General features: G+C 70.9%; 57 protein-coding genes. 49 read left to right on the top strand and 8 right to left on the bottom strand.

The window, feature by feature from the left end; translation table 11 throughout:
• Positions 1-517 (top strand): hypothetical protein (locus tag ACWEQL_RS18655; protein ID WP_452151341.1); only part of this gene is annotated, 517 nt, incomplete at its 5' end.
• A 15-nt stretch (positions 518-532) separates the two neighbouring features.
• A complete protein-coding gene (locus ACWEQL_RS18650) occupies positions 533-991 on the top strand; it encodes a GtrA family protein (protein WP_452151340.1) in 459 nt (152 codons plus the stop codon).
• Here ACWEQL_RS18650 and ACWEQL_RS18645 read toward each other — a convergent pair.
• The 5 genes from ACWEQL_RS18645 to rfbA form a co-directional block, all read right to left on the bottom strand.
• Positions 981-2,174: an acyltransferase family protein gene (locus ACWEQL_RS18645; protein ID WP_452151339.1), complete on the bottom strand. Its 1,194-nt coding sequence runs from the start codon at positions 2,172-2,174 to the stop codon at positions 981-983. The two genes, ACWEQL_RS18650 and ACWEQL_RS18645, sit on opposite strands and share 11 nt — an antisense overlap.
• A 79-nt stretch (positions 2,175-2,253) precedes the next feature.
• Positions 2,254-3,234, bottom strand: a complete 981-nt coding sequence (locus ACWEQL_RS18640) for an NAD-dependent epimerase/dehydratase family protein (protein WP_452151338.1) — start codon at positions 3,232-3,234, stop codon at positions 2,254-2,256.
• Between the two features lie 124 nt (positions 3,235-3,358).
• A complete protein-coding gene (locus ACWEQL_RS18635) occupies positions 3,359-4,261 on the bottom strand; it encodes a glycosyltransferase family 2 protein (protein ID WP_452151337.1) in 903 nt (300 codons plus the stop codon).
• Positions 4,262-4,427: 166 nt separating this feature from the next.
• Positions 4,428-5,030: a dTDP-4-dehydrorhamnose 3,5-epimerase gene (rfbC, locus tag ACWEQL_RS18630; RefSeq protein ID WP_452151336.1), complete on the bottom strand. Its 603-nt coding sequence runs from the start codon at positions 5,028-5,030 to the stop codon at positions 4,428-4,430.
• Positions 5,027-5,902: a glucose-1-phosphate thymidylyltransferase RfbA gene (gene rfbA / locus ACWEQL_RS18625; protein WP_452151335.1), complete on the bottom strand. Its 876-nt coding sequence runs from the start codon at positions 5,900-5,902 to the stop codon at positions 5,027-5,029. The genes rfbC and rfbA overlap by 4 nt, the downstream gene beginning before the upstream one ends.
• Positions 5,903-6,084: 182 nt before the next feature.
• On the opposite strand from rfbA, the gene rfbB reads away from it, so the two are divergent.
• The 41 genes from rfbB to glmM all read left to right on the top strand — a co-directional run bounded on the left by rfbB (position 6,085) and on the right by glmM (position 34,697).
• The gene (gene rfbB, locus ACWEQL_RS18620) at positions 6,085-7,059 is read left to right on the top strand and encodes a dTDP-glucose 4,6-dehydratase (protein WP_452151334.1); all 975 of its coding nucleotides are present in this window, start codon (positions 6,085-6,087) and stop codon (positions 7,057-7,059) included.
• Positions 7,056-8,372, top strand: a complete 1,317-nt coding sequence (locus ACWEQL_RS18615; RefSeq protein WP_452151333.1) for a hypothetical protein — start codon at positions 7,056-7,058, stop codon at positions 8,370-8,372. The genes rfbB and ACWEQL_RS18615 overlap by 4 nt, the downstream gene beginning before the upstream one ends.
• Positions 8,373-8,483: 111 nt before the next feature.
• Complete coding sequence (locus tag ACWEQL_RS18610) at positions 8,484-8,885, top strand: DUF2304 family protein (protein ID WP_452151332.1); 402 nt, start codon at positions 8,484-8,486, stop codon at positions 8,883-8,885.
• Positions 8,882-9,658: a glycosyltransferase family 2 protein gene (locus ACWEQL_RS18605; protein ID WP_452151331.1), complete on the top strand. Its 777-nt coding sequence runs from the start codon at positions 8,882-8,884 to the stop codon at positions 9,656-9,658. The genes ACWEQL_RS18610 and ACWEQL_RS18605 overlap by 4 nt, the downstream gene beginning before the upstream one ends.
• 223 nt (positions 9,659-9,881) lie before the next feature.
• Positions 9,882-11,693: a hypothetical protein gene (locus ACWEQL_RS18600; RefSeq protein WP_452151330.1), complete on the top strand. Its 1,812-nt coding sequence runs from the start codon at positions 9,882-9,884 to the stop codon at positions 11,691-11,693.
• Between the two features lie 500 nt (positions 11,694-12,193).
• Entirely contained in the window at positions 12,194-12,502 is a 309-nt protein-coding gene (rpsJ, locus tag ACWEQL_RS18595) for a 30S ribosomal protein S10 (RefSeq protein WP_012785157.1), read from the top strand.
• A 14-nt stretch (positions 12,503-12,516) separates the two neighbouring features.
• Positions 12,517-13,164, top strand: a complete 648-nt coding sequence (gene rplC, locus ACWEQL_RS18590) for a 50S ribosomal protein L3 (protein ID WP_329927665.1) — start codon at positions 12,517-12,519, stop codon at positions 13,162-13,164.
• Between the two features lie 4 nt (positions 13,165-13,168).
• Positions 13,169-13,846: a 50S ribosomal protein L4 gene (rplD, locus tag ACWEQL_RS18585; RefSeq protein WP_452151329.1), complete on the top strand. Its 678-nt coding sequence runs from the start codon at positions 13,169-13,171 to the stop codon at positions 13,844-13,846.
• The gene (rplW, locus tag ACWEQL_RS18580) at positions 13,846-14,163 is read left to right on the top strand and encodes a 50S ribosomal protein L23 (protein ID WP_030280768.1); all 318 of its coding nucleotides are present in this window, start codon (positions 13,846-13,848) and stop codon (positions 14,161-14,163) included. The genes rplD and rplW overlap by 1 nt, the downstream gene beginning before the upstream one ends.
• Before the next feature lie 45 nt (positions 14,164-14,208).
• Complete coding sequence (rplB, locus tag ACWEQL_RS18575) at positions 14,209-15,045, top strand: 50S ribosomal protein L2 (protein WP_207810337.1); 837 nt, start codon at positions 14,209-14,211, stop codon at positions 15,043-15,045.
• An 11-nt stretch (positions 15,046-15,056) separates the two neighbouring features.
• Positions 15,057-15,338 (top strand): 30S ribosomal protein S19, encoded by a 282-nt coding sequence (gene rpsS, locus ACWEQL_RS18570; RefSeq protein ID WP_035848164.1) that lies wholly within the window; start codon positions 15,057-15,059, stop codon positions 15,336-15,338.
• Between the two features lie 57 nt (positions 15,339-15,395).
• A complete protein-coding gene (gene rplV / locus ACWEQL_RS18565; RefSeq protein ID WP_030232471.1) occupies positions 15,396-15,743 on the top strand; it encodes a 50S ribosomal protein L22 in 348 nt (115 codons plus the stop codon).
• Complete coding sequence (gene rpsC, locus ACWEQL_RS18560; RefSeq protein WP_452151328.1) at positions 15,743-16,564, top strand: 30S ribosomal protein S3; 822 nt, start codon at positions 15,743-15,745, stop codon at positions 16,562-16,564. Before rplV ends, rpsC begins: the two co-directional genes overlap by 1 nt.
• Before the next feature lie 5 nt (positions 16,565-16,569).
• The gene (rplP, locus tag ACWEQL_RS18555) at positions 16,570-16,989 is read left to right on the top strand and encodes a 50S ribosomal protein L16 (RefSeq protein WP_030300385.1); all 420 of its coding nucleotides are present in this window, start codon (positions 16,570-16,572) and stop codon (positions 16,987-16,989) included.
• A complete protein-coding gene (gene rpmC, locus ACWEQL_RS18550; RefSeq protein ID WP_030055825.1) occupies positions 16,989-17,213 on the top strand; it encodes a 50S ribosomal protein L29 in 225 nt (74 codons plus the stop codon). Before rplP ends, rpmC begins: the two co-directional genes overlap by 1 nt.
• Positions 17,213-17,485 (top strand): 30S ribosomal protein S17, encoded by a 273-nt coding sequence (gene rpsQ, locus ACWEQL_RS18545; RefSeq protein ID WP_452151327.1) that lies wholly within the window; start codon positions 17,213-17,215, stop codon positions 17,483-17,485. The genes rpmC and rpsQ overlap by 1 nt, the downstream gene beginning before the upstream one ends.
• Before the next feature lie 102 nt (positions 17,486-17,587).
• Complete coding sequence (gene rplN / locus ACWEQL_RS18540; protein WP_030232481.1) at positions 17,588-17,959, top strand: 50S ribosomal protein L14; 372 nt, start codon at positions 17,588-17,590, stop codon at positions 17,957-17,959.
• Positions 17,960-17,974: 15 nt separating this feature from the next.
• Complete coding sequence (rplX, locus tag ACWEQL_RS18535; RefSeq protein ID WP_345286354.1) at positions 17,975-18,286, top strand: 50S ribosomal protein L24; 312 nt, start codon at positions 17,975-17,977, stop codon at positions 18,284-18,286.
• Positions 18,286-18,855, top strand: a complete 570-nt coding sequence (gene rplE / locus ACWEQL_RS18530; protein WP_196949335.1) for a 50S ribosomal protein L5 — start codon at positions 18,286-18,288, stop codon at positions 18,853-18,855. Before rplX ends, rplE begins: the two co-directional genes overlap by 1 nt.
• A 4-nt stretch (positions 18,856-18,859) precedes the next feature.
• Positions 18,860-19,045, top strand: a complete 186-nt coding sequence (locus ACWEQL_RS18525; protein WP_030393303.1) for a type Z 30S ribosomal protein S14 — start codon at positions 18,860-18,862, stop codon at positions 19,043-19,045.
• A 284-nt stretch (positions 19,046-19,329) separates the two neighbouring features.
• The gene (gene rpsH, locus ACWEQL_RS18520) at positions 19,330-19,737 is read left to right on the top strand and encodes a 30S ribosomal protein S8 (RefSeq protein WP_033213994.1); all 408 of its coding nucleotides are present in this window, start codon (positions 19,330-19,332) and stop codon (positions 19,735-19,737) included.
• A gap of 22 nt (positions 19,738-19,759) precedes the next feature.
• Complete coding sequence (rplF, locus tag ACWEQL_RS18515; RefSeq protein ID WP_452151326.1) at positions 19,760-20,299, top strand: 50S ribosomal protein L6; 540 nt, start codon at positions 19,760-19,762, stop codon at positions 20,297-20,299.
• 3 nt (positions 20,300-20,302) lie between these two features.
• Positions 20,303-20,686, top strand: coding sequence for a 50S ribosomal protein L18 (gene rplR, locus ACWEQL_RS18510; RefSeq protein WP_030280785.1), 384 nt, complete (start codon positions 20,303-20,305; stop codon positions 20,684-20,686).
• Positions 20,687-20,734: 48 nt separating this feature from the next.
• Positions 20,735-21,358 carry a 30S ribosomal protein S5 gene (rpsE, locus tag ACWEQL_RS18505; protein ID WP_030055834.1) on the top strand — a complete coding sequence of 208 codons (624 nt, stop codon included), beginning with the start codon at positions 20,735-20,737 and terminating at the stop codon, positions 21,356-21,358.
• Complete coding sequence (gene rpmD, locus ACWEQL_RS18500; RefSeq protein WP_030055835.1) at positions 21,358-21,540, top strand: 50S ribosomal protein L30; 183 nt, start codon at positions 21,358-21,360, stop codon at positions 21,538-21,540. The genes rpsE and rpmD overlap by 1 nt, the downstream gene beginning before the upstream one ends.
• Before the next feature lie 2 nt (positions 21,541-21,542).
• Positions 21,543-21,995 carry a 50S ribosomal protein L15 gene (gene rplO, locus ACWEQL_RS18495; RefSeq protein ID WP_255752515.1) on the top strand — a complete coding sequence of 151 codons (453 nt, stop codon included), beginning with the start codon at positions 21,543-21,545 and terminating at the stop codon, positions 21,993-21,995.
• 302 nt (positions 21,996-22,297) lie between these two features.
• The gene (secY, locus tag ACWEQL_RS18490) at positions 22,298-23,608 is read left to right on the top strand and encodes a preprotein translocase subunit SecY (RefSeq protein ID WP_452151325.1); all 1,311 of its coding nucleotides are present in this window, start codon (positions 22,298-22,300) and stop codon (positions 23,606-23,608) included.
• Positions 23,608-24,261: an adenylate kinase gene (locus ACWEQL_RS18485; protein WP_452151324.1), complete on the top strand. Its 654-nt coding sequence runs from the start codon at positions 23,608-23,610 to the stop codon at positions 24,259-24,261. Before secY ends, ACWEQL_RS18485 begins: the two co-directional genes overlap by 1 nt.
• A 128-nt stretch (positions 24,262-24,389) precedes the next feature.
• Positions 24,390-25,229, top strand: coding sequence for a type I methionyl aminopeptidase (gene map, locus ACWEQL_RS18480; protein ID WP_452151342.1), 840 nt, complete (start codon positions 24,390-24,392; stop codon positions 25,227-25,229).
• Between the two features lie 141 nt (positions 25,230-25,370).
• On the top strand, positions 25,371-25,796 hold the full coding sequence (gene mscL, locus ACWEQL_RS18475; protein ID WP_452151323.1) for a large conductance mechanosensitive channel protein MscL: 426 nt from the start codon (positions 25,371-25,373) through the stop codon (positions 25,794-25,796).
• Positions 25,797-25,977: 181 nt separating this feature from the next.
• The gene (infA, locus tag ACWEQL_RS18470) at positions 25,978-26,199 is read left to right on the top strand and encodes a translation initiation factor IF-1 (protein WP_003956442.1); all 222 of its coding nucleotides are present in this window, start codon (positions 25,978-25,980) and stop codon (positions 26,197-26,199) included.
• 34 nt (positions 26,200-26,233) lie between these two features.
• The gene (rpmJ, locus tag ACWEQL_RS18465; RefSeq protein WP_003956441.1) at positions 26,234-26,347 is read left to right on the top strand and encodes a 50S ribosomal protein L36; all 114 of its coding nucleotides are present in this window, start codon (positions 26,234-26,236) and stop codon (positions 26,345-26,347) included.
• Between the two features lie 172 nt (positions 26,348-26,519).
• Positions 26,520-26,900 (top strand): 30S ribosomal protein S13, encoded by a 381-nt coding sequence (rpsM, locus tag ACWEQL_RS18460; protein WP_188306769.1) that lies wholly within the window; start codon positions 26,520-26,522, stop codon positions 26,898-26,900.
• A gap of 72 nt (positions 26,901-26,972) precedes the next feature.
• Positions 26,973-27,380 (top strand): 30S ribosomal protein S11, encoded by a 408-nt coding sequence (rpsK, locus tag ACWEQL_RS18455; RefSeq protein ID WP_014136257.1) that lies wholly within the window; start codon positions 26,973-26,975, stop codon positions 27,378-27,380.
• Positions 27,381-27,520: 140 nt separating this feature from the next.
• Positions 27,521-28,543 carry a DNA-directed RNA polymerase subunit alpha gene (locus ACWEQL_RS18450; protein WP_030232516.1) on the top strand — a complete coding sequence of 341 codons (1,023 nt, stop codon included), beginning with the start codon at positions 27,521-27,523 and terminating at the stop codon, positions 28,541-28,543.
• Positions 28,544-28,669: 126 nt separating this feature from the next.
• Entirely contained in the window at positions 28,670-29,146 is a 477-nt protein-coding gene (rplQ, locus tag ACWEQL_RS18445) for a 50S ribosomal protein L17 (RefSeq protein ID WP_452151322.1), read from the top strand.
• Between the two features lie 118 nt (positions 29,147-29,264).
• The gene (gene truA, locus ACWEQL_RS18440; protein WP_452151321.1) at positions 29,265-30,176 is read left to right on the top strand and encodes a tRNA pseudouridine(38-40) synthase TruA; all 912 of its coding nucleotides are present in this window, start codon (positions 29,265-29,267) and stop codon (positions 30,174-30,176) included.
• A gap of 102 nt (positions 30,177-30,278) precedes the next feature.
• A complete protein-coding gene (locus tag ACWEQL_RS18435) occupies positions 30,279-31,937 on the top strand; it encodes an ABC-F family ATP-binding cassette domain-containing protein (RefSeq protein WP_452151320.1) in 1,659 nt (552 codons plus the stop codon).
• A gap of 233 nt (positions 31,938-32,170) precedes the next feature.
• On the top strand, positions 32,171-32,614 hold the full coding sequence (gene rplM, locus ACWEQL_RS18430; RefSeq protein WP_030055846.1) for a 50S ribosomal protein L13: 444 nt from the start codon (positions 32,171-32,173) through the stop codon (positions 32,612-32,614).
• 46 nt (positions 32,615-32,660) lie between these two features.
• Complete coding sequence (gene rpsI / locus ACWEQL_RS18425) at positions 32,661-33,164, top strand: 30S ribosomal protein S9 (protein ID WP_452151319.1); 504 nt, start codon at positions 32,661-32,663, stop codon at positions 33,162-33,164.
• Positions 33,165-33,332: 168 nt separating this feature from the next.
• Positions 33,333-34,697, top strand: coding sequence for a phosphoglucosamine mutase (glmM, locus tag ACWEQL_RS18420; protein WP_452151318.1), 1,365 nt, complete (start codon positions 33,333-33,335; stop codon positions 34,695-34,697).
• An 83-nt stretch (positions 34,698-34,780) separates the two neighbouring features.
• On the opposite strand, the gene coaA is transcribed toward glmM, so the two are convergent.
• Entirely contained in the window at positions 34,781-35,776 is a 996-nt protein-coding gene (gene coaA / locus ACWEQL_RS18415) for a type I pantothenate kinase (protein WP_452151317.1), read from the bottom strand.
• Positions 35,777-35,875: 99 nt separating this feature from the next.
• On the opposite strand from coaA, the gene glmS reads away from it, so the two are divergent.
• On the top strand, positions 35,876-37,732 hold the full coding sequence (glmS, locus tag ACWEQL_RS18410) for a glutamine--fructose-6-phosphate transaminase (isomerizing) (protein WP_452151316.1): 1,857 nt from the start codon (positions 35,876-35,878) through the stop codon (positions 37,730-37,732).
• A gap of 44 nt (positions 37,733-37,776) precedes the next feature.
• Here glmS and ACWEQL_RS18405 read toward each other — a convergent pair whose 3' ends face one another.
• Positions 37,777-38,280, bottom strand: coding sequence for a Uma2 family endonuclease (locus ACWEQL_RS18405; protein ID WP_452151315.1), 504 nt, complete (start codon positions 38,278-38,280; stop codon positions 37,777-37,779).
• A gap of 239 nt (positions 38,281-38,519) precedes the next feature.
• On the opposite strand from ACWEQL_RS18405, the gene ACWEQL_RS18400 reads away from it, so the two are divergent.
• From ACWEQL_RS18400 to ACWEQL_RS18380, 5 genes are all read left to right on the top strand, one after another.
• Positions 38,520-40,031 carry an NAD(P)H-hydrate dehydratase gene (locus tag ACWEQL_RS18400; protein ID WP_452151314.1) on the top strand — a complete coding sequence of 504 codons (1,512 nt, stop codon included), beginning with the start codon at positions 38,520-38,522 and terminating at the stop codon, positions 40,029-40,031.
• A 130-nt stretch (positions 40,032-40,161) separates the two neighbouring features.
• A complete protein-coding gene (gene alr / locus ACWEQL_RS18395; RefSeq protein ID WP_452151313.1) occupies positions 40,162-41,367 on the top strand; it encodes an alanine racemase in 1,206 nt (401 codons plus the stop codon).
• A complete protein-coding gene (locus ACWEQL_RS18390) occupies positions 41,364-42,521 on the top strand; it encodes an alpha/beta fold hydrolase (protein WP_452151312.1) in 1,158 nt (385 codons plus the stop codon). The genes alr and ACWEQL_RS18390 overlap by 4 nt, the downstream gene beginning before the upstream one ends.
• 205 nt (positions 42,522-42,726) lie before the next feature.
• Positions 42,727-43,227: a tRNA (adenosine(37)-N6)-threonylcarbamoyltransferase complex ATPase subunit type 1 TsaE gene (gene tsaE / locus ACWEQL_RS18385; RefSeq protein ID WP_452151311.1), complete on the top strand. Its 501-nt coding sequence runs from the start codon at positions 42,727-42,729 to the stop codon at positions 43,225-43,227.
• Between the two features lie 124 nt (positions 43,228-43,351).
• The gene (locus ACWEQL_RS18380) at positions 43,352-43,543 is read left to right on the top strand and encodes a hypothetical protein (RefSeq protein WP_452151310.1); all 192 of its coding nucleotides are present in this window, start codon (positions 43,352-43,354) and stop codon (positions 43,541-43,543) included.
• 56 nt (positions 43,544-43,599) lie between these two features.
• Here ACWEQL_RS18380 and ACWEQL_RS18375 read toward each other — a convergent pair.
• A partial coding sequence (locus ACWEQL_RS18375; protein ID WP_452151309.1) for a hypothetical protein occupies positions 43,600-44,179 on the bottom strand: 580 nt, incomplete at its 5' end.

Raw genomic sequence — 44,179 nt, 5'->3', positions numbered from 1 at the left:
AGCAGCACCACGCCGCCCCGCCGGCGCAGCGCCGGCCCTGCTGCTGGACGTCGAGCAGTCCCGGCAGACCCCCTGGGAGGGCGCCTGGCCGCTGCCGGCCAGTCAGGTGCAGGCCGCCCGCTGGGTGCGCGCCCACAGCGAGCCGGCCGACGTGCTGGCCACCAACGCGCACTGCCGCTCCGAGACGGACTTCGCCGATCCCAAGGCGGTCTGCTGGAACTCCCTCTCCTTCTACCTGAGCGCCTACTCCGAGCGTTCGGTGCTGGTGGAGGGCTGGGCGTACTCGCCGCGGCTGATGTCGGAGAAGTCCGGCACCTTCTGGGACCAGGAGCTGCTGAAGCTCAACGACGACGCGGTCTACCACCCGACGGCGCAGATCCTGGACCGGCTGCACGACCGGTACAAGGTGCGCTACGTGGTGGTCAACCGCAAGGTGGCGCCGGAGTCACCGCTGCTGGGCACGCTGGCCACCCCGGTCTACGACAACGGCCGGATGGCCGTGTACGAGCTCTCCTGACCCGACGACGGAAGCATGGACAATCAGATGGTCTCCACGGAGAAGCCGGCCGGGGCCGTACGCGAGGAGCCGGCCGCGCCGGCCGGCACGGTCAAGCGGCAGATCCCGTCGTTCCTGGTGATCGGCGTGCTGAGCACGCTGTTCTACCTCGGCCTGTACGTGGTCGCGCGGCTGTTCGTCGACGCGCAGGCGGCGAACCTGATCGCGCTGGCGGTCAGCGCGGTCGCCAACACCGCGGCCAACCGCCGGTTCACCTTCGGCATCACCGGCTCCCAGGGCGCGCTGCGTCACCAGCTCCAGGGCGCGGTGGCCTTCCTGATCGGACTGGGGCTCAGCGCCGGCGTGCTGGCGCTGCTGGACCTCGCCGCCCCCGACGCCTCCAAGGTCGTCGAGGTCGGCGGACTGATCGTGGCCAACGGCCTGGCCACGGTGGCGCGGTTCCTGCTGATGAAGGTCTGGGTGTTCAAGGACTGACCGTCCGGGCCCGCGGGCCCGGCAGGGAACGGTCGCGCAGCCGCAGGGCCGGCTCCTCGACGTAGTGCCACGAGAACGCGGCCAGCACCCCGGTCGCGGTCAGTGCGCACGCCAGGAAGCCCGCCGTGCCCAGCGAGGCGCCGCCGATCAGCGCGAGCGCCTGCTCGACGGGGAACCCGTACACGTACACCCCGTACGAGTAGTCGTGGCGCCGCCCGATCGCCTGGCACCAGGCCGGCAGCCGGGCCGCCGCCCACAGCAGCAGGTACACCAGGGCCGGGTGACCGAGCTCGGGGAAGGCGCCGAGGCGCAGGGTGACGACGAAGGCGAGCGCGGCGGCCAGCGCCAGCCCGTCGTGGACGGGCACCCGGTCGGCCCACAGCCGCAGGGCGGCGCCGAGCAGGAACACCAGGCCCAGGTGGACCAGCAGGTAACCGCTCAGCCGCCCCACGCCGGGCAGGTCGAGCGCGGGCCCGGCCAGCGGGCTGGCGGGCGAGGGCAGATCGGCCAGGCCGGAGACGGTGAGCAGCCACAGCGCCGCGGCGGCCGCGAGCACCACCCGTCGGCGCAGCAGCCCGAGCGCGGCGATCAGCCCGGCCAGCAGGTAGCAGAGCACCTCGTACTTGAGGGACCACAGCGCGCCGTTGAGGCTGCGGTCGAAGTTGGTGCCGGCCCGCACGCCCTCGGCTATCACCCCGGAGACGTCCCAGCCGGTGGTGGGGGAGGCGCTGCCGAGGCTGGTCAGGTACGCGGCCGGGCCGTCGGGTCGGCCCCAGAAGCCGTCGAGGGAGCCGTGCTGGTGGAGGTAGAGCGCCGGCATCAGGACGAGCGCGCAGATCGTCAGCGAGGCGGCCAGCCCGGGCAGCAGGCGCAGCGCGCGGTGCCAGAGGTAGCGGCCGGGGCCGAGCCGGGCCGCGCTGCCCGTGATCATGAAGCCGGAGAGCGCGAAGAAGCCCAGGACGGCGGTCTTGCCGAGGTCGGTGCGCTGACCGCTCCACTCCCACAGCGGGTCCAGCCGCCCCCAGCCGACCGGGTAGACGTGCGAGACCACGACGGCCACGGCGAGCAGCAGGCGCAGCGCGCCGAAGGAGTTGGCCCGGCCGCCGCACAGCCGCGCCAGCGTGCCGTGCGTACGGGCTCCGCGGGGGCGGGGGGTCGGCGGTGGGAGGCGGCGTCGGCTCATGACTCCCCGGGGGTGGCGGGCCGGTACGGCGGGCGGGGCCCGGCCGCCACCGGGGCGGGGCCGGGCCCGGAGGCACGTCTTAAGGCTTGTCGGACACGCCCTGGCGGGAGACCTGGGCCTGCCAGAGCGCGCGGACGGCCTCGCGCAGCGAGCGGCGGGGGGCCCAGCCGAGCGCCTCGCGGGCGAGGGTGACGTCCAGCTGCTGCCACTCGGTCTCCGGGCCGGCGCCGTCCGGCGCGGGGACCTCGGTGATCCCGGTCGGCACGCCGCTCTCCTCGATCAGCAGCTCGACCAGGTGGCGGGCGGAGGAGGCCGTGCCGGTGCCGACGTTGACCACCGGCGGGACGGCCCGGCCCGCGGCGAGCGCCTCGGCGGCCAGGACGATGGCGTCCAGGGTGTCGGTGAGGTCGACGAAGTCGCGCTGCGCGGTGAGCGGCTGCAGGGACAGCGCGGCCTTCTCGCCGGCGAGCCGGGCCTCGTCGAGCTTCGCGGCCATCACGCCGAGCAGGCTGTGGCCGGGCTGTCCGGCGCCGACCACGTTGCCCAGCCGCAGCGAGGTGCCGGTCAGCCGGCCGGCCTCCACGGCCCGCACCACGGTCTCGGTGGCGATCAGCTTGAGCCGGCCGTACTCCATCACCGGGGCGGCGGTGTCCGCCTCGTGCTGGCTGACGCCGACCGGCACCAGGCCGTACTCGTGGACGGTGCCGAGGTGGATCAGCCAGGCGGGGACGGCCATCGCGCCGATCGCCTCGACCAGCCGCTCGACCAGGACGACGTTGGCCTCGTGCATCTGCGCGTCGTTCAGGCCCCACATGCCGCCGGCGGCGTTGACCACGGTGTCGATCCGCTCGCGCTCCAGGAGCGCGGTGAGCTCGGCGGGCTCGGAGGCGCACAGGTCGAAGGCGGCGAAGCGGCCGGGGGCGGGGAGCTCGGGCGCCTTGCGGGCCAGGGACAGGACCTCGGCGCCCTGCTCCTGGAAGCGGGCGCCGAGCACCCGGCCGATGAAGCCGGTGCCGCCGAGGACGGCCACCCGGGCCGGGGCCGTGTGCGGAGCGGTCATGGTGCGGGACTCCTAGCGGGAGGGGCTCAGCGGGGGAGGGGCGTGGTCGGCGCGGCCCGGTGGGGGCGGGCGCCGACGGGAGGCGGGCCCGGCGGGGCCCGACGGATCGGCGGGGCCTACCGGCTCAGCGGGGCTTGCCCGCGGTGCTGGTGGCGTTGCGCAGCAGCGTCCGGGCGCCGTCCCACTGGCCGGCGCGCACGGCGCCGGGCACCAGGGTCAGCGCGTGGATGCGGGCGGAGAGGTGCAGCCGGGAGGCCTTGGCGGCGCGCGGCCAGCCGTGCTCGTCGAGGCGGTCGGCGGCGTCCAGGAAGTAGCGCCGGGCCTCGGTGAAGCGGGTGCCGCTGAAGGCGGACGAGGAGGAGATGCTGACCGCGTGGCGGCGGTACTGGAACGCCCGGACGTCGTCGACGACCATCTGCTCGCCGGCCTGGAGCAGGTCGATGACCAGTGCCAGGTCCTGGATGATCTCCAGGTTGTCGCGGAAGCCGGTGCTCCTGATGGCCTCGGTGCGCCAGCAGATCGAGGGGAAGTACAGCCAGTTGCCCTTGAGCAGGCTGACGGCCAGGTCCTCGCCGCCCATCAGCACGCGGCCCTGCTGCCTGGGCGCGTAGATCCGGCGCTTGGCCTCGTCGGCGAGCGAGCTGCTGGGCCTGCCGTCGCCGTCGATCACCTGGACGCCCGGCTGGATCATCGCGACACCGGGGTGCTGGGCCAGGATCGAGCGGATGGTGGCGACGTAGTTGGGCAGCATGATGTCGTCGGTGCCCATGAACATCATGTACTCGTGCTCGGCCATGCCCAGGCACTTGCGGTAGTTGCCGGTCACGCCGAGGTTCCGCTCGTTGCGGAAGTACCGCACCCGGTCGTCGCCGAGGGCGGCGAACCACTCCGGCACCCCGGGCTCGCGGCCGTCGTCGACGACGGTCAGCCGCCAGTCCCCGTCGGTCTGGGCCAGCACGCTGTGCACCGCGGCCTGCATCAGCGCGACGTCGCCGTAGTACGGAAGCAGGATTTCCAGTGTGGTCATGAGGGGGGCACATCCGCTGGTCTGGTCGGGGCCGGGAGCAGGGCAGAGACCCTGCGGCTGGCCCATCATACTGAGCCCCTCCCCGGCGCCCGCCGGGCCGCCGCCCGCCCGGTACGACGATGCCCGGGCCCCGCCGAGGGGCGGCGGGCCCGGGCATCGCGCGGGATCAGCGGGTGCGCAGGCCCTCGGTGAAGGCCAGGCACTTCTCGTAGTCCGGCAGCAGACCGGAGGCGATCGCGTCGGCCAGCGAGGGAGCGGCGTCGTCGCGGGCGGACAGCTGCGGGGCGTCGGTGGGCCACTCGATGCCGAGGTCCGGGTCGAGCGGGTGCACGGCGTGCTCACCGGTCGGGTTGTAGGTCTCGGAGCAGACGTACGACAGCGTGGCGTCGTCGGTGAGCGCGCAGAAGCCGTGGCCGAAGCCCTCGGGGATGTAGACGGACCTGCGCTCGACGTCGTCGAGCCGGACGAACTCCCAGCGGCCGAAGGCCGGGGAGCCGACCCGCAGGTCCACGATCACGTCGAGGACGGCGCCGCGCACGCAGCTGACGTACTTGGCCTGGCCGGGCGGGACGTCGGCGAAGTGGATGCCGCGGACGACGTCCTTGGCCGACACCGAGAGGTTGCCCTGGGCGAGCCGCAGGGGGTGGCCGACGACCTCCTCCAGCCGGTCGAAGCGGTACCACTCCATGAACAGGCCGCGCGGGTCGCCGTGCTGCTGCGGGGTGACCTCGAACACGCCGGGGAGGGTGGAGAGCTCACGGAACCTCATCGCGCGGCCTCCTCGTCGAGCAGGGCGATCAGGTAGTCGCCGTAGCCGCTCTTGCGCAGCGGCTCGGCGAGCTCGCGCAGCCGGGCGGCGTCGATCAGGCCGGCGCGCCAGGCGGCCTCCTCGATGCAGCCGATCTTGAAGCCCTGGCGCTCCTCGATGACCCGGACGAACTCGGACGCCTGCACCATCGAGACGAAGGTGCCGGTGTCCAGCCACGCGGTGCCGCGGTCGAGGGTGGTCACGTGGAGCTCGCCGGCCTTGAGGTACTCCTCGTTGACGGCGGTGATCTCCAGCTCGCCGCGGGCGCTCGGGGTCAGCCCGGCGGCGATCTCGACGACGCGGTTGTCGTAGAAGTACAGGCCGGGCACCGCGTAGCGGGACTTCGGCTGGACGGGCTTCTCCTCGATGGAGATGACCTGGCCGGCCTCGTCGAACTCGACGACGCCGTACGCGGTCGGGTCGGCCACCGGGTAGGCGAAGACGCGGCCGCCGACCGGCTCGGTGTGCTGCGCGAGGCGGGTGCCGAGGCCGCTGCCGTGGAAGATGTTGTCGCCGAGGATCAGCGCGACCGGCTCGTCGCCGATGAAGTCCGCGCCGAGCACGAACGCCTGCGCGATGCCCTCGGGCTTCTCCTGGACGGCGTACTCCAGCTTGAGGCCCAGCTGGGAGCCGTCGCCCAGCAGGCGCTGGAACTGCTCCTGGTCCTGCGGAGTGGTGATGATCAGGATCTCGCTGATGCCGGCCATGACCAGCGTCGACAGCGGGTAGTAGATCATCGGCTTGTCGAAGACCGGGAGGAGCTGCTTCGAGACTGCTCGGGTCAGCGGCCACAGTCGTGACCCGGTGCCGCCCGCCAAGAGGATTCCACGCATGCCCCGCAGCTTATGTGACCCGCGGACCGGCCGGTTCCGCGCGTCGCCCCCGCCGGCCGCCGGGGGGTGTCCGGCCGGTCCCGGCGCAGGCCGGGGCCGTCGCGGGGCCGCAGGCCGGGGCCGCGGGCGGCCGGTCGACCCAGGGCGGAGGGCCGGGAAGGCACCGGTAGACTGCCCGCACTATGCGCATCCTCGTCACCGGCGGCGCCGGCTTCATCGGTTCAGAGTTCGTCCGCCAGCTGCTCGGCGCCGACGCAACGGATCAGATCACCGTCTTCGACAAGCTCACCTACTCGGGCGTCGAGGCCAACCTGGCGTCGGTGGCGGGCCACAGCGGCTACTCCTTCGTCCGGGGTGACATCTGCGACGTCGACGCCGTCGACCAGGTCATGCCCGGCCACGACGTCGTCGTCCACTTCGCGGCCGAGTCCCACGTGGACCGCTCGATCGCGGGCGCCGGCCCGTTCGTGCTGACCAACGTGGTCGGCACCCAGGTCCTGCTGGACGCCGCCCGCAAGCACGGCGTCGGCCGCTTCGTGCACATCTCCACCGACGAGGTGTACGGCTCGATCAGCGAGGGCTCCTGGACCGAGACCTGGCCGCTGGCCCCGAACTCCCCGTACTCCGCCTCCAAGGCCTCCTCCGACCTGCTGGCGCTGGCCTACCACCGCACGCACGGCATGGACGTCGTGGTGACCCGCTGCTCCAACAACTACGGGCACTACCAGTTCCCCGAGAAGGTCATCCCGCTCTTCACCACCAACCTGATCGACGGCAAGAAGGTGCCGCTGTACGGCGACGGCGGCAACGTCCGCGACTGGCTGCACGTCTCGGACCACTGCCGGGCCATCGAGCTGGTGATGCGGGGCGGCCGCGCCGGCGAGGTCTACAACATCGGCGGCGGCACCGAGGCCACCAACAAGGAGCTCACCGGCCTGCTGCTGGAGGCCGCCGGGGCCGGCTGGGACATGGTCGACCACGTCGCCGACCGCAAGGGCCACGACCTGCGCTACTCGATCGACATCAGCAAGATCCGCGAGGAGCTCGGCTACGAGCCGCAGGTGCGCTTCGAGGACGGCCTCGCCGCCACCATCGCCTGGTACCGCGAGAACCGCGCCTGGTGGGAGCCGCTGAAGGCCAAGGCCGCGCTGCGATGACGAACCCGGTGGCCAAGCTGCTGGGGGCGCTGCCCCCGGGCGTGCGCCTCGTCGCCGGCGGCACCGTCGTCCTCGGCGTCTCCTCGTACATCTTCCTGGCCCTGGCCGGGCACAGCTTGGACACCACCCAGGTCGCGGGCGTCTCGATGCTCTGGACCGTGGTCATGTCCGTCGGGTACGGGCTGTTCTCGCCGGTGGAGCTGGAGCTGACCCGCCTGGTGGCGGCCCGGGACGTGGCCGGCCACGGCCCCGGGCCGGCCGTGCGCAGGATCCTGCTGGTCACGGCCGGGGTGCTGACCGCGGTCCTCGCGGTGATCGCCGCGGCGGCCCGTCCGATCGCCGACCGCCTCTTCTCCGGCGACCTCGGCCTGGTCGCCGCCCTCGGCGGGGCCCTGGTGGGCCTGGCCGTCAGCTCGGTGGCCCGCGGCGTGCTGGCCGGCCTCGGCCACTTCGGCGCGTACGGGACCCAGCTGGCCGTCGACGGCGGGCTGCGGATCGGCCTGGCCGCGCTGATCCCGCTGTTCGGCGCGCACTCCGCGGCCGCCTTCGGCCTGATCCTGGTGGCGGCGCCGCTGCTCGCCTCCGTGATCGGGATGCGCAAGGTGGCCGCCGACCGCCGCGGCGGCGCGGCGCCTGCCTGGCGGGAGGTCACCACCGGTCTCGGCCTGCTGACCGGCTCCACCCTGCTCGCCCAACTCATGGTCAACGCCGCGGTGGTGAGCGTCGGCGTGCTCTCGCCGTCCTCCAAGGCGCTGATCGCCGCGCTGCTCAACGCGGTGGTGCTGGCCCGGGTGCCGCTGTTCGCCTACGCGGCGATCCAGGCGTCGCTGGTCTCCTCGCTCTCCGGCGCCGCGGCGGCCGGCCACCACGCGGAGTTCCGCAAGGTCCTGCTGCGCACCGGCGGCATCGTCGTGCTGATGTGCGCCGCGGCCGGGCTGCCGACCGTGCTGCTCGGCCCGTGGGCGATCCGGCTGCTCTTCAAGGCGCAGGACGTCCTGGGGGCGAGCGACTTCCTCTGGCTGGTGCTGGGCACGCTCTGTTACATGCTCGCCACGGTGTTCGGGCAGGCGCTGCTGTCGCTCGGCCGTCACCAGCGGCAGCTGCTGGGCTGGCTGGCGGGCACCGTGGTGCTGGTCGCCGTCACCATGGCGCCCGGCGGGATCGCCTCGCGGGTCGAACTCGCCTACCTGGCTGGTGCCGGGGTGAGCGCGGCTGCCATGCTATGGGCGCTGGCCCGCTCGCTCGCCGCTCCGGCCACGGCCGTGGCGGAGCCGAGGGCTCCGCTGGCGGCACGTCACTCGTCAGAGGTCTGACCCCTCCTGACCGGGCCTAGCACACTGGGCGACTGCGATGGGCGAACGCCACGCCTCTAATATGTCCGTACCCTTTGGCCACGCCACTGCCGCTGAAAGGCGCCCCCAGTCGTGCAACTCTCCGTCATCACCTCGATCACCGGCGTGCTGGTGCTCGTCTACATCCTGGAGCTGCTGCGCCGACAGCAACTCCGGGAGAAGTACGCGGCGATCTGGCTCGCCATCGGTGTCGTCGTGGCGCCGCTCGGCTTCTTCCCCACGATCCTGGACTCGACCGCCCGCCGGCTCGGCATCGCCTCGGGCGTCAGCCTGGTGCTCTTCGCCGGCTTCGTGCTGGTCCTGCTGGTCTCGCTCCACCTGAGCTGGGAGGCGTCCCGCCTGGAGGCCGAGACCCGCACCCTGGCCGAGGACATCGCGATGATGCGCGCGCATCTGGCCGAGCACCACGGCTTCCCGGTGGCCGGGGCCGACAACCCGGCGAGCGGCACGAACGACCCCGAGGTGAGGGCATGATCGACGGCAAGCGGGTACTGATCATCCTGCCGGCCTGGAACGAGTCCGAGGGTCTGCCCAAGATCCTCCGCGAGATCCAGCAGAAGCTCCCCGGCGTGGACACCCTGGTGGTCGACGACGGCTCGGTGGACAACACCGCCGCGGTGGCCGCGGCCTGCGGCTCCCGGGTCGCCCAGCTGCCGTACAACCTCGGCGTCGGCGGCGCGATGCGCTTCGGCTACCGGTACGCCCACCTGCACGGCTACGACGTCGCGCTGCAGTGCGACGCGGACGGCCAGCACGACCCCGCGTACGTGCCCGCCCTGCTGGCCAAGCTGGAGGAGGCGGACCTCGTCATCGGCGCCCGCTTCGACGGCGAGGGCAGCTACAAGGTCCGCGGGCCCCGCAAGTGGGCCATGAAGCTGCTCTCCGTGGTGCTCTCCCAGATCACCCGCACCCGCCTGACGGACACCACGTCCGGGTTCAAGGCCTGCAACAAGACCATGATCGAGTTCTTCGCCCAGTGGTACCCGGTCGAGTACCTGGGCGACACCATCGAGAGCATGGTCGGCGCCGCCCGCTGCGGCTTCGTGATCCGCCAGGTGCCGGTCGCCATGCGCGAGCGCACCACCGGCACCCCCAGCGCCTCCCCGGTCAAGGCCATGATCTACCTGGCCCGCGCCGGCCTGGTGCTGCTGCTGGCGATGATCCGCCGGATGCCGCCGCACCTGAAGACCCTGCGCGGCAAGGCCCTCGCGGCCGCCCCGCAGGGACAGCTCGTCGGCCGCGGCTGACACCGGTTCCGGTGACGACGCCGGGCACGTGGCGCAAGGCGACCGGCGAGGGCCGGAGCCGCCTTGCTAGCGTGTCCGGCGACGGCCGCTCCGTTCGTACCCGACGGCCGACCTGAGACGACCGCGCACCCGGCGCCGCCCGGACCGCGCCAGCTGCTCTCGCCCGCCCCGGTGAGACGGCCCGACCTGCGGCAGTCTGCCGCTTCACGGAAGCGAACTTGACATGACGGATCTGGCCCCGGACGTCGTCGGCGGCCCCCCCGGCGCGGAACGCGACCCGGGGACACCCGCCGGCACCGGTAAGCCGATCGCCGCCGGGACGGGCTCCCGGTGGACGCGCTGGACCGAGAACCGCTGGCTGCTGCGGGCCGCGGAGGCCCTCGTCAGCGTCGTCGCGGCGCTCGGCTTCATGCTGCTGTGCACCCACATCAGCGTCAACCCCACCACCCGCGTCGGCCAGGTCAGCGGACTCGCCAAGATCCAGCAGTACGCGGCCGTCGTGGGCCTCCCGCTCCTCGCGGCCCTGCTCTTCCTCGCCTACCGCGGCACCCTGCGGTACTACCAGGTCGCCCAGCGCCTCGCCTGCGCCGCCCTGGCCGGCCTGAGCACCGGCGTGGTGGCCGGCGGCATCGTCGTCGCGCTGCACGGCACCCCCTGGGGCCTCGGCGGCCAGGAGGGCGACCCGGGCAACCTCATGGGCATGGCCAACGACATGATCCGGGGCAAGGGCCTGCCGGGCGTCTACCCGCCGCTGTTCCCGGCCCTGATGGCGCTCTGGGCCAAGGTCTTCCACAACGGCATCGCCGGCGTCGGCCACGCCCTCAAGGACCTCCAGCTGATCCTCAGCGCGCTGGTCGGCCCGATGGCGTACGTCGCCTGGCGGATGCTGCTGCGCCCGTTCTGGGCGATGGCGGTGGCCGTGCCGACCTCGATCGTCTTCCTCGACCCGATCCGCCCCTACAGCCACGGCTCGATGCTGGTGCTGCTGCCGCTGCTGGCCGCCTGCTTCCGCGAGATCCGCCGCGCCGACGAGCTGTCCGTCCGCTCGGCGCTGCTGCGGGGCCTCGGCTTCGGCGTGGCGTTCGGCGTGATGTTCCTCTGGTACTCCGGCTGGTACCTGTGGGCCGCGCCGGGCTCCTTCCTGCTCGTCCTGCTGATCTTCCCGTGGCGCCGCGGCCGCCGGGCCCTCCAGCGGGTGGCGCTCTTCCTCGGCGCGATGCTGGCCACCGCCGCGGTGATCGGCGCCCCGTTGCTCTACCAGCTGGTCCGGCTCGGCGCGTCCACCATGGACCGCTACGCCTACATCAACACCTACATCGACCCGGCCTACGTCCTGGGCTGGGCCTCGGACCGCGCCGGCGGGCAGAACTACCAGAACTTCCCGCAGGCCGGCGAGCTCGCCGGGCAGAGCGGCTTCGCCGTGGTGCTGCTGCTCGGCGTCGGCCTCGGCATCGGCCTGGGCCTGCGCAACATCGTGGTGCGCACCGCCGCGTTCGTCCTGATCGGCTCCTGGCTGCTGCGCTTCTGGTTCGCCTCGCACATGGAGCACAACCAGGCCGTCCAGCTCTACCCGCGCACCACCTGGATCATCTTCTACTGCCTGATCGTCCTCGCCGTGATGGGCGTCATGCTCACCTACGAGCGGGGCTTCGGCTGGGTGCGCGGCACCCTGGAGGAGGTGGCCCCGGCCAAGGCGGCCCGGATCTCCCCGCGGGCGCTGGCGCAGCTGTCCGCCGGCCTGGTCTGCGCGGTCGCGCTGTTCGCGACCATGGGCGCCTCCTGGTCGGCCAACCGCTACATGCCCTCCACCAACCCGGCCGTCGAGGACATGGGCCTGGACGCGCTCCGCGCCCACCTGCAGCAGCTGGACAACGGCAAGTGCCCGAAGTACTCGCCGTACAACGGCAAGCGGGACTGCAACCCGATCAACATGGAGCTCGCCGAGTACACCTTCGAGCCGGACAACGGCAAGCTGTGGTGCGCCAACACCATGAACAACTACGACCAGGTGTGCGGCCGCCCGCCGAAGAAGTAGCCGGTGGCGGGCGTTCCCCCGCGCGGTGACGATCGGGGCCGGTGAGGGAGACCTCACCGGCCCCGATTGGCATTCCGGCTGCTCCGTGTGGCAGTATGTCCAAGTTGCTCGGTTGAGTGCCGATGCTGCGCGCCTCCCGCCGGGAGGACCGGAAGCGAGTCCCATGTACTCGTCGTTCCCGTGATGGCCGTTCATGTGTTCACGTGAAGTGTGTGAATGCAGTGGTGTGTAGTCGACACCGCGGCAGCTGCGGGGCGGACGTACGGGAATCTTCCGGGAAGCGTGGGCGGGGCCTCGACCCGGTGCCTGGTGGGTGCAAGACCTGCCGAACCCGTGGGAAATCCGCGAGAGGGTGACCTCTTCCGGATTTTTTGCAAGCGAGAGGGCGACACGCCCGAGCGCGGGGGTCGGAGGTAACCACCCGGGGGCGCCACCGGAGGAGTCCACCCGGACGACTCCGGCCGTACGAGCAGCAGAAGACGAAGGACTACGAAGTAGCCATGGCGGGACAGAAGATCCGCATCCGGCTCAAGGCCTACGACCACGAGGTCATCGACTCCTCGGCGAAGAAGATCGTCGAGACGGTGATCCGCACTGGTGCGCAGGTCGCGGGCCCGGTGCCGCTGCCCACTGAGAAGAACGTGTACTGCGTCATCCGCTCGCCGCACAAGTACAAGGACTCGCGCGAGCACTTCGAGATGCGTACTCACAAGCGTCTGATCGACATCCTCGACCCCACGCCGAAGACGGTTGACTCGCTCATGCGTCTCGACCTGCCGGCTGGCGTCGACATCGAGATCAAGCTCTGAGAGGCGCACCGAAGATGGCTAAGCAGATTAAGGGCATCCTGGGCGAGAAGCTCGGCATGACCCAGGTCTGGGACGAGAACAACCGGATCGTTCCGGTGACCGTCGTCAAGGCTGGGCCCAATGTCGTGACCCAGGTCCACACCGCCGACAGCCCGGCCGGCTACGACGCCGTCCAGATCGGCTTCGGCGAGATCGACCCCCGCAAGGTGAACAAGCCCCTCGCGGGCCACTTCGCCAAGGCCGGTGTCACCCCGCGCCGCCACCTGGTCGAGCTGCGTACCTCGGACGCGTCCGAGTACACGCTGGGCCAGGAGATCACCGCCGAGCTGTTCGAGGCGGGTGTCAAGGTCGACGTGACCGGCACCTCCAAGGGCAAGGGCTTCGCCGGTGTCATGAAGCGCCACAACTTCCGTGGTCTCGGCGCCGGTCACGGCACCCAGCGCAAGCACCGTTCGCCCGGTTCCATCGGTGGCTGCGCCACCCCGGGCCGCGTGTTCAAGGGCCTGCGCATGGCCGGTCGGATGGGTCACGAGCGTGTGACCACCCAGAACCTGACCGTGCACGCGGTCGACGCGGAGAAGGGCCTGCTGCTCATCAAGGGCGCCGTCCCGGGCCCGAACGGCGGCCTCGTCCTCGTCCGCACCGCGGCGAAGGGGCTGTGAGGAAATGAGCACCATTGACATCCTGTCGCCGGCTGGCGACAAGACCGGCAGCCTCGAGCTGCCGGCCGAGATCTTCGACGCGAAGGTCAGCGTTCCGCTGATGCACCAGGTCGTCGTGGCGCAGCTCGCTGCGGCCCGTCAGGGCACCCACAAGACCAAGACTCGTGGCGAGGTCCGCGGCGGCGGCAAGAAGCCGTACCGCCAGAAGGGCACCGGCCGCGCCCGTCAGGGCTCGACCCGTGCGCCGCAGTTCGCCGGCGGTGGCGTCGTGCACGGTCCCGTGCCGCGCGACTACTCGCAGCGGACCCCGAAGAAGATGATCGCCGCCGCCCTGCGCGGTGCGCTCACCGACCGGGCCCGCCACAACCGCATCCACGTCGTCACCGGCGTGACCGCGACCGAGGCGCCGTCGACCAAGGCCGCCAAGAGCCTGTTCGGCAAGATCACCGAGCGCAAGAACGTCCTCCTGGTCGTCGAGCGCGCGGACGAGCTGGGCCTGAAGTCCGCTCGCAACCTGCCGAACGTGCACATCCTGGACGCCGGTCAGCTGAACACCTACGACGTGCTCGTCTCCGACGATGTGGTCTTCACCCAGGCCGCCTTCGAGCGTTTCGTGGCCGGTCCGGCCGCGTCCGCCAAGGCCGTTGCCGCTGAGGGCGAGCTCGAAGGGAGCGCCGCCTGATGAGCGACGTTACGAGCAAGACGTTCACGGACCCCCGTGACGTCCTGGTGAAGCCGGTCATCTCCGAGAAGAGCTACAGCCTTCTCGACGAGAACAAGTACACGTTCATCGTGTCGCCGGGCGCCAACAAGACCCAGATCAAGCAGGCCGTCGAGGCGGTCTTCTCGGTCAAGGTCGAGGCTGTCAACACGATCAACCGTCAGGGCAAGCGCAAGCGCTCCAAGACGGGCTTTGGCAAGCGCAAGGACACCAAGCGCGCCATCGTGACGCTGGCCGAGGGCAACCGCATCGACATCTTCGGTGGTCCGGTCTCCTGACAAGGGGATCGTGATCGTCGATAAGGACGAGGACGAGAGAGCCAAATGGGCATCCGCAAGTACAAGCCGACTACGCCGGGCCGTCGTGGCTCCAGCGTGGCCGACTTCGTAGAAATCACGCGGTCCACGCCGGAGAAGTCGCTGGTTCGCCCCCTGCACAGCAAGGGCGGCCGTAACAACGCCGGTCGTGTCACTGCTCGCCACCAGGGTGGCGGTCACAAGCGCGCCTACCGCGTGATCGACTTCCGTCGTCACGACAAGGACGGCGTGCCGGCCAAGGTCGCGCACATCGAGTACGACCCCAACCGCACCGCGCGCATCGCGCTCCTGCACTACGCGGACGGCGAGAAGCGCTACATCATCGCCCCCCGTGGCATCACGCAGGGTGACCGGATTGAGAACGGCGCCGGCGCCGACATCAAGCCCGGCAACAACCTGCCGCTGCGCAACATCCCGGTCGGTACCACCATCCACGCGGTGGAGCTGCGTCCCGGCGGCGGTGCCAAGCTGGCCCGCTCGGCCGGCTCCGGCATCCAGCTGCTGGCGCGTGAGGGCAAGATGGCGCACCTGCGCATGCCCTCCGGTGAGATCCGCCTGGTGGACGCGCGCTGCCGCGCGACCGTCGGCGAGGTCGGCAACGCCGAGCAGTCGAACATCAACTGGGGCAAGGCCGGCCGTATGCGCTGGAAGGGCGTCCGCCCGACCGTGCGTGGTGTCGCCATGAACCCGATCGACCACCCGCACGGTGGTGGTGAGGGTAAGACCTCCGGTGGTCGCCACCCGGTCTCGCCGTGGGGTAAGCCCGAGGGCCGTACCCGTCGCCCGAACAAGGCGTCGGACAAGCTCATCGTGCGCCGCCGCAAGACCAACAAGAAGCGCTAGGAGCAGGTCAGATGCCGCGCAGTCTTAAGAAGGGCCCCTTCATCGACGGCCACCTCATCAAGAAGGTGGACGCTCAGAACGAGGCGGGTACCCAGAACGTCATCAAGACCTGGTCCCGTCGCTCCGTGATCTCCCCGAGCATGCTCGGCCACACGATCGCGGTTCACGATGGTCGCAAGCACGTCCCGGTGTTCGTCACCGAGTCGATGGTCGGCCACAAGCTGGGCGAGTTCGCTCCGACCCGCACCTTCCGCGGCCACGTCAAGGACGACCGCAAGTCGAAGCGTCGCTAGTCGCCTGAGCTTCACCGCCAGAACGACTCAATGACTTACTCCATTAAGGGGACAACCATGGAAGCCAGGGCCCAGGCGCGGTACATCCGCGTCACGCCCATGAAGGCCCGCCGCGTGGTGGACCTCATCCGTGGCCTGAACGCCACGGAGGCCCAGGCCGTCCTGCGTTTCGCTCCGCAGGCCGCCACCGTGCCGGTCGGCAAGGTGCTCGACAGCGCCATTGCCAACGCCGCGCACAACTACAACCACTCCAACGTGGACGACCTCTACATCTCTGAGGCGTACGTTGACGAGGGCCCGACCCTGAAGCGGTTCCGTCCGCGCGCTCAGGGTCGTGCCTACCGGATCCGCAAGCGGACCAGCCACATCACCGTGGTCGTCAGCAGCAAGGAAGGGACCCGGTAATGGGCCAGAAGGTTAACCCGCACGGGTTCCGCCTCGGCATCAGCACGGACTTCAAGTCCCGCTGGTACGCCGACAAGCTGTACAAGGACTACGTCAAGGAAGACGTCGCCATTCGTCGCATGATGACGAAGGGCATGGAGCGCGCCGGCATCTCCAAGGTCGAGATCGAGCGCACCCGCGACCGCGTCCGCGTTGACATCCACACCGCTCGCCCCGGCATCGTCATCGGTCGCCGCGGCACCGAGGCCGACCGCATCCGCGGCGACCTCGAGAAGCTGACCGGCAAGCAGGTCCAGCTGAACATCCTCGAGGTCAAGAACCCCGAGCTGGACGCCCAGCTCGTGGCTCAGGGCGTCGCGGAGCAGCTGTCCTCCCGCGTCTCCTTCCGTCGTGCCATGCGCAAGTCGATGCAGGGCACCATGAAGTCCGGCGCCAAGGGCATCAAGGTCCAGTGCTCCGGTCGTCTCGGCGGCGCCGAGATGAGCCGTTCGGAGTTCTACCGCGAGGGTCGCGTGCCGCTGCACACCCTCCGTGCGAACGTCGACTACGGCTTCTTCGAGGCCAAGACCACCTTCGGCCGCATCGGCGTGAAGGTCTGGATCTACAAGGGCGACGTCAAGAACATCGCCGAGGTCCGCGCTGAGAACGCCGCTGCCCGCTCGGGCAACCGCCCGGCCCGTCCCGAGGGTGGTCGTCCCGCCCGCGGTGGCGAGCGCCGTGGTGGCGAGCGCGGTGGCCGCGGCCGTCGTCCCGCCGCTGCCGAGGCCCAGGCCCCGGCTGCCGAGGCTCCGGCTGCCGAGAACACCGGAACGGAGGCCTGACCGACATGCTGATCCCCCGTCGGGTCAAGCACCGCAAGCAGCACCACCCGAAGCGCCGTGGCGCTTCGAAGGGTGGCACCGAGCTGGCGTTCGGCCAGTTCGGCATCCAGGCCGTGACCCCGGCCTATGTGACGAACCGTCAGATCGAGTCCGCTCGTATCGCGATCACCCGTCACATCCGCCGTGGCGGCAAGGTCTGGATCAACATCTACCCGGACCGCCCGCTCACCAAGAAGCCGGCCGAGACCCGCATGGGTTCCGGTAAGGGTTCGCCGGAGTGGTGGATCGCGAACGTGCACCCGGGTCGGGTCATGTTCGAGCTGTCGTACCCGAACGAGAAGGTGGCTCGTGAGGCGCTCACCCGCGCTGCTCACAAGCTCCCGATGAAGTGCCGGATCGTCCGGCGCGAGGACGGTGAGAGCTGATGTCGGCCGGCACCAAGGCTGCTGAGCTTCGCGAGCTGGACAACGAGGGCCTCGTTGCCAAGCTCCGTGAGGCCAAGGAGGAGCTGTTCAACCTCCGCTTCCAGGCGGCGACCGGGCAGCTCGACAACCACGGACGGCTGAAGCTCGTCCGTAAGGACATCGCGCGGATCTACACCCTGATGCGCGAGCGCGAGCTGGGCATCGAGACGGTGGAGAACGCCTGATGACTGAGAACACCAACGAGACGCGCGGTTTCCGCAAGACCCGTGAGGGTCTCGTCGTCAGCGACAAGATGGACAAGACCGTCGTCGTCGCCGTCGAGGACCGCGTCAAGCACGCTCTGTACGGCAAGGTCATCCGCCGCACGAGCAAGCTGAAGGCGCACGACGAGCAGAACGCGTGCGGCATCGGCGACCGGGTCCTCCTCGCGGAGACCCGCCCGCTGTCCGCGACGAAGCGCTGGCGCGTCGTCGAGATCCTCGAGAAGGCCAAGTAACGAAGCCGATGAGGTACGGCCGTATGTGCACAGGGTCCCCCCGGGACGCCGGTGTGAGCAGCGGCCGGCCCGTCGACTCTCGTTGACGATCAGGAGAAAGCTGTGATCCAGCAGGAGTCGCGACTGCGTGTCGCCGACAACACTGGTGCCAAGGAGATCCTTTGCATCCGTGTTCTCGGTGGCTCCGGTCGCCGCTACGCCGGTATCGGGGACGTCATCGTCGCGACCGTCAAGGACGCGATCCCCGGTGGCTCGGTGAAGAAGGGTGACGTCGTCAAGTGCGTCGTCGTCCGCACCGTCAAGGAGCGTCGTCGTCCGGATGGCTCGTACATCCGCTTCGACGAGAACGCGGCGGTCGTTCTGAAGAACACCGAGGGTGACCCCCGTGGCACCCGCATCTTCGGCCCGGTGGGCCGCGAGCTGCGCGACAAGAAGTTCATGAAGATCATCTCGCTGGCCCCGGAGGTGCTCTAACCGATGGCGAACAGCATGAAGATCAAGAAGGGTGACCTGGTTCAGGTCATCACCGGCAAGGACAAGGGCAAGCAGGGCAAGGTCATCCAGGCCATCCCCGCTGAGAACAAGGTCCTGGTCGAGGGTGTGAACCGGGTCAAGAAGCACACCAAGCCGGGTCCGGGCACCCAGGGTGGCATCGTCACCGTCGAGGCCCCGGTTCACGTCTCCAACGTCCAGCTGGTCGTGGAGAAGGACGGCAAGAAGGTCGTCACCCGCGTTGGCTACCGCTTCGACGACGAGGGCAACAAGATCCGCGTTGCCAAGCGAACCGGTGAGGACATCTGATGTCTGAGACGACTGTTGAGAAGGTGACCCCCCGTCTCAAGGAGCGTTACAACTCCGAGATCAAGGGTCAGCTGCACGAGCAGTTCTCGTACGAGAACGTCATGCTGATCCCCGGCCTGGTCAAGGTCGTGGTCAACATGGGTGTCGGCGAGGCCGCCCGTGACAGCAAGCTGATCGAGGGCGCGATCCGCGACCTGACCGCGATCACCGGTCAGAAGCCGGCCGTGACCAAGGCCCGCAAGTCCATCGCGCAGTTCAAGCTGCGCGAGGGCCAGCCGATCGGCACCCACGTCACCCTCCGTGGTGACCGCATGTGGGAGTTCCTGGACCGTCTGGTGTCGCTGGCCCTGCCGCGTATCCGTGACTTCCGTGGCCTCTCCCCGAAGCAGTTCGACGGCCGTGGCAACTACACCTTCGGTCTGACCGAGCAGGTTATGTTCCACGAGATCGACCAGGACAAGGTCGACCGTCAGCGCGGTATGGACATCACCGTCGTGACCACCGCTCAGACCGACGACGAGGGCCGGGCGCTCCTGCGCGCTCTGGGCTTCCCGTTCAAGGAGGCGTGAGCCAATGGCGAAGAAGTCCCTCATCGCGAAGGCCGAGCGTAAGCCGAAGTTCGGCGTCCGGGCCTACACCCGGTGCCAGCGCTGCGGCCGTCCGCACTCGGTGTACCGCAAGTTCGGCCTGTGCCGTGTGTGCCTCCGTGAGATGGCGCACCGCGGCGAGCTGCCGGGCGTGACCAAGAGCTCCTGGTAGTCCTCCCCCGGGAGAGACCGGAGCCCTAGGCACCGTACGCGACGCAGAGGTGCCCGATCCCACACCGCCCGTTTTTGGGCTCTCCTACGGAATCCCGTAAGGTTGTGGGGTCGGGCCCCCTGCCACGGCTTCCCCATGGACGTCCGTGGCCCTCTCGAGGGAGGGCTCGCACCCAGTCTTACTACGTCGCAGGTCCCCTGCGCTTGTGCCCCTGCCGCACTCCCCGGAGTGCGGAAGGGGGACCTGGCGCGGAGAAACCACGGCGAGAGAGGCCTGAGGCCATCATGACCATGACCGACCCCATCGCAGACATGCTCACGCGTCTGCGTAACGCGAACTCGGCGTACCACGACTCCGTGGCGATGCCGGCCAGCAAGATCAAGGCGCACGTCGCCGAGATCCTGCAGCAGGAGGGGTACATCTCCTCCTACAAGGTTGAGGAGCCCACCGAGGGCGAGGTCGGCAAGAAGCTGACCATCGAGCTCAAGTTCGGCCCCAACCGTGAGCGCTCGATCGCTGGCATCAAGCGGATCAGCAAGCCGGGCCTGCGGGTCTACGCAAAGTCCACCAACCTGCCGAAGGTCCTCGGCGGCCTGGGCGTGGCGATCATCTCCACGTCCTCCGGTCTCCTCACGGACAAGCAGGCTGCCAAGAAGGGCGTAGGCGGAGAAGTTCTCGCCTACGTCTGGTAATTCGGGAAACGGAGGTACAGCAATGTCGCGCATTGGACGGCTGCCCATCCCGGTTCCCGCCGGCGTGGACGTCACCATCGATGGCCAGGCGGTCTCGGTGAAGGGCCCGAAGGGTTCCCTCACCCACCTCGTCGCCGCGCCGATCGAGATCGGCAAGGGCGAGGACGGCACTCTGGCCGTCACCCGCCCCAACGACGAGCGTCAGTCGAAGGCCCTGCACGGCCTGACCCGCACGCTGGTGGCGAACATGATCACCGGCGTGACCGCGGGCTACCGCAAGTCGCTGGAGATCAGCGGTGTTGGTTACCGAGTCGCTGCGAAGGGCTCCGACATGGAGTTCCAGCTCGGCTACAGCCACCCGATCCTGGTCGAGGCCCCGGAGGGCATCTCCTTCGTGGTCGAGTCGCCCACCAAGTTCCACGTGGACGGCATCGACAAGCAGAAGGTCGGCGAGGTCGCCGCGAAGATCCGCAAGCTGCGCAAGCCCGACCCGTACAAGGCCAAGGGTGTCAAGTACGCGGGCGAGGTCATCCGCCGCAAGGTCGGAAAGAGTGGTAAGTAAGCGATGAGTGTCTCTGTCAAGATCGGCAAGGGCAACGCCTACAAGAGCGCCGCTCGCAAGCGCCGCGCGATCCGCGTTCGCAAGCGCGTCGTCGGCACCGAGGTGCGTCCGCGCCTCGTCGTGACGCGCTCGAACCGTCACATGGTCGCCCAGGTCATCGACGACGCCAAGGGTCACACCCTGGCGTCGGCGTCCACCCTCGACGTGTCCATCAAGGGCGCCGAGGGCGACAAGACCGAGCTGGCCAAGAAGGTCGGGAGCCTGGTCGCCGAGCGCGCCAAGGCCGCCGGCATCGAGTCGGTCGTCTTCGACCGCGCGGGCAACCGGTACGCCGGCCGCATCGCCGCTCTGGCCGATGCTGCCCGTGAGGCCGGGCTCGACTTCTAAGCCGCTCGTCGGCTCAGTCGACGGACGTAATCGAGAGAGGTAATTCCAATGGCTGGACCCCAGCGCCGCGGTAGCGGCGCCGGCGGCGGCACCGGCGGTGGCGAGCGGCGCGACCGTAAGCGTGACGACCGGGGTAACGCCCCCGCCGTCGAGAAGACCGCTTACGTCGAGCGCGTCGTCGCGATCAACCGTGTCGCCAAGGTTGTCAAGGGTGGTCGTCGTTTCAGCTTCACCGCGCTGGTCGTGGTGGGCGACGGTGACGGCACCGTAGGTGTCGGCTACGGGAAGGCGAAGGAGGTTCCGGCCGCCATCGCCAAGGGTGTTGAGGAGGCCAAGAAGAACTTCTTCAAGGTCCCCCGTATCCAGGGCACCATCCCGCACCCGATCCAGGGCGAGAAGGCCGCCGGCGTCGTGCTCCTGAAGCCGGCTGCCCCCGGTACCGGTGTTATCGCCGGTGGCCCGGTGCGTGCCGTCCTGGAGTGCGCCGGCATCCACGACATCCTGTCGAAGTCGCTCGGCTCGGACAACGCGATCAACATCGTGCACGCCACCGTGGCCGCTCTGAAGGGCCTCGTGCGCCCCGAGGAGATCGCCGCCCGTCGTGGCCTGCCGCTGGAGGACGTGGCTCCCGCCGCCCTGCTGCGGGCTCGTGCTGCTGGGGTGAGCGCCTGATGGCTCGCCTCAAGATCACGCAGACCAAGTCGTACATCGGCAGCAAGCAGAACCACCGTGACACCCTGCGTTCGCTCGGCCTGAAGCGCATGCACGACGTCGTGGTGAAGGAGGACCGTCCCGAGATCCGCGGGATGGCCCACACGGTCCGTCACCTGGTGACGGTTGAGGAGGTGGACTGATCATGGGCGACAACCCGATCAAGATCCACAACCTGCGGCCCGCCCCGGGTGCCAAGACCGACAAGATCCGCGTGGGTCGTGGCGAGGGCTCCAAGGGTAAGACCGCCGGTCGTGGTACCAAGGGCACCAAGGCCCGCTACCAGGTTCCGCAGCGCTTCGAGGGTGGCCAGATGCCGCTCCACATGCGTCTGCCGAAGCTGAAGGGCTTCAAGAACCCGTTCAAGATCACGTTCCAGGTCGTCAACCTCGACAAGCTGGCCGAGCTCTACCCGCAGGGTGGCGAGGTCACGGTCGAGGACCTGGTCGCGAAGGGCGCGGTTCGCAAGAACTCCCTCGTCAAGGTGCTCGGCACCGGCGAGATCTCGGTCGCGCTGCAGGTGACGGTCGACGCCGTCTCCGGCTCCGCCGCCGAGAAGATCACCGCCGCCGGCGGCACCGTCACCGAGCTCGTCTGAGCCCGCTGACATTCACACGGGCCCCGCACCTCCTTTTCCGGAGGTGCGGGGCCCGTGCGTTTCCCGGGCCCTTCGGCCCTCGTTCTTTTGTGTGGCAAATCCGGGCATCCCGTACCCCTTGAGTGGGGGAGGGGCAGTGCGCGCTTCTTTCGAGTGGCTGCGCACTGTTAGAGTCCGTGGAGTTCCCTTGTAGGCTGCGCATAGGCTCGCCTGTGCCGTCCGTACGGGGGCCCGAAACCGCAAAACTCCCCATTCAGGACCGACCCTCCCGCCGACGACGCGCGGGAGGCGCAGGAGGCACCGTGCTCAGTGCGTTCGCGCGGGCGTTCCAGACGCCCGACCTGCGCAAGAAGCTGCTGTTCACGCTGGGCATCATGGTGCTGTTCCGGCTGGGCTCGCACGTCCCCGTACCCGGGGTGGACTTCAAGGCCGTCAACGAGTGCGTGAAAGTCAGCGAGACCGGCGGCCTGTTCGGGCTCGTCAACCTCTTCAGCGGTGGCGCACTCCTCCAGCTGACGATCTTCGCCCTCGGCATCATGCCGTACATCACGGCGAGCATCATCCTCCAGCTCCTCACCGTCGTGATCCCGCGGCTGGAGGCACTGAAGAAGGAGGGGCAGGCCGGTACGGCGAAGATCACGCAGTACACCCGCTACCTCACCATCGCGCTCGCCGTGCTCCAGGGCACCGGCATCATCGCGACGGCCTCCAGCGGCGCGCTGTTCTCGAACTGCATCTACGCCAACCAGATCGTCCCGAACCAGTCGATCTTCACGATCGCCGTCATGGTCATCACGATGACCGCGGGCACCACGTTCATCATGTGGCTGGGCGAGCTGATCACGGACCGCGGTATCGGCAACGGCATGTCCATCCTGATCTTCACCTCGATCGCCGCCGGCTTCCCGGGCTCGATGTGGGGCATCAAGGTCAACGGCACCATCGGTGGCGGCTGGGTCGAGTTCCTCTCCGTCGTCGCGGTCGGCATCATCGTTGTGATGCTGGTCATCTTCGTCGAGCAGGCGCAGCGCCGGATCCCGGTCCAGTACGCGAAGCGCATGATCGGTCGCCGGGCCTTCGGCGGTACCTCGACCTACATCCCGCTCAAGGTCAACCAGGCCGGTGTCATCCCGGTCATCTTCGCCTCGTCGCTGCTCTACATCCCGGCGCTGGTGGTACAGCTGACCAACAGCCAGGCCGGCTGGGCGAACTGGATCCGCACCAACTTCGTCCAGGGTGACCACCCGGTCTACATGGCGACCTACTTCCTGCTGATCGTCTTCTTCGCCTTCTTCTACGTGGCCATCTCCTTCAACCCCGAAGAAGTTGCCGACAATATGAAGAAGTATGGTGGGTTCATCCCGGGCATCCGGGCCGGCCGGCCGACGGCCGAGTACCTGAACTACGTGCTCACCCGCATCACGTGGCCGGGTTCGCTCTACCTGGGCCTGATCGCGTTGATCCCGATGATCGCCCTGGTCGCCTTCGGACAGCAGACCAACTTCCCGTTCGGCGGCACCAGCGTGCTCATCGTCGTCGGCGTCGGACTCGAAACTGTGAAGCAGATCGAGAGCCAGCTCCAGCAGCGCAATTACGAAGGGTTCCTCCGCTGATGCGTATCGTCCTCGTCGGGCCTCCCGGGGCCGGGAAGGGTACTCAGGCGCACCTGCTCGCCAAGACCCTGTCCATCCCCCACATCTCCACCGGCGACCTCTTCCGCGCCAACATCGGCCAGGGCACCCCGCTGGGGCTCGAAGCCAAGAGCTACATGGACGCGGGCCGGCTGGTGCCGGACGAGGTCACCATCGGGATGGCCAAGGACCGCATGCTCCAGGCCGACGCCGCCAACGGCTTCCTCCTGGACGGCTTCCCCCGCAACCTGGGCCAGGCCAAGGCGCTGGACGAGTTCCTCGCCGAGCAGGGCATCGCCCTGGACGGCGTGCTGGACCTGGAGGTCCCCGAGGAGGAGGTCGTCAAGCGCATCGCCGGACGCCGCCTCTGCCGCAAGGACGGCGGCCACGTGTTCCACGTGGACTACAACCCGCCGAAGGCCGAGGGCGTCTGCGACGAGTGCGGCGGCGAGCTGTACCAGCGCTCGGACGACACCGAGGAGGCGGTTCGCACCCGCCTGGAGGTCTACCACACGGAGACCGAGCCGATCATCGACTACTACCGCCAGCAGGGCCTCCTGGAGACCATCCCGGCCCTGGGCAAGGTGGACGAGGTCACCCGGCGCGCGATCACCGCGCTGAAGCAGGACAGCTGACCCACAGCGTCGCCGTACGGCCGCGCCGCCCCCGCCGGGGCGGCGCGGCCGTACGGCGTCGTACGGTGGAACGAGTGCACGGCCGCCCGGCAAGGACCGGGTGGAGGACCCAGGAAGGCGTGACCCAGATGGTGGAGATCAAGACCCCCGAGCAGATCGCGAAGATGCGAGCGGCCGGGCTGGTCGTCGCCGAGGCGCTCAAGGCGTGCCGCGCGGCGGTGGCCCCGGGGGTGACCACCCAGGAGATCAACGACGTCGCCGACAAGGTGATCACCGAGCACGGCGCCACCTCGAACTTCCGCGCCCACCACGGCGGCCTCTGGTTCCCGGGCGTGATCTGCGCCTCGGTGAACAACGAGGTCGTGCACGGCATCCCCGGCGAGCGGGTGCTCCAGGAGGGCGACCTGATCTCCATCGACTGCGGCGCGATCCTGGACGGCTGGCACGGCGACGCGGCCATCACGGTGGCGGTCGGCGAGGTGCGTCCCGAGGTCGAGATGCTGAGCCGGGTCACCGAGGGCTCGATGTGGGCCGGCATCGCCCAGATGAAGAAGGGCAACCGGCTGGTCGACGTCTCCAAGGCGATCGAGGGCTACATCCGGCGCCAGCCGCTGCCGCCCAAGGGCAAGTGGGGCATCACCGAGGGGTACGGCGGCCACGGCATCGGCACCGCGATGCACATGGAGCCGCACGTGCTGAACTACGTCGAGCGCGGCCGCGGCAAGGGCCCCAAGCTGATCCCGGGCACCGTCCTGGCGATCGAGCCGATGGTCTCGCTGGGCACCCCGCACACCAGCGTCCTGGAGGACGACTGGACCGTGGTGACCAACGACGGCACCTGGGCCTCGCACTGGGAGCACTCGGTGGCCGTCACCGAGCAGGGCCCGCTGGTGCTGACCGCCTTCGACGGCGGCAAGGAGGCCCTGGCGAAGCTCGGGATCACCGCCGCGCCGGACCCGCTCGGCTAATCGTTTCTTCGCCCGCGGTCCGGGACCACCCGTACGGCCGGCAGGGCGCCGAAGCCCTGGAGGTTTGGACCTCCAGGGCTTTTGTCCTATTTTTATCGGCTGGCAGTGGCTTCGAGTGACTTCGATGCGAGGGAGACAGCAGTGCTCAAGGGTTTCCGCGACTTCATGATGCGCGGCAACGTGATCGACATGGCCGTCGGTGTGGTCATCGGTGCGGCCTTCACCGGGGTGGTGACCGGCTTCGTGTCGGCGTTCCTCACCCCGCTGGTCGGCGTGGTGGTCGGCGCGGCCGGCGACTTCAGCAAGTACGCCTTCACGGTGGCGGGCGTCACCTTCCCGTACGGCCAGTTCCTGAACGTGCTGATCGCGTTCCTCATGACCGCCGCGGTGCTCTACTTCTGCATCGTCCTGCCGGTGACCAAGGCCACCGCGAAGTACCTGCCGAAGAAGCCGAAGACCCCCAAGCGCCCCTGCCCCGAGTGCCTGACCGAGATCCCCGAGGCGGCCCGCCGCTGCTCGGCCTGCACCGCCCAGGTCGAGCCGCTGGTCGTCACCGCGCGTCTCTGACCGCCCGCACCGCGCGACGGGGGCCTGATTTCGCTCCGGCGCGGTGCTTGGTTTACGATGGTGCGTCGGCTCACTCGTAGCGTGTTTCGGCACGCCCTCGACCGGCAGGTCGAGGTGAAGCCTGGTTCGCACGAGCGTTCCGCATACGGTAGCCGGACCCGAAGGGTGGATCTCGCAGTTCATGGCTAAGAAGCAAGGCGCCATTGAGATCGAGGGCACCGTGATCGAGTCTCTTCCGAACGCGATGTTCAAGGTCGAGCTGCAGAACGGTCACAAGGTCCTCGCGCACATCAGCGGCAAGATGCGCATGCACTACATCCGCATCCTCCCGGACGACCGGGTCGTGGTGGAGCTCAGCCCCTACGACCTGACCAGGGGCCGGATCGTCTACCGATACAAGTAATCCCGTCAGATCTAGACCCCGGAGAACCTGAGTCATGAAGGTCAAGCCGAGCGTCAAGAAGATCTGCGACAAGTGCAAGGTGATCCGCCGCCACGGCCGGGTCATGGTGATCTGCGACAACCTGCGCCACAAGCAGCGCCAGGGCTGATCTCTCCAGCATTTCTCGTAGTACCTTCGCGCGACGCGAAAACGTCATAAGCGGGTCGCCCGATCCTTCCACCGGAAGGACTGCCACCCCCGGTCAGAGGCCGGGGCTCCCTCACCGTGAGGTGTCGGAGTAGGCGGCACGCAAGACCTCTGAAGAAGCACAGGAGCCTTGAATGGCACGCCTCGCCGGCGTTGATCTCCCCCGTGAGAAGCGGATCGAGATCGCCCTCACCTACGTGTACGGCATCGGCCGTACCCGCGCCCAGCAGACCCTGGCCGAGACCGGCGTCAACCCGGATGTCCGCGTTCGCGACATCTCCGAGGACGACCTCGTCAAGCTGAGCCAGTACATCGACGCCAACTACACGGTCGAGGGTGACCTCCGCCGTGAGGTGGCCGCCGACATCCGCCGCAAGGTCGAGATCGGCTGCTACGAGGGTCTGCGTCACCGCCGTGGCCTGCCGGTCCGCGGCCAGCGCACCCACACCAACGCGCGTACCCGCAAGGGCCCGCGTCGCGCGATCGCCGGTAAGAAGAAGCCGGGCAAGAAGTAGTCCGTCCCGTAACCGGACATCCCTCCGGCCCGCGGGTCAGCGGACCGACCACCTCAGTAGGAGAACAGACTTATGCCCCCCAAGGGTCGTCAGGCTGCCGGCGCGAAGAAGATCCGCCGCAAGGAAAAGAAGAACGTCGCTCACGGCCACGCGCACATCAAGAGCACGTTCAACAACACGATCGTCTCGATCACCGACCCCTCGGGCAACGTGATCTCCTGGGCCTCCGCCGGCCACGTCGGCTTCAAGGGCTCGCGCAAGTCCACCCCGTTCGCCGCGCAGATGGCCGCCGAGGCCGCTGCCCGTCGCGCGCAGGAGCACGGCATGCGCAAGGTCGACGTCTTCGTGAAGGGTCCGGGCTCCGGCCGCGAGACCGCGATCCGTTCGCTCCAGGCCACCGGCCTGGAGGTCGGCTCGATCCAGGACGTCACCCCCACCCCGCACAACGGCTGCCGTCCGCCGAAGCGCCGCCGCGTCTGACCCGGTGCCCCTGAGGGGGCGTCCGGGCGCGCAGGTCGCTTGAAACCTGGTACGGGCTCCTGTTCTTCGCAGGAGCCCGTACGCTTGGTCCTGTCGGCATCAAATAGTGGGTGCCGAAGACAACTGGAGGAACACCTCTCATGCTGATCGCTCAGCGTCCCTCGCTGACCGAAGAGGTCGTCGACGAATTCCGCTCGCGGTTCGTGATCGAGCCGCTGGAGCCGGGCTTCGGCTACACCCTCGGCAACTCCCTTCGCCGTACGCTCCTGTCGTCGATCCCGGGTGCCGCTGTCACCAGCATCCGCGTCGACGGCGTCCTGCACGAGTTCACCACCGTGCCGGGCGTCAAGGAGGACGTCACCGACCTCATCCTCAACATCAAGCAGCTGGTCGTCTCCTCGGAGCACGACGAGCCGGTCGTGATGTACCTGCGCAAGCAGGGCCCGGGTGTGGTCACCGCCGCCGACATCGCGCCCCCGGCCGGTGTCGAGGTGCACAACCCCGAGCTGGTCCTCGCCACCCTGAACGGCAAGGGCAAGCTGGAGATGGAGCTGACCGTCGAGCGCGGTCGCGGCTACGTCTCCGCCGTGCAGAACAAGGCCTCCGGCCAGGAGATCGGCCGCATCCCGGTCGACTCGATCTACAGCCCCGTGCTGAAGGTCACCTACAAGGTCGAGGCCACCCGAGTCGAGCAGCGGACCGACTTCGACAAGCTGATCGTCGACGTCGAGACCAAGCCCGCCATGCGCCCGCGTGACGCCATGGCCTCGGCCGGCAAGACCCTGGTGGAGCTGTTCGGTCTCGCCCGCGAGCTGAACATCGACGCCGAGGGCATCGACATGGGCCCGTCCCCGACGGACGCCGCCCTGGCCGCCGACCTGGCGCTGCCGATCGAGGAGCTGGAGCTCACCGTTCGGTCGTACAACTGCCTCAAGCGCGAGGGCATCCACACCGTGGGTGAGCTCGTCGCCCGCTCCGAGGCCGACCTGCTCGACATCCGCAACTTCGGTGCGAAGTCGATCGACGAGGTCAAGGCGAAGCTGGCCGGCATGGGCCTGGCGCTCAAGGACAGCCCGCCCGGGTTCGACCCGACCGCCGCCGCCGACGCCTTCGGCGCCGACGACCTGGACGACGCGGGTTACGCGGAGACCGAGCAGTACTAGGAGTTTGACGGCGGGGGCGGCCCGCGAGGCCGCCCCCGCCCTCATGAGAAGCCGTACGGGCACAGTGCCCGTACGCCCGCTGCGGTACCTGATACGGCCGCAGTCGGAGATTCGAGGAGTAATCCCATGCCGCGTCCCACCAAGGGTGCCCGCCTCGGCGGCGGCCCGCACCACGAGCCGCTGCTGCTCGCCGGTCTGTGCCGGGAGCTGTTCCAGTACGGCCGCATCACCACGACCGAGGCCAAGGCCCGTCGGATGCGCCCGCTGGCGGAGAAGCTGATCACCAAGGCGAAGAAGGGCGACATCCACAACCGTCGCCTGGTGCGCAAGACCATCACCGACGTGTCGGTGCTGCACACCCTCTTCACCGAGATCGCCCCGCGCTACGAGAACCGCCCGGGTGGCTACACCCGTATCACCAAGATCGGTCCCCGTCGTGGCGACAACGCCCCGATGGCCGTGATCGAGCTGGTCGAGGCGCTGACCGTCGCGCAGACCGCCGTGGGTGAGGCCGAGGCCGCCACCAAGCGCGCGGTCAAGGAGGCCGAGGTCAAGGCCGAGGAGACCAAGGCCGACGAGGCCGAGGCCGCCGAGCAGGCCTGACACCCCTAGGTGTCCCGCGGGCCCGCTTCCCCACCCGTTGGGGGAGCGGGCCCGTTCCCGTACCCGAGCCCGGGGCCAGGTCCCGGTGACCCGCGGCCCGTTCCCCGAGGGAGTAGAAGTGGCAACCGACTGCGCCGAGCAGCCCCCCGTGAAGGACGGCCCGGCCGACGGGTACGTCCGGATCCGGCTGGACCTCGCCTACCAGGGCGCCGAGTTCTCCGGCTGGGCCCGTCAGCGCGGGCGCCGCACGGTGCAGGAGGAGATCGAGAGCGCGCTCCAGATCGTCACCCGCAGCTCCGAGCCCTACCCGCTGACCGTGGCCGGCCGCACCGACGCCGGGGTGCACGCGCGCGGCCAGGTCGCCCACGTGGACCTGCCGCGGGAGCTGTGGGCCGTCCACGGCGAGAAGCTGCTGCGCCGGCTGGCGGGCCGGCTGCCCGGCGACGTCCGGATCTACCGGGTGGGCGAGGCCCCCGCGGGCTTCGACGCGCGCTTCTCCGCGATCTGGCGCCGGTACGCCTACCGGGTGGCCGACCACCCCGGCGGGGTCGACCCGCTGCTGCGCGGGCACGTCCTGTGGCACGACCGGCCGCTGGACGTCGACCGGATGAACGAGGCCGCGAAGCTGCTGCTCGGCGAGCACGACTTCGCCGCGTACTGCAAGAAGCGCGAGGGCGCCACCACCATCCGCACCCTGCTGGAGCTGCACTGGGACCGCGTGCCGGTGGACGCCTACGCCGCCCAGGAGGGCTCGCTGGCGGTCGCCACCGTCCGGGCCGACGCCTTCTGCCACAACATGGTCCGGGCGCTGGTCGGCGCGATGCTGCTGGTCGGCGACGGGCACCGGCCGGTGGAGTTCCCCGGCGAGGTGCTGGCCGGCGGGGTGCGCAACTCCGCCGTCAACGTCATCCGGCCGTACGGGCTGACGCTGGAGGAGGTCGGCTACCCGGCCGACGACCAGCTCGCGGAACGCAACCGGCAGGCCCGCCGGATGCGCACGCTGCCCGGGCAGCCGCAGCCCCAGGGCTGAGGACCCGTCTTCAAATCCCCGCCGGCCGGGCGGACGACGGGGATTTGAAGACGGGCCCTAATCCGTTTGGGCCTGTGGGCGCGGCTTGGGACAATCGCACCCATGGGACACGTCGAGATTTCACACCTTGAGTACTACCTGCCGGACGGGCGGGTGTTGTTCGACGACGCGTCCTTCCGGGTGGGCGAGGGCGCCGCGGTCGCCCTGGTGGGCGCCAACGGCGCCGGCAAGACCACCCTGCTGCGCATGATCGCGGGCGACATCCAGCCGCACGGCGGCTCGGTGACCATCAGCGGCGGGCTCGGCGTGATGCGCCAGTTCGTGGGCACCACCGGCCGCGAGGACCAGAAGGAGACGCCGGGCGCGCTGCCCGCCGACGCCTCGGTCCGCGACCTGCTGGTCTCGGTCGCCCCCGAGCGGATCGCGGTCGCGGCCCGCGCGGTGGACGCGGCGGAGCTGGCGATGATCGCCCAGGACGACGAGAAGACCCAGATGGCGTACGCCCAGGCGCTCTCCGACTGGGCGGACGTCGGCGGCTACGACTACGAGACCGACTGGGACGTCTGCACCATGGCGGCCCTCGGCGTGCCCTTCGACAAGGCGCAGTGGCGCGGGCTGAACACCCTCTCCGGGGGCGAGCAGAAGCGGCTCGTCCTGGAGGCGCTGTTCCGCGGCCCGGAGGAGGTGCTGCTGCTGGACGAGCCGGACAACTACCTGGACGTCCCCGGCAAGCGCTGGCTGGAGGAGACCATCAAGGCCACCTCCAAGACCGTGCTGTACATCTCCCACGACCGCGAGCTGCTCTCCTGCACCGCGCAGAAGATCATCAGCGTCGAGTCGGGCGCGGCCGGCAGCAGCGTCTGGGTGCACGGCGGCGGCTTCGACTCCTTCCACGAGGCCCGCAAGGACCGCTTCGCGCGCTTCGAGGAGCTCGGCCGCCGCTGGGACGAGGAGCACGCCAAGCTGAAGAAGCTGGTGGTCACGCTGCGCCAGGCGGCCTCGGTCAGCCACGCGCTGGCCACCCGCTACGCGGCAGCCCAGACCCGGCTGAAGAAGTTCGAGGAGGCCGGCCGGCCGGAGGAGCCGCCGCGCGAGCAGAGCATCACCATGCGGCTCAAGGGCGGGCGCACCGGCGTCCGGGCCTTCACCATGGAGCGGCTGGAACTCACCGGCCTGATGCAGCCGTTCGACCTGGAGGTCTTCTACGGCGAGCGGATCGGCGTGCTCGGCTCCAACGGCTCCGGCAAGTCGCACTTCCTGCGGCTGCTCGCCGGGGACGACACCGTCGCGCACACCGGCGGCTGGAAGCTCGGCGCCCGGGTGGTGCCCGGCCACTTCCGCCAGACCCACGCCCATCCCGAGCTGTTCGGGCGCACCGTGCGCTCGATCATCGAGGAGGAGCACGCGCTCAGCCGCGGGGCGGCGATGGGCGTGCTGCGCCGGTACGAACTGGACCGCCAGGAGGAGCAGAAGTTCGAGTCGCTGTCCGGTGGACAGCAGGCCCGGCTGATGATCCTCAAGCTCGAACTCTCCGGCGTGACCGCCCTGTTGCTCGACGAGCCGACCGACAACCTGGACCTGGAGAGCGCCGAGGCGCTGCAGGCCGGTCTGGAGGCCTTCGAGGGCACGGTGCTCTGCGTGACCCACGACCGCTGGTTCGCCCGCACCTTCGACCGCTTCCTGGTGTTCGGCGCGGACGGCAGGGTCTACGAGTCGCCCGAGCCGGTCTGGGACGTGTCGCGCGTCGAGCGCGAGCGCTGACCGTCCGCCGGGCGGCTCCGGGCGGCGTTTTTGACCCGCCCGGAGCCGCCCGGTAGTCTGGGTGCTTGTTGTGCGTATTGGCTCGCTCTATCTCACGTGAGAGGTCGGTACGCCGGAGATACCAGGTCGACGACCGGCGGTCCCCCTTGAATTGCGTCCAAGGCGGTCCGGGCCGATCCCTCGTCCGGGTGCTCCTGTCAGGACTCACTCACTGAAAAGCGAAGGCTACGACCGTGCGTACGTACAGCCCCAAGCCCGGCGACGTCCAGCGTCAGTGGCACGTCATCGACGCGACCGACGTCGTGCTCGGCCGCCTGGCCTCCCAGGCCGCCAACCTCCTCCGGGGCAAGCACAAGGCGATCTACGCGCCGCACGTTGACACTGGTGACTTCGTCATCATCATCAACGCCGACAAGGTGCACCTCTCGGGCAACAAGAAGACCCAGAAGCTGGCGTACCGCCACAGCGGCTTCCCGGGCGGTCTCCGCTCGGTCCGCTACGACGACCTCCTGGCGAACAACCCGGAGAAGGCCGTCGAGAAGGCCATCAAGGGCATGATCCCCAAGAACAGCCTGGGCCGTCAGATGCTCTCGAAGCTGAAGGTCTACTCGGGCGACCAGCACCCCCACGCTGCCCAGCAGCCGGTGCCGTTCGAGATCACCCAGGTCGCGCAGTAATCCCGGCCACCAAGCCCCCCATCACTGAAAAGAGCTGAGGAACACCGTGGCCGAGACCACTGAAACCCTTGAGGTCGACTTCGACGAGACCGTCGTCGAGGGCGAGTACACCTCCGAGGAGAGCTACACCTCCGAGTCGCTGGCCGGCCGCTTCGGCGAGGCCGTCCCGGGCGCCGGCCTGGGCCGTCGCAAGGAGGCGATCGCCCGCGTGCGCATCGTCCCCGGCACCGGCCAGTGGAAGATCAACGGTCGCACCCTTGAGGACTACTTCCCCAACAAGGTGCACCAGCAGACCGTGAACGAGCCCTTCAAGCTGCTGGAGCTCGACGGCCGTTACGACATCGTCGCCCGCATCTCGGGTGGCGGCGTCTCCGGCCAGGCCTACGCGCTGCGCCTCGGCGTGGCCCGTGCCCTGAACGAGGCCGACGTGGACAACAACCGCGGCGCCCTCAAGAAGGCCGGCTTCCTGACCCGTGACGCCCGCGCCGTCGAGCGCAAGAAGGCCGGTCTGAAGAAGGCCCGCAAGGCGCCGCAGTACAGCAAGCGCTAATTGCGCCCCAGGGGTGCGTACCGCCCTGGTGGTGCACACCCCTGGATGCGCTCCCACGCCCCGGAGTACCTCGTGTACTCCGGGGCGTCGTGCTCCCCGGCCGTTGTGCGGTGGCCGGGGAATCGATCAGATTACTGCCAGCAGCAGCGGCGATGTGAGGACGGGACAGTGGGACGACTCTTCGGTACGGACGGCGTACGTGGTGTGGCCAACGAGGGGCTGACGGCGGAGCTGGCGCTCGGCCTGTCGGTGGCGGCGGCGCACGTGCTCGGTGAGGCGGGGGCGTTCGACGACCACCGCCCGGTCGCCGTGGTCGGACGCGACCCCCGGGCCTCCGGCGAGTTCCTGGAGGCCGCGGTCATCGCGGGCCTGGCGAGCGCCGGCGTCGACGTGCTGCGGGTCGGTGTGCTGCCCACCCCGGCGGTGGCGTACCTCACCGGTGCGCTCGGCGCCGACTTCGGTGTGATGCTCTCCGCGAGCCACAACGCCATGCCCGACAACGGCATCAAGTTCCTCGCCCGCGGCGGCCACAAGCTGGACGACCGGATCGAGGACGCCATCGAGGCGCACTACCGCACCTACTCGGTCGGCAGTGAGGACTGGAAGCGCCCCACCGGTGCCGCGGTCGGCCGCGTCCGCGAGTACACCGAGGGCTTCGACAAGTACGTCGCCCACCTGATCGGGGTGCTCCCCAACCGCCTGGACGGCATCCGGGTCGTCATCGACGGCGCGCACGGCGCGGCCGCCCGGGTCGCCCCCGAGGCCTTCGCCCGGGCCGGCGCCGAGGTCGTCCACACCCTGGGGACGGAGCCCACCGGCCTCAACATCAACGACGGCGTCGGCTCCACCCACCTGGACCGGCTGCGCGCCACGATGAAGGAGTTCCAGGCCGACCTGGGCATCGCCCTGGACGGCGACGCCGACCGCTGCCTGGCCGCCGACGCCGTCGGCGACGAGGTGGACGGCGACCAGATCATCGCGATCCTGGCCGTCGCCATGAAGGAGGCCGGCACCCTGCGCCGCAACACCGCGGTCGCCACCGTGATGTCCAACCTGGGCTTCAAGCTGGCGATGGAGCGCGAGGGCATCGACCTGGTGGAGACCGCCGTCGGCGACCGCTACGTGCTGGAGGCGATGAAGGAGCACGGCTTCGCGCTGGGCGGCGAGCAGTCCGGCCACGTGATCCTGCTGGACCACGCCACCACCGGCGACGGCACCCTCACCGGCCTGATGCTGGGCGCCCGGCTGGCCGCCACCAAGCAGCCGCTGGCCGACCTGGCCGCCGTGATGACCCGGCTGCCGCAGGTGCTGATCAACGTCAAGGGCGTGGACAAGAGCCGGGTGCGGACCAGCGAGGGCCTGGCCGGGGCGGTCGCCGCGGCCGAGGCCGAGCTCGGCTCCACCGGCCGGGTGCTGCTGCGCCCCTCCGGCACCGAGCCGCTGGTGCGGGTCATGGTCGAGGCCGCCGACGAGGCGCAGGCCGAGACGGTCGCGCAGCGGCTGGCCGAGGCGGTCCGCACCCACCTGGGCTGACGCCCGGGCCGTGGTGAACCCGCGGGCCCCCGTCGTACGGACGCGTACGGCGGGGGCCCGCGGGCTGTCCGGCGGACGATCCCTCAGAGCTTGCGCAGCAGTGCGCGGCGGACCTTGTGGTCCTGACCCTTCTGCAGGATCAGGGTGGCCCGGCCCCGGGTCGGCAGCACGTTCTCCAGCAGGTTGGGCTTGTTGATGGTGCGCCAGACCTGCCGGCCGTACTCCATCGCCTCCTCCTCCGGCACCTCGGTGAAGCGGCGGAAGTAGGAGTTCGGGTCCTGGAAGGCGGTCTGCCGCAGCTTGCGGAAGCGGTTCAGGTACCAGTTCTCGATGTCGTCGGTGCGGGCGTCGACGTAGATGGAGAAGTCGAAGTAGTCGGCCACCGCGAGCCGGGTGCGCCCGTCGGTGCCGGGCAGGGCCGGCTGGAGGACGTTCAGGCCCTCGACGATCAGGATGTCCGGGCGCTCCACGGTGAGCTTCTCGTCGGGCACGATGTCGTACACCAGGTGCGAGTAGACCGGCGCGGTCACCCGCTCCTTGCCGGCCTTCACGTCCGCGACGAAGCGCATCAGCGCGCGGCGGTCGTACGACTCGGGGAACCCCTTGCGGGCCATCAGGCCGCGGCGGCGCAACTCGGCGTTGGGCAGCAGGAAGCCGTCCGTGGTGACGAGTTCGACCCGGGGGTGCTCGGGCCAGCGGGCCAGCAGGGCCTGCAGCAGCCGGGCCGTGGTGGACTTGCCGACCGCCACCGAGCCGGCCACCCCGATGATGAACGGGGTCCGGGTGCGCTCGGTGTCGGGCGTGTCCAGGAAGGTGCCCAGCGCGCCGCGCAGGTCGTGCGTGGCGTGGATGTAGAGGTTCAGCAGCCGGGACAGCGGCAGGTAGACGTCCCGCACCTCGTCCAGGTCGAGGGCGGTGCCGAGGCCCCGCAGCCGCTCCACCTCGTCGGCGCTGAGCGGCAGCGGCGTTCGCTCGCGCAGCGCGCTCCACTCCGCCCGGCTGAGGTCCACGTAGGGGGACGGCGACGGGCCGGGCGTGGCGGCGCCCCGCGTACAGAGTTCGGTCAGCACATGCTCCATTGTGGGCCGTAGCGGCGTTCACGGTCCTTGTGGTTTCGGTCACGCACTGTGGACGAAGCGGGCGATTGGGGCCCCCGGAGCGGCCTTATGCTGGCACGCATGTGCGGAATCGTTGGATACGTGGGCTCGCAGCCCGCGCTCGATGTAGTAATCGCAGGTCTGCAGCGACTGGAGTACCGGGGCTACGACTCGGCCGGTGTCGCGGTGCAGACCCAGGACTCCGACGGGCAGTGGAGTCTGGTCACCGACAAGCGGGCGGGCAAGCTCGCCAACCTTGAGAAGTCGCTCGCCGAGGCCCCTCTCCCCGGCGGCACCACCGGCATCGGCCACACCCGCTGGGCCACCCACGGCGGCCCGACGGACGCCAACGCCCACCCGCACCTGGACGACGCCGTCCGGGTCGCGGTGGTCCACAACGGCATCATCGAGAACTTCGCCCAGCTGCGGGCGGAGATCGCCGAGCGCGGCCACACCCTGCGCTCCGAGACCGACACCGAGGTCGTCGCCCACCTGCTGGGCGAGGTGTACGAGGGCGACCTCGCCGAGGCCATGCGGATCGTCTGCCGCCGCCTCGACGGTGCCTTCACGCTGGTCGCCGTGCACGCCGACGCCCCCGACGTGGTGGTCGGCGCGCGCCGCAACTCGCCGCTGGTCGTCGGCCGCGGCGAGGGCGAGAACTTCCTCGCCTCGGACGTCGCCGCGTTCATCTCGCACACCCGCGAGGCCATCGAGCTGGGCCAGGACCAGGTCGTCGAGCTGCGCCGCGACGTCGTCACGGTGACCAACTTCGACGGCACCCCGGCGGACGTGCGCGAGTACCACGTCGACTGGGACGCCTCGGCCGCCGAGAAGGGCGGCTACGACTACTTCATGCTCAAGGAGATCGCCGAGCAGCCGAAGGCCGTCGCCGACACCCTGCTCGGCCGGATCGGCACCGACGGCCGGCTGACCCTGGACGAGCTGCGGATCTCGGACGCGGACCTGCGCTCGGTCGACAAGGTCGTCATCGTCGCCTGCGGCACCGCCTTCCACGCCGGCATGATCGCCAAGTACGCGATCGAGCACTGGACCCGCATCCCCTGCGAGGTCGAGGTCGCCTCGGAGTTCCGCTACCGCGACCCGATCCTGGACGAGCGCACCCTGGTCATCGCGATCTCGCAGTCCGGCGAGACCATGGACACCCTGATGGCCCTGCGCCACGCCCGCGAGCAGGGCGCCAAGGTGCTGGCGATCTGCAACACCAACGGCTCCACCATCCCGCGCGAGTCGGACGCGGTGCTGTACACCCACGCCGGCCCGGAGGTCGCGGTCGCCTCGACCAAGGCGTTCCTGACCCAGCTGGTGGCCTGCTACCTGGTGGCGCTGTACCTGGGCCAGGTCCGCGGCACCAAGTGGGGCGACGAGATCTTCGCCGTCATCAAGGAGCTCGGCGACGCGCCCAAGCACATCGAGCAGGTCCTGGAGACCATGGAGCCGGTGCGCGAGCTGGCCCGCTCCCTGGCGGACGCCCGTTCGGTGCTGTTCCTGGGCCGCCACGTGGGCTTCCCGGTCGCCCTGGAGGGCGCGCTGAAGCTCAAGGAGCTCGCGTACATGCACGCCGAGGGCTTCGCGGCCGGCGAGCTGAAGCACGGCCCGATCGCGCTGATCGAGGACGGCCTGCCGGTCGTCGTCGTGGTGCCCTCGCCGCGCGGCCGCTCGATCCTGCACGACAAGATCGTCTCCAACATCCAGGAGATCCGGGCCCGCGGCGCGCGCACCATCGTGATCGCCGAGGAGGGCGACGAGGCGGTCGTGCCGTACGCCGACCACCTGATCCGCATCCCGGCCACGCCGACGCTGCTCCAGCCGCTGGTCTCCACCGTGCCGCTGCAGGTCTTCGCCTGCGAGCTCGCCACGGCCAAGGGCCACGAGGTCGACCAGCCGCGCAACCTGGCCAAGTCGGTCACCGTCGAGTAGTCCTCGACCCCTCCCTCACTCCGGGCCCCCGCGGTGGCTGCGTCCTACCGCAGGGGCCCGGTGTCGAGTTTGAACGAGAACGGCGCCGGCAGGTCGAGCGGTTCGCCGAACGGCACCCGGGTGGCGTCGGTGTAGTCGCCCTCCACCAGCTGGGTGAAGAGCGTGACCAAGCCTTCTCCGCGGTCCACCAGCAGGTAGCACGGGATGCCCGCAGCGGCATAGCCGCGTCGCTTCTGTACCCGGTCCTTGTGCGGATTGGTGGAGGTGACCTCGAAAACCAGGAGCACCCCGGACGGGTCCGCCCACGGCTCGGCGTTCTTGAGCCAACCGACCGGGCACACCGTACCGTCCGGGACGAACCTCCCGCCGGGCGTGATCAGCCCCTTCGTCCCGGAGACGTGGACATCGATCTCCGCGTCACGGAGCAACTGTCGGTTGACGAACGCGAACGCGGACTCATGGTTTCCGTCCGGTGGCGGTGTCACGACGATCTCCCCCTCGATGAGCTCCGCCCTGTAACCCGGCGGGGTGTCCAGCGCCAGGAACATCTGGAGGAGGTCCTCGCCTCCGGGCGCGGGCGGTTCGACTGCCGGCATGGCGACCATGGCCCTTCTCCCTCCTGCTGGTCCGTGCCGGGCGCCAGGTTAGGCGTGCGGACCGGAGCCGGTGGGGGATCGACGTGGGTGTCACCCGAAAGTGTGCCGCAAGGCCACGGGCCCCGGGGGGAGGCCGGTCGCGTAGCGTCGGCGGTGGTCGTCGTCCACCGTCGTCAGGCAGGGGTCCCGTCATGCGCAACGCTCACCGTGTCGACCAGGTCCGGGCCGCCGAGGCCGCGCTGATGGCCCGGCTGCCCGAGGGCACCCTGATGCAACGGGCCGCCACCGGGCTGGCCGTCACCTGCGCCGGGCTGCTGAAGGGCCGTCGCGGCCGGGTGACCGGGAGCCGGGTGGTGGTGCTCGCGGGCAGCGGTGACAACGGGGGTGACGCCCTGTACGCCGGAGCGGCGCTGGCCCGGCGCGGGGCCCGGGTCACCGCGGTGCTGCTGGCGCCCGGGCGCGCCCACGCCGGAGGCCTCGCGGCCCTGCGGGCGGCGCACGGGCGGGTGGTGGACGGGGTCGCGGACCAGGAGGTCGGCCTGGCCGACTTCTCGCGCGCGGACCTGGTGCTGGACGGCATCGTCGGCATCGGCGGCCGCGGCGGGCTGCGGCCGGCGGCGCTGCCGTACGCCCGGGCCGCGCGGCGCGGGACGCTGGTGGCCGTGGACGTGCCGAGCGGGGTGGACGCCGACACCGGGGAGGTGGCCGGCGAGGCGCTGCGGGCGGACGTGACGGTCTGCTTCGGCACGTACAAGCCGGGGCTGCTGATCGACCCGGGGGCCTCCTACGCGGGGGTGGTCCGGCTGGTGGGGATCGGCCTGGAGCTGCCCGAGGCCGGGGTCTCGGCGCCGGGGCACGCGGACGTGGCGGCGCTGCTGCCGGTGCCGTCCGCCGAGAGCGACAAGTACCGGCGGGGCGTGGTCGGCGTCGCGGCGGGCTCGGCGCGCTACCCGGGGGCGGCGCTGCTGGCGGTGGCCGGGGCGCTGCGCGGCGGTGCGGGCGCGGTGCGGTACGTCGGCTCGGCGGCCGAGGAGGTGGTGCGGCGGTTCCCGGAGACGCTGGTCACCGAGGGCGGGCCGGCCGGGGCCGGGCGGGTGCAGGCCTGGGTGGTCGGACCGGGCGGCGGCGAGGGGGCGCGGCAGTCGCTGGCGGAGGCGCTGGCGGCCGACGTCCCGGTGCTGGTGGACGCCGACGGGCTCACCGAGCTGGCCCGGCTGGGGCCCCGGGCGCTGGCCGGGCGGACGGCGCCGACGCTGCTCACCCCGCACACCGGGGAGGCGGCCCGGCTGCTGGCGGGCGTGGACGGGTCGGCGCCGCCGTCCGCCGACGGGCCGGCCGCCGCCCGGCTGGCCACCGCGCGCCGGCTGGCCGCCGCGTACCGGGCGACCGTGCTGCTCAAGGGCTCGACCACGGTGATCGCCGACCCGGCGGGGACGGTCCGGGTGAACCCCACCGGCACCCCCTGGCTGGCCACCGCCGGCAGCGGCGACGTGCTGGCCGGCCTGGCCGGCTCGCTGCTCGCCGCGGGTCTGCCGCCGCTGGACGCGGCCTGCGCCGCCGCCTACCTGCACGGCCTGGCCGGCCGGCGGGCGGCCGGCGCCCGCGGCCCGGCGGGGGCCCCGGCGACCGCCATGGAGGTGGCCGGTGCACTGCCCGGGGTGTGGCGGGACGTACGCTCCGACGCGGGGGAGGACGAAGGCTGAGCCAGGCCCCTTCGCACCGGAAGTCGGCAGGTCCGACGCCCGGCGCGCGGGGCCGTCACCAAGGGCGCCGGGGCGCCGCGCCGACGGGGCGTACGGCGGGGACCTCGGGACGTCTGGGAGACTGACCCTGATGACAACTGCGAACACGACCGGCACGGCCACCCTCACCGACGGCGAACGGGCCGAGGCGACCATCGATCTGGCCGCCCTGCGCGGCAACCTGGACGCGCTGCGCGAGCGCGTCGGGCGCGCGGCGGTGATGGCCACGGTCAAGGCGGACGGCTACGGCCACGGCGCCCTCCGGTGTGCCCGTGAGGCGGTCGCCGCGGGCATCGGCTGGATCGGCACGGCCACGCCCGAGGAGGCGCTCGCCCTGCGCGCCGGCGGCATCCGGCCGGAGCAGGCCCGGGTGCTCTGCTGGCTGTGGACGCCGGGCGGCCCGTGGCGCGAGGCGCTGCTCGCGGACGTCGACATCTCCGTCAGCGCCCACTGGGCGCTGGACGAACTGCTGGCCGCCGTCCGGGAGACCGGGGTGCCGGCCCGGGTGCACCTGAAGGCCGACACCGGCCTCGGCCGCAACGGCTGCCAGCCGCACGACTGGCCCGCTCTGGTCGCCGCCGCCCGCCACGCCGAGGCCGAGGGCCTGCTGCGGGTGGTCGGCGTCTGGTCGCACTTCGCGGCCGCGGACGAGCCGGGCCACCCCTCCATCCGCGCCCAGCTGGACTCCTTCGCCGCCGCCCTGGCCCACGCCGAGGCCGCCGGGGTGCGCCCCGAGGTCCGGCACATGGCCAACTCCCCGGCGACCCTGCTGCTGCCCGAGTCCCACTTCGACCTGGTGCGCACCGGGCTGGCGATGTACGGGCTCTCGCCGGTGCCGGAGGTCGGCACGCCGGCCGACTTCGGGCTGCGCCCGGTGATGTCGCTGACCGCCCGGCTGGCGCTGGTCAAGCATGTCCCGGGCGGCCACGGGGTGAGCTACGGCCACCACTACGTCACCCCCGGCCCGACGACGCTCGGTCTGGTCCCGGTCGGCTACGCGGACGGCGTCCCCCGGCACGCCAGCGGGGTCGGCCCGGTGCAGATCGCGGGCAAGTGGCGCACGGTGGCCGGCCGGGTGGCGATGGACCAGTTCGTGGTCGACCTCGGCGGGGAGACGCCGCCGGTCGGCGAGGAGGTGCTGCTGTTCGGCAGCGGCGAGCACGGCGAGCCGACCGCCGAGGACTGGGGCCGCGCCTGCGGCACCATCTCGTACGAGATCGTGACCCGGATCGGCGCCCGGGTGCCGCGCCGGTACGTCGGCGGCCTCGCCCCGGCCGCCGGGGACCCCGGGGCATGAGCGGGGAGGCCGGGGGCTCGTCCGGGGTGAGCCGGGCGGGGCTGATCGGGATCTCGGTCGGCGTGGTCGCGGCCGGCGCCGCCGCCGGGGTGGCGATCGAACGCCTGACCGTCGGCCGGGCGATGCGCCGCCGGGCCCGCGCCGAGCTGGACGCCAACGCGCCGTACGGCTCGCTGCGCGGACGCCCGCGCACGGTGGCCGCCCCGGACGGCACCGAGCTGTACGTCGAGGTGGACGAGGCCCGGGAACCGGCCGGCCCCGGGGAACCGGAGCCGCTCACGGTGGTGTTCTGCCACGGCTACTGCCTCAACCAGGACAGCTGGCACTTCCAGCGGGCGGCGCTGCGCGGCGAGGTGCGGACGGTCTTCTGGGACCAGCGCAGCCACGGCCGCTCCGAGCGCTCCCGCTCCTACCTGGCCGGCGGCCCGGCCAGCATCGACGAGCTCGGCGGGGACCTGGAGGCGGTGCTCGACACGGTCGCGCCGAGCGGCCCGGTGGTCCTGGTCGGGCACTCGATGGGCGGCATGACGGTGATGGCGCTGGCCGACCGCCGCCCCGGGCTGTTCCACGACCGGGTGGCCGGGGTGGCGCTGATCGGGACCCTGGCGGGCGACTGGGACGCGGTGACCCTCGGCCTGCCGGCGGTGGGCGCCCGGCTGCTGCGCAAGGTCGCGCCGGGGATGGTCCGGCTGCTGGGGCGCCAGGTCGAGCTGGTCGAGGCGACCCGGCGGTTCGGCGCCGACCTGGCCGCGGTGCTGTACCGGCGGTTCTCCTTCGGCGGCAAGGACGTCGACCCGGGCGTGGCCCGCTTCGCCGAGCAGCTGCTGGACGCCACCCCGATCGACGTGGTCGCCGAGTTCTACCCGGTCTTCGCCGCGCACGACAAGCACGCCGCCCTGGGCGCCCTGCGCGGCATCCCGACCCTGGTGCTGGCGGGGACGAAGGACCTGCTCACCCCGCCCGGGCACAGCGAGGCGATCGCCGAACGGCTGCCCGGCGCCGAACTGGTGCTGGTCGAGGACGCCGGGCACCTGGTGATGCTGGAACGCCCGGATCTGGTCGACCGCTGCCTGGCCGACCTCCTGGAGCAGGCCGCCCGCCACCGCGACGCGGCCCCGCCGCCCCCGGCCCCGCGCGAACGCGCCGCCGACTGACGCCCGGTGGCTCCGGTGGCTCCGGCGAGGGGCCACCGCCCGTCCGGACGGGCCCGGCCCACCGGCGTGCGCCGTCCGCGGGCGGGCGGGCGGAGCGGAGGGCGGAGCGGTGCCCGGAGCACGGCCGGGCGCGGATGTGGCACCGTAGCGGGGGCGGTGCCGGCGGTCGGCACCCGCCGTACGGACCGAAGGGCATGACACGCGCATGGGCTCGCACGCCACTCTCACCGTCGCCACCCCCGAGCGGATGGGCCGGCTCGGCCGGGAGCTGGCCGCGCTGCTGCGGCCGGGGGACCTGGTGCTGCTCTCGGGCGAGCTGGGGGCCGGGAAGACCACGCTGACCCGCGGGCTGGGGGAGGGCCTGGAGGTCCGGGGCGCGGTCACCTCGCCGACCTTCGTGATCGCCCGGGTGCACCCCTCGTTGGTCGGCGGCCCGGCCCTGGTGCACGTGGACGCGTACCGGCTGGGCGGGGACCTCGACGAGATGGAGGACCTCGACCTGGACGTCTCGCTGCCGGAGTCGGTGGTGGTGGTCGAGTGGGGCGAGGGCAAGGTCGAGCGCCTCTCCGAGGACCGGCTGGAGGTGCGGATCGAGCGCGCCCTCGGCGAGGAGGCCGACGCCGACGCCGACCTGGACCCGCGCCGGGTCTCGCTCACCGGTCTCGGCCCGCGCTGGGACGGCGTGGACCTGGCGGTGCTGGCGTAGGGGCGTGCGGCCGGCCGGAGGTGCCGACGGTTTTGCCGACAGGCTGTCGGCAAGTGTTGCGGGCGGGGTGCCGGGCGTGGTGGGATGGGTGCTGCGGTTAGGTCTGCCTAACTAGGGAGGCGCCATGTCGAGCACCACCCCCGCCCCGGAGCGCGCGCCGCGCGACGCCCGGGCCGGAGAGCCCGTCCGTGCCGCGCAGGGCACGCAGATGCGGGCGCTGCTGGCCGCGTGCGCGGCCGCCGAGGCGGTGTCCACCCCGCCCGGGCCGGAGCGGTCCGACCCCGACCCGTCGCACGTCACCCCGCGGGCGGCCTGAGCCCGGCGGTCCTCGCTCCCCTTCGGGTCGTGCCCGCGGGCCGGGCCCGCGCGGGGTCAGGGGATCACGACCACCCGGGTGCCGTTGGGCGCGAAGTCCCAGAGCAGCTGGCCGTCCTGGCGGGTGCTGCGGATGCCCCCGGTCTTGCCCTTGGGGTCGGACTTGGGCGTGGCGCTCGCGGTGCCCTGGGCCGTGCCGCTCGGCGTGGGGGCCGGGGTGACCGGGTCGACGAGCGCGCTGAAGCCGAAGACCACGCCGTTCTGCTGGACGAACCGCACCACGTGCTCGATCCTGCGGCCGTCGGTGCCGGTGGTGGCGGGGGTGCGGCTGTACACCGGGTAGCTGCCCGGGTTGGGTTCCACGGTGCCGGGGGTGACCGCGAAGGCCGCGACCACCTGCGGGTTCTTCTTCGGGTCGACCAGCCAGACGTAGTGGCTGCCGGCCGAGTACACCACCCGCAGGCCGGTGCCGGAGTTGGCGGGCAGCGGCGGCACGGTCGGGGTGGCCGGGGCGGCCGGGGCCGTGGTGGTGGCCGGGCCCTCGGAGGCGGAGCCGGCGGCGGCGCTCGGCCGGGGGCCGCCCGCGCGCTCCTGCGCGCCGTTCGCCTGGAAGGCCAGCAGGCTGACCATCGCCAGG

Source organism: Kitasatospora sp. NPDC004240 (assembly GCF_053603215.1).
Note: the sequence above shows the minus strand (reverse complement) of the source record. Positions and strands in the feature narration are given on the sequence as shown.

Bases quoted from the DNA above. Each gene is read 5' to 3' on its own strand.
- rplP (WP_030300385.1), top strand. From the start codon at position 16,570: ATGCTGATCCCCCGTCGGGTCAAGCACCGCAAGCAGCACCACCCGAAG.
- map (WP_452151342.1), top strand. From the start codon at position 24,390: ATGGTGGAGATCAAGACCCCCGAGCAGATCGCGAAGATGCGAGCGGCC.
- rplW (WP_030280768.1), top strand. From the start codon at position 13,846: ATGAGCGACGTTACGAGCAAGACGTTCACGGACCCCCGTGACGTCCTG.
- rpsM (WP_188306769.1), top strand. From the start codon at position 26,520: ATGGCACGCCTCGCCGGCGTTGATCTCCCCCGTGAGAAGCGGATCGAG.
- rpmD (WP_030055835.1), top strand. From the start codon at position 21,358: ATGGCTCGCCTCAAGATCACGCAGACCAAGTCGTACATCGGCAGCAAG.
- tsaE (WP_452151311.1), top strand. From the start codon at position 42,727: ATGGGCTCGCACGCCACTCTCACCGTCGCCACCCCCGAGCGGATGGGC.
- rfbB (WP_452151334.1), top strand. From the start codon at position 6,085: ATGCGCATCCTCGTCACCGGCGGCGCCGGCTTCATCGGTTCAGAGTTC.
- ACWEQL_RS18400 (WP_452151314.1), top strand. From the start codon at position 38,520: ATGCGCAACGCTCACCGTGTCGACCAGGTCCGGGCCGCCGAGGCCGCG.
- rpsS (WP_035848164.1), top strand. From the start codon at position 15,057: ATGCCGCGCAGTCTTAAGAAGGGCCCCTTCATCGACGGCCACCTCATC.
- coaA (WP_452151317.1), bottom strand. From the start codon at position 35,776: ATGGAGCATGTGCTGACCGAACTCTGTACGCGGGGCGCCGCCACGCCC.
- ACWEQL_RS18525 (WP_030393303.1), top strand. From the start codon at position 18,860: ATGGCGAAGAAGTCCCTCATCGCGAAGGCCGAGCGTAAGCCGAAGTTC.
- ACWEQL_RS18600 (WP_452151330.1), top strand. From the start codon at position 9,882: ATGACGGATCTGGCCCCGGACGTCGTCGGCGGCCCCCCCGGCGCGGAA.
- rplE (WP_196949335.1), top strand. From the start codon at position 18,286: ATGTCTGAGACGACTGTTGAGAAGGTGACCCCCCGTCTCAAGGAGCGT.
- ACWEQL_RS18380 (WP_452151310.1), top strand. From the start codon at position 43,352: ATGTCGAGCACCACCCCCGCCCCGGAGCGCGCGCCGCGCGACGCCCGG.
- ACWEQL_RS18645 (WP_452151339.1), bottom strand. From the start codon at position 2,174: ATGAGCCGACGCCGCCTCCCACCGCCGACCCCCCGCCCCCGCGGAGCC.
- rpsE (WP_030055834.1), top strand. From the start codon at position 20,735: ATGGCTGGACCCCAGCGCCGCGGTAGCGGCGCCGGCGGCGGCACCGGC.
- ACWEQL_RS18405 (WP_452151315.1), bottom strand. From the start codon at position 38,280: ATGTTCCTGGCGCTGGACACCCCGCCGGGTTACAGGGCGGAGCTCATC.
- rplD (WP_452151329.1), top strand. From the start codon at position 13,169: ATGAGCACCATTGACATCCTGTCGCCGGCTGGCGACAAGACCGGCAGC.
- ACWEQL_RS18435 (WP_452151320.1), top strand. From the start codon at position 30,279: ATGGGACACGTCGAGATTTCACACCTTGAGTACTACCTGCCGGACGGG.
- rfbC (WP_452151336.1), bottom strand. From the start codon at position 5,030: ATGAGGTTCCGTGAGCTCTCCACCCTCCCCGGCGTGTTCGAGGTCACC.
- rpsK (WP_014136257.1), top strand. From the start codon at position 26,973: ATGCCCCCCAAGGGTCGTCAGGCTGCCGGCGCGAAGAAGATCCGCCGC.
- rplC (WP_329927665.1), top strand. From the start codon at position 12,517: ATGGCTAAGCAGATTAAGGGCATCCTGGGCGAGAAGCTCGGCATGACC.
- ACWEQL_RS18485 (WP_452151324.1), top strand. From the start codon at position 23,608: ATGCGTATCGTCCTCGTCGGGCCTCCCGGGGCCGGGAAGGGTACTCAG.
- rplQ (WP_452151322.1), top strand. From the start codon at position 28,670: ATGCCGCGTCCCACCAAGGGTGCCCGCCTCGGCGGCGGCCCGCACCAC.
- rplR (WP_030280785.1), top strand. From the start codon at position 20,303: ATGAGTGTCTCTGTCAAGATCGGCAAGGGCAACGCCTACAAGAGCGCC.
- rpsC (WP_452151328.1), top strand. From the start codon at position 15,743: ATGGGCCAGAAGGTTAACCCGCACGGGTTCCGCCTCGGCATCAGCACG.
- rpmJ (WP_003956441.1), top strand. From the start codon at position 26,234: ATGAAGGTCAAGCCGAGCGTCAAGAAGATCTGCGACAAGTGCAAGGTG.
- rplX (WP_345286354.1), top strand. From the start codon at position 17,975: ATGAAGATCAAGAAGGGTGACCTGGTTCAGGTCATCACCGGCAAGGAC.
- ACWEQL_RS18635 (WP_452151337.1), bottom strand. From the start codon at position 4,261: ATGACCACACTGGAAATCCTGCTTCCGTACTACGGCGACGTCGCGCTG.
- infA (WP_003956442.1), top strand. From the start codon at position 25,978: ATGGCTAAGAAGCAAGGCGCCATTGAGATCGAGGGCACCGTGATCGAG.
- ACWEQL_RS18640 (WP_452151338.1), bottom strand. From the start codon at position 3,234: ATGACCGCTCCGCACACGGCCCCGGCCCGGGTGGCCGTCCTCGGCGGC.
- alr (WP_452151313.1), top strand. From the start codon at position 40,162: ATGACAACTGCGAACACGACCGGCACGGCCACCCTCACCGACGGCGAA.
- rpsH (WP_033213994.1), top strand. From the start codon at position 19,330: ATGACCATGACCGACCCCATCGCAGACATGCTCACGCGTCTGCGTAAC.
- ACWEQL_RS18450 (WP_030232516.1), top strand. From the start codon at position 27,521: ATGCTGATCGCTCAGCGTCCCTCGCTGACCGAAGAGGTCGTCGACGAA.
- glmS (WP_452151316.1), top strand. From the start codon at position 35,876: ATGTGCGGAATCGTTGGATACGTGGGCTCGCAGCCCGCGCTCGATGTA.
- rplV (WP_030232471.1), top strand. From the start codon at position 15,396: ATGGAAGCCAGGGCCCAGGCGCGGTACATCCGCGTCACGCCCATGAAG.
- rplO (WP_255752515.1), top strand. From the start codon at position 21,543: ATGGGCGACAACCCGATCAAGATCCACAACCTGCGGCCCGCCCCGGGT.
- ACWEQL_RS18605 (WP_452151331.1), top strand. From the start codon at position 8,882: ATGATCGACGGCAAGCGGGTACTGATCATCCTGCCGGCCTGGAACGAG.
- rpsQ (WP_452151327.1), top strand. From the start codon at position 17,213: ATGACTGAGAACACCAACGAGACGCGCGGTTTCCGCAAGACCCGTGAG.
- rplB (WP_207810337.1), top strand. From the start codon at position 14,209: ATGGGCATCCGCAAGTACAAGCCGACTACGCCGGGCCGTCGTGGCTCC.
- ACWEQL_RS18650 (WP_452151340.1), top strand. From the start codon at position 533: ATGGACAATCAGATGGTCTCCACGGAGAAGCCGGCCGGGGCCGTACGC.
- rfbA (WP_452151335.1), bottom strand. From the start codon at position 5,902: ATGCGTGGAATCCTCTTGGCGGGCGGCACCGGGTCACGACTGTGGCCG.
- ACWEQL_RS18615 (WP_452151333.1), top strand. From the start codon at position 7,056: ATGACGAACCCGGTGGCCAAGCTGCTGGGGGCGCTGCCCCCGGGCGTG.
- rpmC (WP_030055825.1), top strand. From the start codon at position 16,989: ATGTCGGCCGGCACCAAGGCTGCTGAGCTTCGCGAGCTGGACAACGAG.
- rpsJ (WP_012785157.1), top strand. From the start codon at position 12,194: ATGGCGGGACAGAAGATCCGCATCCGGCTCAAGGCCTACGACCACGAG.
- ACWEQL_RS18390 (WP_452151312.1), top strand. From the start codon at position 41,364: ATGAGCGGGGAGGCCGGGGGCTCGTCCGGGGTGAGCCGGGCGGGGCTG.
- rplF (WP_452151326.1), top strand. From the start codon at position 19,760: ATGTCGCGCATTGGACGGCTGCCCATCCCGGTTCCCGCCGGCGTGGAC.